The organism is Bacillus sp. ISL-39 (assembly GCF_018613295.1).
Classification (GTDB): domain Bacteria; phylum Bacillota; class Bacilli; order Bacillales; family Cytobacillaceae; genus Mesobacillus.
The window spans coordinates 1-55,803 of record NZ_JAGGQM010000009.1 but is presented as its reverse complement, the minus strand read 5'-3'; the positions used below and the strand labels follow the sequence as shown (position 1 = coordinate 55,803).

Annotated in this window: 64 protein-coding genes and 1 riboswitch; of the genes, 27 read left to right on the top strand and 37 right to left on the bottom strand. The window is 44.4% G+C overall.

The genetic code is table 11. The features are described from left to right. Nucleotides 1–189: 189 nt before the first annotated feature. Nucleotides 190–396 carry a hypothetical protein gene (locus tag J7E37_RS09345; protein ID WP_215023676.1) on the bottom strand — a complete coding sequence of 69 codons (207 nt, stop codon included), beginning with the start codon at nt 394–396 and terminating at the stop codon, nt 190–192. Between the two features lie 209 nt (nt 397–605). On the opposite strand from J7E37_RS09345, the gene J7E37_RS09340 reads away from it, so the two are divergent. Further along, on the top strand, nt 606–1,598 hold the full coding sequence (locus tag J7E37_RS09340) for a potassium channel family protein (RefSeq protein WP_215023674.1): 993 nt from the start codon (nt 606–608) through the stop codon (nt 1,596–1,598). Here J7E37_RS09340 and J7E37_RS09335 read toward each other — a convergent pair. The 6 genes from J7E37_RS09335 to J7E37_RS09310 all read right to left on the bottom strand — a co-directional run bounded on the left by J7E37_RS09335 (nt 1,595) and on the right by J7E37_RS09310 (nt 9,153). After that, a complete protein-coding gene (locus J7E37_RS09335) occupies nt 1,595–2,002 on the bottom strand; it encodes a YugN-like family protein (RefSeq protein WP_215023672.1) in 408 nt (135 codons plus the stop codon). The genes J7E37_RS09340 and J7E37_RS09335 overlap by 4 nt on opposite strands. Before the next feature lie 288 nt (nt 2,003–2,290). Then, the gene (locus J7E37_RS09330; protein WP_215023670.1) at nt 2,291–3,640 is read right to left on the bottom strand and encodes a glucose-6-phosphate isomerase; all 1,350 of its coding nucleotides are present in this window, start codon (nt 3,638–3,640) and stop codon (nt 2,291–2,293) included. Nucleotides 3,641–3,770: 130 nt separating this feature from the next. Beyond that, the gene (locus J7E37_RS09325) at nt 3,771–5,198 is read right to left on the bottom strand and encodes a sodium/glutamate symporter (protein ID WP_215023668.1); all 1,428 of its coding nucleotides are present in this window, start codon (nt 5,196–5,198) and stop codon (nt 3,771–3,773) included. Nucleotides 5,199–5,269: 71 nt separating this feature from the next. Then, entirely contained in the window at nt 5,270–5,953 is a 684-nt protein-coding gene (locus tag J7E37_RS09320) for a class D sortase (protein WP_215023666.1), read from the bottom strand. Between the two features lie 55 nt (nt 5,954–6,008). Then, nucleotides 6,009–7,331: an LPXTG cell wall anchor domain-containing protein gene (locus J7E37_RS09315; RefSeq protein ID WP_215023664.1), complete on the bottom strand. Its 1,323-nt coding sequence runs from the start codon at nt 7,329–7,331 to the stop codon at nt 6,009–6,011. Between the two features lie 313 nt (nt 7,332–7,644). Further along, nucleotides 7,645–7,735, bottom strand: a riboswitch (cyclic di-GMP riboswitch). A gap of 254 nt (nt 7,736–7,989) precedes the next feature. Further along, nucleotides 7,990–9,153, bottom strand: a complete 1,164-nt coding sequence (locus J7E37_RS09310; protein WP_215023662.1) for an iron-containing alcohol dehydrogenase — start codon at nt 9,151–9,153, stop codon at nt 7,990–7,992. 203 nt (nt 9,154–9,356) lie between these two features. Between J7E37_RS09310 and J7E37_RS09305 the strand changes: the two genes are divergently transcribed. Then, entirely contained in the window at nt 9,357–9,590 is a 234-nt protein-coding gene (locus tag J7E37_RS09305) for a DUF378 domain-containing protein (RefSeq protein WP_215023660.1), read from the top strand. Nucleotides 9,591–9,655: 65 nt separating this feature from the next. On the opposite strand, the gene J7E37_RS09300 is transcribed toward J7E37_RS09305, so the two are convergent. The 3 genes from J7E37_RS09300 to J7E37_RS09290 form a co-directional block, all read right to left on the bottom strand. Beyond that, nucleotides 9,656–10,852, bottom strand: coding sequence for an ornithine--oxo-acid transaminase (locus J7E37_RS09300; protein WP_214776414.1), 1,197 nt, complete (start codon nt 10,850–10,852; stop codon nt 9,656–9,658). A 541-nt stretch (nt 10,853–11,393) separates the two neighbouring features. Continuing rightward, nucleotides 11,394–11,789 (bottom strand): S1 domain-containing post-transcriptional regulator GSP13, encoded by a 396-nt coding sequence (gene yugI, locus J7E37_RS09295; RefSeq protein ID WP_214776413.1) that lies wholly within the window; start codon nt 11,787–11,789, stop codon nt 11,394–11,396. Between the two features lie 121 nt (nt 11,790–11,910). Further along, nucleotides 11,911–12,414, bottom strand: a complete 504-nt coding sequence (locus J7E37_RS09290) for an RNA polymerase sigma factor (RefSeq protein ID WP_215023658.1) — start codon at nt 12,412–12,414, stop codon at nt 11,911–11,913. Nucleotides 12,415–12,685: 271 nt separating this feature from the next. On the opposite strand from J7E37_RS09290, the gene J7E37_RS09285 reads away from it, so the two are divergent. The 3 genes from J7E37_RS09285 to J7E37_RS09275 all read left to right on the top strand — a co-directional run bounded on the left by J7E37_RS09285 (nt 12,686) and on the right by J7E37_RS09275 (nt 15,528). Further along, a complete protein-coding gene (locus tag J7E37_RS09285; protein ID WP_215023656.1) occupies nt 12,686–14,029 on the top strand; it encodes a sodium-dependent transporter in 1,344 nt (447 codons plus the stop codon). A 93-nt stretch (nt 14,030–14,122) separates the two neighbouring features. Beyond that, complete coding sequence (locus tag J7E37_RS09280) at nt 14,123–14,368, top strand: helix-turn-helix domain-containing protein (protein WP_214776409.1); 246 nt, start codon at nt 14,123–14,125, stop codon at nt 14,366–14,368. A 305-nt stretch (nt 14,369–14,673) separates the two neighbouring features. After that, complete coding sequence (locus J7E37_RS09275; protein ID WP_215023654.1) at nt 14,674–15,528, top strand: alpha/beta fold hydrolase; 855 nt, start codon at nt 14,674–14,676, stop codon at nt 15,526–15,528. A 32-nt stretch (nt 15,529–15,560) separates the two neighbouring features. Here J7E37_RS09275 and J7E37_RS09270 read toward each other — a convergent pair whose 3' ends face one another. Next, nucleotides 15,561–15,821: a DUF1871 family protein gene (locus tag J7E37_RS09270; protein ID WP_215023652.1), complete on the bottom strand. Its 261-nt coding sequence runs from the start codon at nt 15,819–15,821 to the stop codon at nt 15,561–15,563. A gap of 86 nt (nt 15,822–15,907) precedes the next feature. Here J7E37_RS09270 and J7E37_RS09265 point away from each other — a divergent pair, with 86 nt between their 5' ends. Then, complete coding sequence (locus tag J7E37_RS09265) at nt 15,908–17,077, top strand: MalY/PatB family protein (RefSeq protein ID WP_353050002.1); 1,170 nt, start codon at nt 15,908–15,910, stop codon at nt 17,075–17,077. Nucleotides 17,078–17,128: 51 nt separating this feature from the next. On the opposite strand, the gene J7E37_RS09260 is transcribed toward J7E37_RS09265, so the two are convergent. The 3 genes from J7E37_RS09260 to J7E37_RS09250 all read right to left on the bottom strand — a co-directional run bounded on the left by J7E37_RS09260 (nt 17,129) and on the right by J7E37_RS09250 (nt 19,097). Continuing rightward, nucleotides 17,129–17,578 carry a hypothetical protein gene (locus J7E37_RS09260; RefSeq protein ID WP_214776406.1) on the bottom strand — a complete coding sequence of 150 codons (450 nt, stop codon included), beginning with the start codon at nt 17,576–17,578 and terminating at the stop codon, nt 17,129–17,131. Nucleotides 17,579–18,049: 471 nt separating this feature from the next. Continuing rightward, the gene (locus J7E37_RS09255) at nt 18,050–18,262 is read right to left on the bottom strand and encodes a hypothetical protein (RefSeq protein ID WP_214776405.1); all 213 of its coding nucleotides are present in this window, start codon (nt 18,260–18,262) and stop codon (nt 18,050–18,052) included. A 73-nt stretch (nt 18,263–18,335) separates the two neighbouring features. Beyond that, nucleotides 18,336–19,097, bottom strand: a complete 762-nt coding sequence (locus J7E37_RS09250; protein ID WP_214776404.1) for a peptidylprolyl isomerase — start codon at nt 19,095–19,097, stop codon at nt 18,336–18,338. A 105-nt stretch (nt 19,098–19,202) separates the two neighbouring features. Here J7E37_RS09250 and kapB point away from each other — a divergent pair, with 105 nt between their 5' ends. Continuing rightward, on the top strand, nt 19,203–19,583 hold the full coding sequence (gene kapB, locus J7E37_RS09245) for a kinase-associated lipoprotein KapB (protein ID WP_214776403.1): 381 nt from the start codon (nt 19,203–19,205) through the stop codon (nt 19,581–19,583). A gap of 177 nt (nt 19,584–19,760) precedes the next feature. On the opposite strand, the gene kapD is transcribed toward kapB, so the two are convergent. Next, nucleotides 19,761–20,384 (bottom strand): 3'-5' exonuclease KapD, encoded by a 624-nt coding sequence (gene kapD / locus J7E37_RS09240; protein ID WP_214776402.1) that lies wholly within the window; start codon nt 20,382–20,384, stop codon nt 19,761–19,763. Nucleotides 20,385–20,625: 241 nt separating this feature from the next. Here kapD and J7E37_RS09235 point away from each other — a divergent pair, with 241 nt between their 5' ends. Further along, complete coding sequence (locus J7E37_RS09235) at nt 20,626–22,419, top strand: transglycosylase domain-containing protein (protein WP_251009583.1); 1,794 nt, start codon at nt 20,626–20,628, stop codon at nt 22,417–22,419. A 268-nt stretch (nt 22,420–22,687) separates the two neighbouring features. Here J7E37_RS09235 and J7E37_RS09230 read toward each other — a convergent pair whose 3' ends face one another. After that, nucleotides 22,688–23,245 (bottom strand): DUF5366 family protein, encoded by a 558-nt coding sequence (locus J7E37_RS09230; protein ID WP_214776182.1) that lies wholly within the window; start codon nt 23,243–23,245, stop codon nt 22,688–22,690. 195 nt (nt 23,246–23,440) lie between these two features. Further along, complete coding sequence (locus tag J7E37_RS09225; protein WP_215023648.1) at nt 23,441–23,644, bottom strand: hypothetical protein; 204 nt, start codon at nt 23,642–23,644, stop codon at nt 23,441–23,443. 217 nt (nt 23,645–23,861) lie between these two features. On the opposite strand from J7E37_RS09225, the gene J7E37_RS09220 reads away from it, so the two are divergent. The 8 genes from J7E37_RS09220 (at nt 23,862) to J7E37_RS09185 (ending at nt 30,925) form a co-directional block, all read left to right on the top strand. Beyond that, on the top strand, nt 23,862–26,279 hold the full coding sequence (locus J7E37_RS09220) for a Na+/H+ antiporter subunit A (protein WP_215023646.1): 2,418 nt from the start codon (nt 23,862–23,864) through the stop codon (nt 26,277–26,279). Then, nucleotides 26,266–26,688, top strand: a complete 423-nt coding sequence (locus J7E37_RS09215; RefSeq protein WP_214776378.1) for a Na(+)/H(+) antiporter subunit B — start codon at nt 26,266–26,268, stop codon at nt 26,686–26,688. Before J7E37_RS09220 ends, J7E37_RS09215 begins: the two co-directional genes overlap by 14 nt. Beyond that, a complete protein-coding gene (locus tag J7E37_RS09210) occupies nt 26,688–27,029 on the top strand; it encodes a Na(+)/H(+) antiporter subunit C (protein ID WP_102264175.1) in 342 nt (113 codons plus the stop codon). Before J7E37_RS09215 ends, J7E37_RS09210 begins: the two co-directional genes overlap by 1 nt. Further along, a complete protein-coding gene (locus J7E37_RS09205; RefSeq protein WP_215023644.1) occupies nt 27,022–28,503 on the top strand; it encodes a Na+/H+ antiporter subunit D in 1,482 nt (493 codons plus the stop codon). The genes J7E37_RS09210 and J7E37_RS09205 overlap by 8 nt, the downstream gene beginning before the upstream one ends. A gap of 6 nt (nt 28,504–28,509) precedes the next feature. Beyond that, entirely contained in the window at nt 28,510–28,986 is a 477-nt protein-coding gene (locus tag J7E37_RS09200) for a Na+/H+ antiporter subunit E (RefSeq protein WP_215023642.1), read from the top strand. 47 nt (nt 28,987–29,033) lie between these two features. Then, nucleotides 29,034–29,276 carry a Na(+)/H(+) antiporter subunit F1 gene (locus J7E37_RS09195; protein ID WP_483297206.1) on the top strand — a complete coding sequence of 81 codons (243 nt, stop codon included), beginning with the start codon at nt 29,034–29,036 and terminating at the stop codon, nt 29,274–29,276. Further along, nucleotides 29,254–29,625, top strand: coding sequence for a monovalent cation/H(+) antiporter subunit G (mnhG, locus tag J7E37_RS09190; protein ID WP_214776187.1), 372 nt, complete (start codon nt 29,254–29,256; stop codon nt 29,623–29,625). Before J7E37_RS09195 ends, mnhG begins: the two co-directional genes overlap by 23 nt. A 148-nt stretch (nt 29,626–29,773) precedes the next feature. Then, nucleotides 29,774–30,925 (top strand): FAD-dependent monooxygenase, encoded by a 1,152-nt coding sequence (locus tag J7E37_RS09185; RefSeq protein ID WP_215023640.1) that lies wholly within the window; start codon nt 29,774–29,776, stop codon nt 30,923–30,925. A gap of 809 nt (nt 30,926–31,734) precedes the next feature. Here the strand turns inward: J7E37_RS09185 and J7E37_RS09180 are convergent. Further along, nucleotides 31,735–32,121 carry a PaaI family thioesterase gene (locus J7E37_RS09180; protein WP_214776189.1) on the bottom strand — a complete coding sequence of 129 codons (387 nt, stop codon included), beginning with the start codon at nt 32,119–32,121 and terminating at the stop codon, nt 31,735–31,737. Nucleotides 32,122–32,224: 103 nt separating this feature from the next. Between J7E37_RS09180 and J7E37_RS09175 the strand changes: the two genes are divergently transcribed. Then, on the top strand, nt 32,225–32,407 hold the full coding sequence (locus J7E37_RS09175; RefSeq protein WP_167833633.1) for an asparagine synthase: 183 nt from the start codon (nt 32,225–32,227) through the stop codon (nt 32,405–32,407). 122 nt (nt 32,408–32,529) lie between these two features. Beyond that, a complete protein-coding gene (locus J7E37_RS09170; RefSeq protein ID WP_214776190.1) occupies nt 32,530–32,718 on the top strand; it encodes a hypothetical protein in 189 nt (62 codons plus the stop codon). Here J7E37_RS09170 and J7E37_RS09165 read toward each other — a convergent pair. Further along, a complete protein-coding gene (locus tag J7E37_RS09165; RefSeq protein ID WP_214776191.1) occupies nt 32,690–33,322 on the bottom strand; it encodes a DedA family protein in 633 nt (210 codons plus the stop codon). The genes J7E37_RS09170 and J7E37_RS09165 overlap by 29 nt on opposite strands. A 202-nt stretch (nt 33,323–33,524) precedes the next feature. Here J7E37_RS09165 and J7E37_RS09160 point away from each other — a divergent pair, with 202 nt between their 5' ends. Beyond that, nucleotides 33,525–33,872, top strand: coding sequence for a YuzC family spore coat inner layer protein (locus tag J7E37_RS09160; protein ID WP_214776192.1), 348 nt, complete (start codon nt 33,525–33,527; stop codon nt 33,870–33,872). A 58-nt stretch (nt 33,873–33,930) separates the two neighbouring features. Here the strand turns inward: J7E37_RS09160 and J7E37_RS09155 are convergent, their stop codons facing one another. The 5 genes from J7E37_RS09155 to J7E37_RS09135 all read right to left on the bottom strand — a co-directional run bounded on the left by J7E37_RS09155 (nt 33,931) and on the right by J7E37_RS09135 (nt 38,539). After that, nucleotides 33,931–34,125, bottom strand: coding sequence for a hypothetical protein (locus J7E37_RS09155; RefSeq protein ID WP_214776193.1), 195 nt, complete (start codon nt 34,123–34,125; stop codon nt 33,931–33,933). A 94-nt stretch (nt 34,126–34,219) separates the two neighbouring features. After that, nucleotides 34,220–34,816 (bottom strand): sulfite oxidase-like oxidoreductase, encoded by a 597-nt coding sequence (locus J7E37_RS09150; RefSeq protein ID WP_214776194.1) that lies wholly within the window; start codon nt 34,814–34,816, stop codon nt 34,220–34,222. Nucleotides 34,817–35,001: 185 nt separating this feature from the next. Continuing rightward, a complete protein-coding gene (locus J7E37_RS09145) occupies nt 35,002–36,315 on the bottom strand; it encodes a Na+/H+ antiporter family protein (protein WP_214776195.1) in 1,314 nt (437 codons plus the stop codon). 217 nt (nt 36,316–36,532) lie between these two features. Next, nucleotides 36,533–38,044: a leucyl aminopeptidase gene (locus tag J7E37_RS09140; protein WP_215023638.1), complete on the bottom strand. Its 1,512-nt coding sequence runs from the start codon at nt 38,042–38,044 to the stop codon at nt 36,533–36,535. Between the two features lie 117 nt (nt 38,045–38,161). Further along, on the bottom strand, nt 38,162–38,539 hold the full coding sequence (locus J7E37_RS09135) for a DUF309 domain-containing protein (protein WP_214776379.1): 378 nt from the start codon (nt 38,537–38,539) through the stop codon (nt 38,162–38,164). Between the two features lie 124 nt (nt 38,540–38,663). Here J7E37_RS09135 and J7E37_RS09130 point away from each other — a divergent pair, with 124 nt between their 5' ends. Together J7E37_RS09130 and J7E37_RS09125 are read left to right on the top strand one after the other, a co-directional pair. Further along, nucleotides 38,664–39,137, top strand: coding sequence for a divergent PAP2 family protein (locus tag J7E37_RS09130; RefSeq protein ID WP_214776197.1), 474 nt, complete (start codon nt 38,664–38,666; stop codon nt 39,135–39,137). A 36-nt stretch (nt 39,138–39,173) separates the two neighbouring features. Continuing rightward, nucleotides 39,174–39,941, top strand: coding sequence for a cobalamin-binding protein (locus tag J7E37_RS09125; RefSeq protein ID WP_215023636.1), 768 nt, complete (start codon nt 39,174–39,176; stop codon nt 39,939–39,941). 53 nt (nt 39,942–39,994) lie between these two features. Here J7E37_RS09125 and J7E37_RS09120 read toward each other — a convergent pair whose 3' ends face one another. Beyond that, nucleotides 39,995–40,705, bottom strand: a complete 711-nt coding sequence (locus J7E37_RS09120) for a 3D domain-containing protein (protein WP_214776199.1) — start codon at nt 40,703–40,705, stop codon at nt 39,995–39,997. A 197-nt stretch (nt 40,706–40,902) separates the two neighbouring features. Continuing rightward, nucleotides 40,903–41,223, bottom strand: coding sequence for a YuiB family protein (locus J7E37_RS09115; protein WP_214776200.1), 321 nt, complete (start codon nt 41,221–41,223; stop codon nt 40,903–40,905). 77 nt (nt 41,224–41,300) lie between these two features. Between J7E37_RS09115 and J7E37_RS09110 the strand changes: the two genes are divergently transcribed. Next, a complete protein-coding gene (locus J7E37_RS09110) occupies nt 41,301–41,561 on the top strand; it encodes a hypothetical protein (protein ID WP_214776201.1) in 261 nt (86 codons plus the stop codon). Here the strand turns inward: J7E37_RS09110 and J7E37_RS09105 are convergent. The 3 genes from J7E37_RS09105 to J7E37_RS09095 form a co-directional block, all read right to left on the bottom strand. After that, nucleotides 41,553–41,675 carry a YuiA family protein gene (locus J7E37_RS09105; RefSeq protein WP_214776202.1) on the bottom strand — a complete coding sequence of 41 codons (123 nt, stop codon included), beginning with the start codon at nt 41,673–41,675 and terminating at the stop codon, nt 41,553–41,555. The genes J7E37_RS09110 and J7E37_RS09105 overlap by 9 nt on opposite strands. Nucleotides 41,676–41,830: 155 nt before the next feature. Next, the gene (locus J7E37_RS09100) at nt 41,831–42,313 is read right to left on the bottom strand and encodes an NUDIX domain-containing protein (protein WP_214776203.1); all 483 of its coding nucleotides are present in this window, start codon (nt 42,311–42,313) and stop codon (nt 41,831–41,833) included. A gap of 141 nt (nt 42,314–42,454) precedes the next feature. Then, complete coding sequence (locus J7E37_RS09095; RefSeq protein ID WP_214776204.1) at nt 42,455–43,672, bottom strand: NAD(P)/FAD-dependent oxidoreductase; 1,218 nt, start codon at nt 43,670–43,672, stop codon at nt 42,455–42,457. A 373-nt stretch (nt 43,673–44,045) separates the two neighbouring features. Between J7E37_RS09095 and J7E37_RS09090 the strand changes: the two genes are divergently transcribed. Then, the gene (locus J7E37_RS09090) at nt 44,046–45,041 is read left to right on the top strand and encodes an NAD(P)/FAD-dependent oxidoreductase (protein WP_214776205.1); all 996 of its coding nucleotides are present in this window, start codon (nt 44,046–44,048) and stop codon (nt 45,039–45,041) included. Between the two features lie 198 nt (nt 45,042–45,239). Here J7E37_RS09090 and J7E37_RS09085 read toward each other — a convergent pair whose 3' ends face one another. Further along, a complete protein-coding gene (locus J7E37_RS09085; RefSeq protein WP_192470160.1) occupies nt 45,240–45,602 on the bottom strand; it encodes a HesB/IscA family protein in 363 nt (120 codons plus the stop codon). Between the two features lie 401 nt (nt 45,603–46,003). On the opposite strand from J7E37_RS09085, the gene J7E37_RS09080 reads away from it, so the two are divergent. After that, a complete protein-coding gene (locus tag J7E37_RS09080) occupies nt 46,004–46,699 on the top strand; it encodes a DUF2225 domain-containing protein (RefSeq protein WP_214776207.1) in 696 nt (231 codons plus the stop codon). A 65-nt stretch (nt 46,700–46,764) separates the two neighbouring features. Here J7E37_RS09080 and J7E37_RS09075 read toward each other — a convergent pair whose 3' ends face one another. Continuing rightward, nucleotides 46,765–47,004 carry a YuzB family protein gene (locus J7E37_RS09075; protein WP_192470158.1) on the bottom strand — a complete coding sequence of 80 codons (240 nt, stop codon included), beginning with the start codon at nt 47,002–47,004 and terminating at the stop codon, nt 46,765–46,767. Between the two features lie 247 nt (nt 47,005–47,251). Between J7E37_RS09075 and J7E37_RS09070 the strand changes: the two genes are divergently transcribed. Continuing rightward, complete coding sequence (locus tag J7E37_RS09070) at nt 47,252–48,319, top strand: NAD(P)/FAD-dependent oxidoreductase (protein ID WP_215023634.1); 1,068 nt, start codon at nt 47,252–47,254, stop codon at nt 48,317–48,319. 270 nt (nt 48,320–48,589) lie between these two features. Here the strand turns inward: J7E37_RS09070 and J7E37_RS09065 are convergent, their stop codons facing one another. Beyond that, nucleotides 48,590–48,916, bottom strand: a complete 327-nt coding sequence (locus tag J7E37_RS09065; protein WP_214738960.1) for a YuzD family protein — start codon at nt 48,914–48,916, stop codon at nt 48,590–48,592. Between the two features lie 151 nt (nt 48,917–49,067). On the opposite strand from J7E37_RS09065, the gene J7E37_RS09060 reads away from it, so the two are divergent. Beyond that, complete coding sequence (locus J7E37_RS09060; RefSeq protein ID WP_041966137.1) at nt 49,068–49,304, top strand: NifU family protein; 237 nt, start codon at nt 49,068–49,070, stop codon at nt 49,302–49,304. 86 nt (nt 49,305–49,390) lie between these two features. Here J7E37_RS09060 and thrB read toward each other — a convergent pair whose 3' ends face one another. From thrB to yutH, 5 genes are all read right to left on the bottom strand, one after another. After that, nucleotides 49,391–50,326 carry a homoserine kinase gene (gene thrB / locus J7E37_RS09055; protein ID WP_215023632.1) on the bottom strand — a complete coding sequence of 312 codons (936 nt, stop codon included), beginning with the start codon at nt 50,324–50,326 and terminating at the stop codon, nt 49,391–49,393. Then, nucleotides 50,323–51,384 carry a threonine synthase gene (gene thrC, locus J7E37_RS09050; protein ID WP_215023630.1) on the bottom strand — a complete coding sequence of 354 codons (1,062 nt, stop codon included), beginning with the start codon at nt 51,382–51,384 and terminating at the stop codon, nt 50,323–50,325. Before thrC ends, thrB begins: the two co-directional genes overlap by 4 nt. Further along, a complete protein-coding gene (locus J7E37_RS09045) occupies nt 51,384–52,679 on the bottom strand; it encodes a homoserine dehydrogenase (protein WP_214776211.1) in 1,296 nt (431 codons plus the stop codon). The genes thrC and J7E37_RS09045 overlap by 1 nt, the downstream gene beginning before the upstream one ends. Before the next feature lie 207 nt (nt 52,680–52,886). Continuing rightward, on the bottom strand, nt 52,887–53,864 hold the full coding sequence (locus J7E37_RS09040) for a 2-hydroxyacid dehydrogenase (RefSeq protein ID WP_214776380.1): 978 nt from the start codon (nt 53,862–53,864) through the stop codon (nt 52,887–52,889). Nucleotides 53,865–53,947: 83 nt separating this feature from the next. Further along, on the bottom strand, nt 53,948–54,955 hold the full coding sequence (yutH, locus tag J7E37_RS09035; protein ID WP_214776212.1) for a spore coat putative kinase YutH: 1,008 nt from the start codon (nt 54,953–54,955) through the stop codon (nt 53,948–53,950). Between the two features lie 243 nt (nt 54,956–55,198). Between yutH and J7E37_RS09030 the strand changes: the two genes are divergently transcribed. After that, on the top strand, nt 55,199–55,681 hold the full coding sequence (locus tag J7E37_RS09030; RefSeq protein WP_483297205.1) for a phosphatidylglycerophosphatase A family protein: 483 nt from the start codon (nt 55,199–55,201) through the stop codon (nt 55,679–55,681). Nucleotides 55,682–55,803: the final 122 nt, after the last annotated feature.

Sequence of the window (55,803 nt, the reverse complement as noted above, 5' to 3'; positions counted from 1 at the left end):
AGCATGCAAACTTAATACCGACCAACAAAATGGCCTACTATTACGTTAAAATCGGCTTTAGGATTTTAACAACAATCTTTACGAAAACAGCCTTTTAAAAATATATTGAAGGATGTACAAGTTTATCTCTATTTTTCTATGAACATGAAAAAGAACCTGCCATTAAGACAGGTTCTTGTTTGCAGAACGTCAGCAGCGCCAGCCGCCTCTGAACAGTACCCGCAAGCCGATAAAAATAATGACAAAAGCGAAGAGTACGATAACAATTACACCAATAACTCCAAAGATGCCTAGCCCTGCAAGAGTCAACAGAAGCGGCCCGAATTTAATCAAAGCCCATCCAGCAAGCATACAAGCAAGAAATAGCAATACATTTGATCCCCAGTTGAATGACATATCATCATCCCTCCTTTCACTATTCAGCATATGTATGCCAGGAAATTTGGTACGGGCTGATGAACTATTCCTGAATTTTTTGTGTAAAAAAGAATCTGCTCGCCGAAAATAGAATTACTTAAATCTGGCTAAATCTGTTTTTGATTAGAAAAACAAGGGAAAAGTAATTATTGTTTTCATACATATAACGAAAAAAAGAGGAGGAAACCATGACTAATCACTTATATATGCGTTTTATAAAGCTGCCCATTTTAGCAAGGATCCTGATGATTGCCGCTATGATGATTACTCTGTTTGGTGTAGTCATTCATTATGTTGAACCGAAGAGTTTCCCGACGATTTTTGATGGTGTCTGGTGGGCCATCATCACCGCATCAACAGTAGGATTCGGAGATTACTATCCCGTTTCTACATGGGGCCGAATCACAGCAATCCTGCTCCTGCTGATTGGCACAGGGTTTTTATCTTCCTATTTCATTCACCTTTCAGCTGCCACGGTTACCAAACAAAATGCCTATGCTGAGGGAAAGGTAGGCTTCAGAGGAAGGAGCCATATTATCATCATCGGCTGGAACGAGAGATCTCGTTCAGTTATCCGCTCTCTCATAGAAGCAGATGAAATCATCATATTGGTGGACGATACACTGGGATCAAACCCCATTAAGGATGACAATGTCCATTTCATCAGAGGCCGTGCGAACAAGGATGATACCTTATTGAGCGCAGGTATCTCTACAGCAAGGAAAGTGATCATTACATCAGACCAGAATCTGGATGAACTGCAAGCTGATATGAACACAATCCTTACGCTGCTTGCTATCAAAGGACTAAACCCGGAGATTCGCTGCATCGCGGAGATTCAAACGAGCGAACAGATCAATAATGCGAGGAGAGCCGGGGCTGATGAGCTGATTCCCGCAAATGCCCTTACCAGCGCTGTGCTTTTGAACAGCATCTCCTCTGCGGAGGTTGTGAACCCTTTATTGGATTTGCTGGGGGAATTGAACGGGAAACGCTTGTCTTATATTGAAGTGGAAGCTTCTCTGATTGATAAGAATTTTCAGGAGGCAAGCAGCTTTTTGCTGAAAGAGCGAAATGTTATATTGATTGGACGTAAAAGAGGGGGTGACGTAATCGTCAACCCCCAAAACAATATCAAATTTAAATTCGATGATCAGCTTCTGGCGATTTCAAATGATTAATGCTGTAATATAGCAGCCTCTAACTCCCGGACCAGTGCCCGTCCAACTTCGATATACTTTTCAGGGAAGCTGGCATCTTTATCCACCGGCTCCTGAAACTGATTGAAGGCTGCTCTGCCATTCCAAATATAAGCGTGATCATCCAATCCACGCTGGTATTTATGGGAGAGAAGGAAGGGGCGCTGAAGCTGGACAGTGCAGCCGTGGGAATCAAGCTGGCCATCAATCGCTTTGAAGGGAATCCTAAGAAATTGGTAACCAACTTCGTCATCAATTTTATAGTCGAAGGCGCCATGATCATAATCCCAGTTTCCCCCGATGGAATATCCTAACGGTTTAAGCAGCTGTTCCAGTTTAAAAAGATCAAAATGTTTGCCTTCAAGCTCAGATTGTAATTCAATCAATGAATTGTCCGCCTTTCCAATGGTTTTTGCTTAGTTTTAACCAAAAGGCCTCTTTTAATGAGTTATGAACGATTGGATTTGGCGGGAGTATGCCTTTAGGCAGGTGATGAAGGATGATGGATTCACAGATAATGGTGAAAGTTTATTTTTATTGGCGGTTTTCACAACTTTATTGGCGAAAATTTATTTTTATTGGCGAACTGGAAATTTCATACGATTTTTTCCAGTTTCAAAAAATAAATTCACACAAAAGGAGCACCCGTTTTTATCGGGTGCTCCTTTTCAGCTTTATTTAAGTCTCTTTTCCAGTTCTGCTTTCTTTTCTTCGAAGCCTGGTTTTCCAAGCAATGCGAACATGTTCACTTTGTATGCCTCAACGCCTGGCTGGTCGAATGGATTTACGCCGAGCAGGTAACCGCTCATTGCGCAGGCTTTTTCGAAGAAGTATACAAGGTATCCGAATGTATACTCATCCAACTGTGGAATCGTTAGAACAAGGTTCGGTACGCCTCCATCAGTGTGAGCCAGCATCGTTCCTTCAAACGCTTTATTGTTCACAAAATCAACTGTCTTGCCAGCAAGGTAGTTCAAGCCGTCAAGATCACTTGCAGCTTCTTCAATTGTCAGCTCATGGCGAGGCTTTTCCACCTTGATGATCGTCTCGAACAAGTCACGACGGCCTTCCTGTACATATTGACCAAGTGAGTGAAGGTCAGTAGAGAAGTTTGCTGAAGAAGGATAGATTCCCTTCTGGTCTTTCCCTTCACTTTCGCCGAACAGCTGCTTCCACCATTCAGAGAAGTACTGAAGGGATGGCTCATAGTTGATCAGCATTTCGATTGTCTTGCCTTTATTGTAAAGCGCATTACGGACTGCAGCGTATTGGTAGGCAGGATTTTCTTCAAGCTCTGACTTGCCGAAGTCTTCCCTCGCCTGTGCTGCACCCTTCATCATCGCTTCGATATCTGAACCGCTGACAGCGATTGGCAGCAAGCCTACTGCAGTCAGAACGGAATAACGTCCGCCGACATCATCAGGAATCACGAATGATTCATAGCCTTCTTCGTCAGCAAGAGTTTTCAATGCACCGCGGGCTTTATCCGTTGTCGCATAAATGCGCTTGCGTGCTTCTTCTGCTCCATACTTTTCTTCAAGCAGCTTTCGGAAAATACGGAATGCGATCGCAGGCTCCGTCGTTGTTCCAGATTTTGAAATGACATTGATGGAGAAATCTTTACCTTCCAAAAGATCCATCACATCTGTCATATAAGTTGAGCTGATGTTGTTGCCGATAAAAATAACCTGCGGTGTCTTGCGCTTTTCTTTTGAAAGAGCGTTATAGAAGCTGTGCTGTAAAAATTCAAGCGCAGCACGTGCACCAAGATAAGATCCGCCAATCCCTACGACGAGCAGGACGTCAGAATCACTTTTAATCTTTTCTGCTGACTTCTGGATGCGTGCGAATTCTTCTTTATCATAGTCTACAGGCAGATCGATCCAGCCTAAAAAGTCGCTGCCTGCACCAGTCTTTTCATGTAATGAATGATGGGCTACTTTTACAAAATCCCTTAAGTATGTAACTTCGTGTTCACCAAAAAAGCTAAGCGCCTTTGAGTAATCAAAACGAACATGTGTCATGTCTGATCCTCCATTATTTTATATTCTCTATCACTTTATCGAAATGAAACCCAATAATCAAGAAACACTCTCAGATGTAAGCGTGCCCAATTGTGAAATTTTAAGTAAACTTTGTAAAAAGTTTTTTTCATCACGATTGGGCACTCTTATTGTTCTTTTTTCCAAAGTGAAAAATACCGATTGCCAGCCATCCTGCAAACAGGATTGCTGTCCCAATTAAAACCGGAACCGGGCCGAATTGTGCAATCAGAGGCATGGAAGCGGCGGTGAACAGGCCGCCTCCGACAATGGGCTCAAACAGGATTTGTTTATAGCCGAAACCCTCGAGAGCAGGTGTTTCTTTTTCCGGATCAACAATCTGCAGTAAGAGCAGGCCTGTTGTTGTCATACCCATCGACTGCCCATATTGAAGAATCCCTCTTTCAAGCCAATATTCTGGCATAACCCTTTTGGCCAGGAAGAAAAAAGCGGCAAGATTAAACGCGATTCCCGCACCGGCAAGGATTAGGAAAGGCAGAAGATGTTCACTGATCGCTGAAATGGATAGAGTAGTGATGGATGCAACGATTAAAATATCAAGGGAAAAACCCTCAATTCGACTGAGCATTTTCTTATCAATCAGCTTGAAGGGAATAAACCGGTCATATAGCAGCTGGGTTGCCACTCCTCCTAGCAAGGCCATAGGAAACAATGGGACATGCTTGATGATTTCGATATCGTAAGCCGGACCCCAAGTTGTATTTTCCAGTAACAAAAGCCCTTTTAATAAAAGCATCCCGGCGCCGACTGCCACAAAAATGAAAAGGAAGTTGACCGTCAGCGATTCAATTGATTCCGATCTTGTTGATAATTCTCCAGCCGACCGTTCTTCATCCTCAGGATACAGGCCTTTTTGCTCTTGGCCAGAAAGCTCGGAAGCTTTTTTCGCTTCCTTCGCCATACCTTTTTTGATGCCCCAATTGACAATGATAATGCCGGTAATCACACCAGTCAGGATCCCGACTGTTGCCAGGCCTAGGGCAATACTGGCTCCTTCAGAAAAATCGAGTGCCTCGAATGTCCCTCTCATACCGGCAGCTGTACCTGGCCCGCCTTCAAATCCGATTTCAATCAGGGCGCCTGCCATTGGAGGAAGACCGAAAACTGGCTTCAAAATAAAAATCGCCAGAAGGATTCCGACCACATACTGACCCCATGATACGGTTTGTCCATAGGCAACTTGTGGACCGGCAATCTTCCATATCTTTTTGATCCCGGGAATTTTTTTACCTAAAAAAAGCGAGGCAAAAATAATGGTGATCGCGACTTCAGGAATCGAAAGCATCGCATCGTACACTTTTTCGGGGTATACGCCATTTTCAAGAAATCCTGCTCCAGGAATGATTGACCCTAGCTTCCCCAATGCTTCCTTGCTCATTAACAATCCAATTAGACCTGCAATAAGGGAAGTAGGGATAAAATACTTTTGGAAAAAAGGAATCGTCATCCGCAGGAGCATTCCGGCAGCCAGCAAGACTGCAATGAACACAAATGCCAGCAGAACACTGTTAAATTCCATCTTCTCCTCCTAGAATTTATCATTTCTCTTAATCCCATACCCTCTCATGGATGGTAAAAACACAGAATCTATTATGGCTTGATTTTCGCTTTGACAATCAGCCTGTGTGTTGCCGTATCAATAGGCGTACACGTAATGAGAGTAAGAACCTTTTCATCCTGGCTGCCATTGAGTACGGAGGTTTCATGTGGTTCCACCACAAGCGTTTCGTACACTTCATATTGGTAAGTATTGTTTTGATCTTTGACCGTCACGGTATCCCCTACGCCTATTTCATTGAGCCGGTTGAACATGCTTCCATAGGCTCTGTTTCGATGGGCAGCAATCGCACTGTTGCCAGGCATTCCGGGGGCTGCCGTTCCTTCCAGGAGACCAGCGCCTTTCTCCAAGTTTGCATCCGATGCACCATTCAAAATCGGAATCTTCACGCCAATCTTGTCAATTTCAATGACACCAACCATGCCAGCCCGAGATTTCTGTTTTATTTTTGCTGTGCCAGATGCCGTTCCTTCCTCAGACTCTTGATTTTCAACTTGTGTAATATCACTCACATCGCTCTCCGCCTGGGTTTCTATACTGAATACTTCCTCAAGTTCACTAAGACTCTCAGCAGCCACCGTATTTTCCTGATTGCCGCCTTCCCATTCTTCAATCATATTCTCCTGATTGTAGGAGGTGTAATAATCCTTTGCAGCTGGATACAAGAAGATCGAGAGACCAGCTATTATCAATAATATCGACATTACTTTTCTCATCAATTTCACCTCATAATCAAATAAAGAGGGGAATCATTTCCCCTCCAACTCGAGTTTAGTTCTTCAATGGATTCCTGAACCTTAGCATGACTCCTCCTGCCGCAATCAGGAAGCCCAGTACATAGAACATCGTCCTGCTGCTTTCACCAGTTTGAGGAAGGACCTCACCGTTCCATACTTGTTCATTTGTTGTGCCATCAGATGTATTTCCAGAACCTGAATTATTGCCAGGTGCTGTGGTCTCACTTTCCTCTTCTGTTTCTTCCTCGACTATTTCACCATCCATCTCCCAGTTCACTTGAAGTGTAAGGACACTTTCCACAATTTCCAGAGACTCGATTTCTGAAAGCAAAATCAGCTTTGTCTCACCGTTGCCAGTAATCTCTATGCCACGAATCAATTCCAGTTGGATTTCTTCCGTCAGAGTGAGACTGAAAAGTTCATTGATCCTTTCAAACTCAACTCTCTCCCCGCTCATCATTAGCAGTGTCACTTTTTCAATGTGACTTGTATTCTCATCAATCATAATTTTTATCATAGATAGTAGTGTCATCTTCTCATCCGGTTCAGATGGCTCTTCTGCAGGAATTCCACAGTCATCCAGCCAATAATTAACAGAGCCTTCCGCTTCGACTCCCACTCTTACATCACTGATCGGGACAACCAGCTCTTCACCTGTTGTAAAAATCAGCTTGAATGCCGTGACATCATCTTTAATGTACTCCCCTTCATCAAACGCTTTAAATAAAGGAGAAGAACCTGGATTCGTCATTTCCTCCCACACGCCGCTAACCTGGACATAGGCCGTTTCAACAGGATTGACACACTGATCGATGTGCAGGTGAATCTGGGTGCTTTTATTATCATCGCCTGGCACGGTTCCATCCTCAGCTGGTGTCGACTCATTTTCGCTATCTGCCGGCGTATTTTCTTCTTGGCCATTGTTTTCTTCTGGAGCATTATTTTCTTCTTGGCCATTGTTTTCTTCTGAAGCATTATTTTCTTCTTGGCCATTATTTCCTTCTGTATTTTTTTCCTGATTATCTTCCTGATTTGCACTGGTCTCAGATTCATCAGGATTGTTTGTTTCTTGTTCTGAGTTATTTTTAGTTTGTCCAATTGTCTCAGAGTCGGAACTCTTCTTATTTTCAAGGTCATTTTCCGTAGACGCTGCTTTTACATCACCACCGGACTTTCCCTTTTGGGACATTTCAGCTGATTCATTACTTTTTTGGATCTGTTCACCTTGTTTACTATTTTCTTTAAATTCTGCTTCTTGCTCATTATTTTCGGCAGCAAATGCACCTGTAACCGGGAAAGTGATCGTAAACAAAAACATGATTGCGATTAAAAAAGATAAACGTTTTTTCATTTTCATAATTTCTACTCCTTTTTATTTAGGCTCTTTTCGTAAATTTTGTTGCTTTCACAATGAAAGTAAAACCCGGCACCTGGGTTTTTACGAGTCCTAATGTAAATCTGGTCCAGAAGTTTTTCTGAAAAAAGCCCCGATACCTTTAAGGATGCGGTTGTAAGGACTACAACAACAGTCAATACGAAAACAGCCTTTATTTAAAATCAAGCATGATAAATAAATTGAATTTTCAGTTATTTACAAAAGGCATTTTCCCTCCTTTTACAAGTATTCATTCTCTTTTTCTCGACAAAACAACAGCCTGAATTCCTCTATCCATGGCAACTAGGACAATCTTAGCTGAATGTGGCAGCCTTAGACTCCTTGTTTTGCGTCCCTGTCTTTCAACAGGTTTGCCCTGAGCATGATGATGTTGATTGTGCTTATGTAAATTGTTCCTACTGCGCCATTGTCTTACATTTAGAGACTTACCACAGTTACCCAGTTACTTAAACATTTAGTCCCAGAAAAAATATTGGTAAATTTTTCTTCAGCTTCTTTTTTTACCCGTAAAAAAGGATGTTTTCAGTGTATCGATGGTTATTTTAAAAAATTCACATAAGTTTTTTTACCCATACAAAAGACAAAGGACCCAGGAAATACTCCCGGGTCCTTTAGATTTTTATAATGACATACGATAAATTTCTTGTACGTCGTCTTTATTCATTTTCGCAAAATTGCCAAATTCACCGTTCGCCATGGCTTTATCCGCCATCAATTCCAGCTTGCTGTCATCTATATCATAATCAGCAAGGCGTGACGGTGCACCGATGCTGTTCCAGAATTCACGCAGCTTTTCGATTCCTTCCAAGCCAGCTTCTTCGTCAGTCTTGCCTTCTGGGTTCACGCCGAAGACCCTGACAGCCATTTTCTTGAATCGTTCTGGTTTTACCTTAAGATTATGCTTCATCCAGTTCGGGAACAGGATGGCAAGCCCGCCTCCGTGAGGGATATCATATACTGCCGAGACGGCGTGTTCGATATTATGTGTCGCCCAATCGCCACGGTAACCCATGTTTAGGATCCCATTCAAAGCCATCGTTCCTGAATAAAGGATGGTTGCGCGGTATTCATAGTTCTCCAGGTCCTCAAGCAGCTTCGGAGCTGTTTCCATGACTGTCAAAAGCAAGGATTCGCACATGCGGTCCTGGAATTCGGTGTTTTCGGTCAGATGGAAATAATGCTCCAATACATGTGACATCATGTCAACAATTCCATAAATCGTCTGATCCTTCGGAACGGTAAAAGTGTTCACAGGATCAAGGATGGAGAATTTCGGGAATGTGACCGGGCTTCCCCAGCCATACTTTTCATTCGTTTCCCAGTTGGTGATGACAGAACCTGCATTCATTTCCGAGCCTGTGGCTGCCAAAGTGAGGACCGTACCAAATGGAAGAGCTTCTGCAGCAAAAGCTTTCTTGGTGACCAGGTCCCAGGCATCGCCTTCATATTTTGCCCCTGCAGCAATGGCCTTCGTGCAGTCAATAACGCTGCCGCCGCCTACTGCCAACAGGAATTCAATGCCTTCTTCTTTGCAGATTTTCACGCCTTTATGGACAGTCGAGAGACGGGGATTCGGTTCTACACCAGGAAGCTCGAATACTTCCGCGCCAATTTCAGTCAGAGTGTCCATGACAGAATCATAAAGACCATTGCGCTTGATGCTGCCGCCTCCATATACAAGAAGCACCTTCTTGCCATACTGAGGGACTTCATTTTTCAGTTGTTCAAGCTGGTCTTTGCCAAATATCAGTTTCGTTGGATTGTAAAAAGTAAAGTTATCCATTTAAATCACCTTCCTCTAGGGATTATTATGTTCTTTTTCAAAAAGCATTGCAAAAAATACACCTCTTAATGTGCTCCAATGTGCTGAAAAAAGTTACAACCTTTTTCAAAAGGGTAGCTATTAAATATAGGGCGGATGAATAATTCATTTCAAGCTGAAACAATCTATAAAAGAACAAATTTATTTTTAAGGAGGAAACATCCATGAGCGGTATTCAACGTGCAGCACTTGTACTTACCATTATTGGGGCCATTAACTGGGGCTTAGTAGGATTCTTCCAATTTGACCTTGTTGCAGCTATTTTCGGCGGACAGGATTCAGCATTGTCCCGCATCATCTATGGTCTGGTTGGTATTGCTGGTTTAATAAACATCGGTCTTCTTTTTGCACCAAGCGAAAGAGAAGAGCAAGCAGCAGAACCACGAGCTACTCGGTAACTAAAAATGCGCCTGAATTGGCCAAAAATGAAAAACCCGCCCTATTAAGGCGGGTTTTTTCATGTTTATGATAATACTTTTTTAATTCTTTCGATTGCCCAGTCCAGTTCTTCCTGGCTGATGACAAGCGGCGGAGCAAAACGGATGACCGTATCATGCGTTTCTTTGCAGAGCAAGCCTTCTTCTTTTAATTCTTCACAATACTTTCGTGCTGGTTCGGACAGCTCGACGCCAATGAACAGGCCGCGGCCGCGGATATCCTTGATGATGGAATTGTCGATTTCACGCAGTTTGCTGATGAAATATTCACCAAGTTCCAGAGAGCGGTCGGCAAGCTTCTCATCAATCAATACATCCAAAGACGCGATGGAAACTGCGCAGGCCATCGGATTGCCGCCAAAAGTAGACCCGTGGGAACCAGGGTTGAATACTCCCAGTACATCATTGTCTGCTACGACGCATGAAATTGGGAAAACCCCACCGCCAAGCGCTTTTCCAAGAATGTACATATCAGGCTCAATGTCCTCCCATTCACATGCGAACATTTTTCCTGACCTGGCAAGACCGGCTTGGATCTCATCAGCAATGAAAAGGACATTGTTTTCTTTACATACATCAAACGCAGCTTTCATGAAGCCTTCTGGCGGAATGACAATTCCCGCTTCCCCCTGAATCGGTTCAATCAGGAAGGCAGCTGTGTTAGGAGTAATTGCTTCTTTAAGTGCGTCAAGGTCTCCGTAAGGAATCAGTTTGATCCCCGGAAGCATCGGCCCGAAACCTCGTTTGTATTCTTCTTCAGATGATAATGAGACCGCCGTCATTGTGCGGCCATGGAAGTTGCCGATACAAGCGATCACTTCAGCCTGGTTATCCGCAACGCCTTTTACATCATAAGCCCAGCGGCGAGCTGCTTTAATAGCCGTTTCAACCGCTTCCGCACCAGTGTTCATCGGCAATGCCATTTCTTTGTTCGTTAACTTGCAAATCTTTTCATACCATGGTCCAAGCTGGTCATTGTGAAAAGCTCTTGAAGTAAGAGTCACGCGATCAGCCTGGTCTTTAAGCGCCTGGATGACCTTAGGATGGCGATGCCCCTGATTGACAGCCGAATACGCGCTCAGCATGTCCATGTATTTGTTGCCTTCAGGATCCTCTACCCAAACTCCCTCTGCCTTCGAAATCACGATTGGCAGCGGATGATAGTTATTCGCACCATACTTTTGAGTCTGCTCGATCAGCGAGCTAGTTTTTGTTGTCGTCATAAATCTTCCTCCGTTCCAATGAAAAATTGGTTAGACAATCATATTGTAACCTGTAAGCTCTTTCATTTTAACCCCCTAAAAGAGAAAGACAGACGAATTTTGATTTCTTTTATTGAGATGTGGCACTGAGTCTGGGAAAGCTTTTCGCGATTGTGCTTAATTCCTGTCCGAAGTCACACCAAGTTCGGACAGCTTTTTGTAATATCGAGTGGATCTTGTCCGAAGTCGACCAGGGTCAATCCGCCTGGCCTGCTAGAAAACTCCAATAATAGGAAGACGGCACGATTATTATCTATTTTGGATTAATTACAGGAACTTTTCGGGCAATTATAGCGATCATCCAGGAGATTAGGACTTCGGTTTGGGAGATTATCAGCAATCATTAAGAGAATAATTTTTCCAGCTGCCAACCGTGGCTTTTACCAACAGCAAAACGATTCATTTTACCAGTCACATAACGAAAAAATTACCCCTTGCAGCCCGAACAGGGAATTTCTCCGTAAAAAAAACCGGACAATTGTCCGGTTTTCCGCTGTTAAGCTTATTTCTTAGCCATATCTGACTGGTTGATCCACTCTTGAAGCTTATCCTTCAAAGTGTTGAAGCCTTGAGCTGAATCATCCTGGTGCTGGACTACTGCAGCTGGACGCTTGGCACCGCGCGGCTTCTTAGCGCGTTGTGGTTGTTCTGGTGCTTCTTCAGTAGCACGGATTGATAAGCCAATTTTTCCAGCAGCTTCATCAATTGACAAAACTTTCACTTTCACTTCATCGCCAACAGAAAGGTGCTCGTTAACATCCTTAACATAACCGTGTGTGATTTCTGAAATATGCACTAGACCTTGTGTATTTTCATCTAATGCTACGAAAGCGCCGTATGGCTGGATTCCTGTTACTTTACCTGTTAAAACGCTGCCTACTTGAATATTTTCTGACATGGAAACACTCCTAAATATTGTTTTATTTTATCCCATTAATACGCAATTAAAAATTATATCATATTCTGTAGCATTTATCAAAAGGAATAAGATAATTCTTTGGGAGTGCTTCCAACAGAACTTATTGGAATGGCAAATACTGTACTTTCCAAAAGCAGTCTTCCTGGACCATTTGGAAGATTGAAGCATCAGGGCGGTCATTGAAATGAAGCTGGATTCCAATCACTTTTTCCGGATCATCATCCGGATTGTAAAGGGAAGCAAACTCATAGCCCTTCAACACTTTGCTTGCCGCCATTGTCGCTTCCTTCATTTCTTGTATATATTGTTCTTCTGGAGGCTGGCCGCCATCCTTGCTGTATAGTGCGTACTTGGTTTCGAAATCACCTGCCTGATCGGCATGGAAATTTAGCTGCATGATTTCAAATGGGCCATATTGTTTGAGTATATTGAAGAAGCGGTAAACCCTGACGAACACTTCCTGGGTGATATCATCTATGTCGTCATATTTGTTCCCAAGCAGGAAGGCAAAGCGCTTGACGGTTGGAGTAGGGATATTGATCAACTCTGCGAAAGCCTGCATATTCCCATTCCGGGCCCGGAACACTAATTCATCATCGTTCATTTTGGATCCCCCAAACTGATTACCTATCTTTTTCGATTTTAACGGAGACAGCTGCGGCCGCTTGCGTTTCCGTTGCCTAAAAGCGAAAATCACTTTATCTATAAAACGGCGGATTTTGCCTTTTGTTTCAAAAAAATAACAAATTGCTTAATAATTGTTTAAAGCCCAAAAATGCTATGCTTTTTCCTGAAAAAATAGTAACATGAAAAGGTATTTTTTCATTTTGTCAGAAAATATAAATATTCAGACTTTTTAAAAAAGGAGTTTTCGTATGAACAAACACGAACAATGGACTTCAAAGCTTGGGTTCATCCTGGCTGCAGCGGGATCGGCCATTGGACTCGGGGCGATTTGGAAATTCCCCTATATGGCAGGAACAAATGGAGGAGGCATCTTTCTGGTCTTCTTCTTGCTGATGACTATTTTTATAGGCGCACCTATCTTGCTGGCTGAATTCATCATTGGCCGGAGTACCCAAAAGGACGCCGTTATGTCTTATAAACACCTGGCGCCGAAAAGCGCATGGCCTTTGCTTGGGTATGGCGGTGTCATTGCGTCCTTCCTGATCCTGTCTTTCTACAGTGTAGTTGGCGGGTGGATCCTTTCCTATTTGGCGCGGAGCCTAACCGGATCACTTTCAGGGTTGACCCAGGCGGAATACGGCACAGCATTCGAAAGCATCATATCCAATCCTGTTGAAGCTGTTGCTGTTCAGCTTTTATTCCTTGTCCTGACCATCTGGGTCGTGCAGGGCGGCGTCCAGCAGGGCATTGAAAAAGCGAGCAAATACATGATGCCCGCTCTGTTCATCCTTTTTATCATCCTGGTAATCAGGTCTTTAACACTGGATGGAGCCATGGCTGGGGTAGAGTTTTTCCTGAAGCCTGATTGGTCCGCAGTAACTGGGCAAACCATTTTGATGGCACTGGGGCAGTCCTTTTTTGCTTTAAGTGTCGGACTTTCCGTAATGGTGACTTATGCTTCTTATTTGCCCAAGGGGGAAAGCCTGGCAAAATCCGCGTTTTCAGTAGTCGGGTTGAATATTCTCATATCGCTGCTCGCCGGCCTTGTCATTTTCCCGGCTGTATTCGCGTTTGGATTAGAACCTGAAGCAGGACCCGGACTCGTTTTTGTCGTACTGCCAGCCGTATTTAATGAACTTGCATTTGGCGGGTTATTCATGACGATTTTCTTGATTCTGCTGCTTTTCGCGACATTGACATCTGCATTTTCAATTCTTGAGATCATCGTCGCGGTATTATCCAAAGGAGACAAAAATAAGCGGAAAAAGTTTTCCTGGATTGCTGGCCTCCTTGTTTTCGCTGCGGGAATTCCGAATGCTCTTTCCTTCGGTGTTTTATCAGAGGTGAAATTTTTCGGAAAAACCTTCTTCGACCTTGCTGACTTCCTGACGAGCAATATCGCCCTGCCGCTGGGGGCTTTCTTCATTGCCATATTCGTCGGATATGTCCTGCCCCGAAAAGTGGTCAAACGTGAATTGGAAGATGGCCCTGAAAGCAATCGCTTATTATTCAACATTTGGTATTTCTCCATCCGCTACATCGTACCAATAGGTATTGGCATTGTTTTTTTACAATCGATTGGTATAATCTAAAGTTAAGAAAACGTTCACATTATTGTCGATATTTTCAAAAATTTAATGATAAACTTATAGTAAGAGATATTTTATTTTTGGAGGTGATGAGCGATGACTGCAATTGGACAGAATATCAAGATGTGCCGTGAACGAGTCGGAATCTCCCAGGAGGAGCTCGCTTTAAAAATCAGGGTAGGTCCGCGGACGATCCAAAGATACGAAAGCGGCGAGCAGACACCTAAATTGCAGACGATTCTAAAGATCTCAACAGCCCTCGATGTCCCTGCGTCAGAGTTAATGGGAGAGGTTTATTACGCTGCACCGCCAGAACTCGACCAAAGACCAAGCAGCTTGTAACCTGCAATGATCATAAAACTACTTAGCAGGCAGGTTATTCTGCCTGCTCTATTTTTTGGCTGCCGTAAAAGTCTCCCGCAGAGAATGAGGCCCAGCCATAAAATTTTTTTAAAAATAAATGTATACTACTCTGCCAATCTGGCTATCCTAGTCCCATAAGGCTTTCTAGTATTCCCCCCTTTTTTAATGGGCACCAGCATTGGTGTCCATATTTTTTTTGTTTTTATTGTGTGAAGTAACATTTTGTGGGGAAAATAAATGGCATACCTTGCCTAATTCGCTAATCATGTCAGGAGTGAAAGCCGTTGGAATTCGCCAGGAATAAAACCGTTAGAGGAATCGACCTTTCCTATGAGCACTATCAGAATCCTGACGCAGAGGAAACTTTGGTACTGCTCCATGGTTTTCTTTCCTCTACTTTCAGCTTCAGGCACTTGGTCCCCCTGCTAAAAGAGGATTATAACGTCATTTCAGTGGACCTTCCCCCATTTGGAAAGAGCGGCAAGATATCCAGCTTCAAATATTCCTATGAGAACCTGGCCGCGACAGTCGTTGAGCTGATGAAATCCCTTGGCGTCCGCGAATTTAATGTCGCAGGGCATTCAATGGGCGGCCAGATCGCCATGAATATCCTTTTGCATCATCCGGAATATGCGAAAAAAGGAATCTTGCTTTGCAGTTCGGGATATTTGAAAAAGGCAAAGCTGCCGCTTGTCCTTTCAAGCTACATCCCGTATTTCCATCTTTACGTAAAGTTTCACCTGGCACGGTCTGGTGTAAAACAAAACCTGCAGAACGTTGTATATGACCATTCGATGATCAATGATGAAATGCTGTATGGCTATCTCTCTCCATTCCTGGAGGATGATATTTTCAAAGCGTTGACGATGATGATCCGCCACCGGGAAGGTGACCTTTCAACCGAAGAGCTAAGGAGAATCGAAGCTCCATGCCTGCTGATCTGGGGAGAACACGATAAAGTCGTTCCCGTCCGGATCGGGAGAAAGTTGAATAAGGATTTGAAGAATTCAGAGCTCATCATTTTAAAAGAAACCGGACACCTCGTCCCCGAGGAACGCCCGGAAGATGTCCATCAACTGATCAACAGGTTCATAGCAGCAGAGGAAACAGCTGAAGCAACAGCAAACGGCAGCCGCTGATGGCTGCCGTTTCTATTCGTATTGAGGAAGCTTTATAAAGAGCAAACATCTTCATTCTTGATCGCAAGCATTGTGTTTGCGACTGACAGGCATTGATCATACGGCAGGACCTGTTCGAATGAAAACTCGAAAACGGACTGGATCCTTCGGGCGATTTTATCGACTTCGTCATAATCATGGACAGCCTGGAGAATATCGGCGATTTCCGGGTCGAACTGGCCTTCGCCTACCTTGAAAGGATCCCATTTATTCAAAACATCAATTAATTTATAGCTAAGTTCTTTCGATTCCAATTCAATCACCTGATTATTTTTTAAAAATATTTTATCATAAAGTAAGAGCAGGATAAATTTTTCAAGGAGAAGGCGGTGCGTACATAGTGGAAAGAATAAATTTTGACAAGGTAGTGGACAGGAACAATTCGCATTCAGTAAAGTGGGATGCAATTGATAAGGTTTTTGGCAAAGATGATGTCCTGCCAATGTGGGTCGCGGATATGGATTTCCATCCTCCCGAGGCGGTCACCGATGCACTGAAGGATCGGATCGAACACGGGGTATTCGGCTATACCTTTGTTCCGATGTCAGTGACAGAAGCCATCCAGGATTGGATGAAAAATCGACATGATTGCGAATTCAAGAAATCATCCATTGTTTTCAGCGAAGGTGTCGTCCCTTCAATCAGCACGGCTATCCGCGCTTTTACTGAAAAAGGTGATAAGGTACTTGTTCACTCCCCAGTGTATACGCCATTTTTTAACATGGTCAAAAATAATGACCGCACCCTGGTTACATCTAATCTATTGATAGAGAATGGCCGTTTCGAAATGGATTTTGCCGACTTTGAAGCCAAGCTGCAGGATGGAGCGAAAATGTTCATTCTCTGTAACCCGCATAATCCCGGGGGCAGAGTCTGGACGAGGGACGAACTCGAAAAGATCGGCGACCTTTGCGTAAAGCATGACGTTCTGATTGTTTCCGATGAAATCCATTCAGATCTTGTGTTCAAGCCTAATGTCCATATTCCAATCGCATCGATCAAGGAAGAATTCAGGGAGATTACGACCACCTTCGTCGCACCAAGCAAAACCTTCAACCTTGCCGGCCTTCAGGCTTCCGCCGCTTTGATCCCGAACAAGGAGCTGAAGGCAAAATTCAAAAAAGTTCAGGAGCAGCAAGGCTTCTTTACATTGAATGCCTTTGCGATTGCAGGAATGGAAGCTGCCTACCGTGATGGTGAAGAATGGCTCGAGCAGCTGCTTGAGTATTTAAGTGAGAATATGAAGATAGCAACGGAGTTTATTGCCGAACACCTGCCAGCACTAAAACCGATGAAAGCAGATGCTACCTACCTCCTCTGGATCGATTGCCGCGGACTTGGTTTGAGCGACGAGGAGATCAAGGATCAGCTGCTGGAAAAAGGCAAACTCGGACTGGAACCAGGAACGAAGTACGGCGAAGGCGGCGAAGGCTTCGTCCGGATGAACCTCGCCTGCCCGCGCGAAACCTTGAATGAGGGACTGGAGAGGTTGAAGAAGGCATTCAGTTAGACTGCTAGAAAGCAAAAATGGAGCCATCCCATTCGGGATAGCTCCATTTTTTTATGCGCTCACTTCCAGCGATTCGTAATATGGCTCTAATGAATATCCAATGATCGTGTCCATGAATGGATGCAGCCTTTGCGGAATCATCATGCGTGCGTAATCCCAGGCATTCATCTCAATCTGGAGGGCAATCCTCTTTTTCAACACATCATTGCCGGTTTCCTCCATCCGCTGAATCAGCTCCGCAAGTTCGCGGTCCTCGGCATGCCCAATCTCATGAGCAAAAACAACGGCAAGATAATCTTCAAAATGTTCCATTGAAGAAAAGACCTGCAGGCATTGCGCCTTGATCTCTTCGATATATAAAGTAATCGTATGAGTTCCAAAATTATATTTCCCGCCCGCGAACCGGTCGCCCGGAAAAAAACCTTCAAGTTTTACTTTCACACTGCTGCCAGATTGGACAAGAATTTCTTCGACAATCTTCTCTATCTGTAAGTTCTTCAATTTATACCCCTAACTTCATTTTAGAATATAAATTGTATTATAACGTTTTAGTAAAATAATGAAAACATGACTTTTACCCTGGTTTTTTGTTGTTAAACCTGTTTTGTAAAAATTTTGTTATATTATGGCTCTGTCAAAATGAGACTTAAGATTTTCGTTCCAGGCACTTCGCTTTCCGCTGGGAAGAATTATGAAAAAGCCCAACTGCCTGCTTTTTCAAAAATCAAATTCTTCCTTGGGGCTGGCGCTGAGCCTCCTCGTCGCAAACTCCTGCGGGGTCTCATGGCCAGCTGATCCCGCCGGACATTGATTAGCTTCCGCGAATCAGCCCATGCACGAAGGAAATGGGTTAGCATTTTCGGATGAGTCTACGTGCCTTCCAATACAATCAACAGGATGTAAAAATCAGCACTTTTCAAAACTTCAACATTTCTCCAATTATTCACCCACAAAAAAAGAACAGCCAATGAATCAGCTGTTCTCTTTTGTATCATTCATTTGTTTCATGATTGACTGCTCGTGTTCCTTTGCTTTCTTGGCTTCCTTTTTGGAAACTTTGATGATGTATCTCATCGTCAGGATCGCTCCGATCAGGAAAACGAGTGAAGTGATCGCGGCCGGGATATATTCTGTCTTGTCTTCCGGGAAATATAAAAATAATGAGATGACAAACCACTTACTCATTCTCATCTTCCTTTCATCAGCTCTCCAAACATTATATCAAGGTTTGGATTTTCGTCCAACCGCGAATAACTTCCTATTTCAGTACATTGATTTTTTCGATGACGACATCTTCCTCCGGCTTGTCCTGAGCTCCTGTTGGCGCAGCGGCAATCTTATCAACAACATCCATTCCCTCAACTACCTGGCCGAATACAGTGTGCCTGCCATCAAGGTGTGGCGTGCCGCCATCTTCATACATCTTCAGGACTTCTTCAGGGTAACCTGCCTGCTTCATCTTCTCTTGCAAACTGGCATCCAGCTCCTTGTTTTGGACGATGAAGAACTGGCTTCCATTCGTGTTCGGGCCGGAATTGGCCATTGATAATGCACCGCGGATGTTAAAGAGCTGTTTTGAGAATTCATCTTCAAATGGACCTCCGTAGATGCTCTCGCCGCCCATTCCAGTTCCATCAGGATCACCGCCCTGAATCATGAACCCGTCTATGACGCGGTGGAAAGTGACTCCTTCATAGTAGCCCTCTTCGCTATGCTTAATAAAATTCTCTACCGCTTTTGGAGCCTGCTCAGGGAAAAGCTTGATCTTAACAGTTCCCATGGAGGTGACCATTTCCACAAGCCTTTCATTTTCCTGGACTTCCGCTGTCGCTTGAGGGTAATCGAGATCTTCCTCAACTGCTTGTCCAGCATTCGTCGTGTCTTCCTTCTGCTTGTCTGCTTGTCCAGCATTTGTCGCGTCCTCATTCTGCTTGTCTGCTTCCTGCTTTTCATCTGTTGTGCCGCATCCAGCGAGAATAAGCATCATTGCAAATAGTACTGCCAATATTTTTTTAGTCATTGTATGTATCCCTCCTATAGACACTTTAAACGATTACAAAATGTTTTGCACCTTTGTTTTTGCTATAATAAAAGAAATAATTTGTATTCCGAAAGGGGCTTTCACATGGCTGAATTGAACATTGGCGATCGAGTAACCGCCATTTATAAAACCGGCAAATATATAGGCGAAATCACGGAACGCCGGCCACAGCACTATCTTGTCCGAGTATTGGCAGTCGCAAAGCATCCAATGCAGGGTGATCTCCATAACCCGAAGGATGCAGCGGTTGGCTTTTTTCATGAAAGAAAAGCACTGTCTTACCGCGAACAGGCAAACATCCCAGAAAAAATGGTCAAGCCGTACGATGGCGAAATGCCTGATTACCTTGAATCGTTAAAAGAAGCGGCAGCCAAGCTTCGCGGTGAACTCGAAGGCGACGATTCACCATGGGCACAGCAGAGCCTGAGAAACCTCGAGTCTCTGGAAAAAGATTATTTTAAATAAGGCTCTTTTCGAACATTTTGTTGTTTTCAACTGCATTTATACAGGTATAAATGCAATCATTATTCAGAAGTCTCCATGATATTGCGGTTACTAGTACATGCACGAAAAGCAACAATGAATGTGAGAACGGCTTTAAAAGACGCAAAAAGCCAGATTGTTTTTTCCAATCTGGCTTTTCTATGCGAATTTATTGAGCAGTTTGGAAAAGTCAACCATATCCCCGATTGTGGCTGGTTCTGGTCTTTGCAAGTATTGTTTGTCTTTTTCCACAAGCTTGTAAATATGGTAGGTCGTCAAAGCATCATCAAGGGCACGGTGATGTTTTCCTGTACCTTCCCTGCCATACTCCTGCACTGCCTTCCATAGCCCTGTTTGGTTCTGGTCGCCGAAGAAACGCTTATATTCCATCGAAAGATCGATCTGCTTACCTGGCAGCGGAAAAGCAACAGACGCCTGCTGGCAATTTTGCAGCAATACCTTCATATCCATATTGCCCCAGGTGACAATCTGGCAATTCTTGCTTCCCCCCATTGACCTAAGCTTATCTACCAAAGCCTTGAAGGTAATACCTGAATTCACCTGCTCCTGGGTGATGTTCAGAAATGAACGGCAGCGATCTGTCAAAATCGGAAAACGCAGTGGCCGGACATAAGAAGAAAATTGTTCAACCACCTTGCTGTTTTCGACGAGGACAGCGCCAGCTTCAATGATTTCCGGGTAAAAGCCCCTTCTCCTGCTGTTCCGGTCAGGCATGGTAAACTCAAAATCAATAAATAATGTGATCCTTTCTTTTTCGCTCATGCTTCCCCAACTTTCTGAAAAGCCAGTAGTTGTATGTAACCAGTATATGCTTTTCGGTCGATTATTTTATCTATTATATCACGTTTTTTAATAAATTTTTAAATTTTCTGCAATTTAACTTTAGCATTTTTTTTGACTAAAAAAGAAAGTAAATTTCAGCTCGTCTGTTCCGATATTATGAAGAGTGACATGAAAATGAATGCAGAAAGGATTTACCGTGAGGATTATAACAGGCTACCTTTTGATACTACTATTAATACCAGCTTTTGTTACCGTTGTGACCTTAACCTATACAGAAGCAGGCAATGCTGTAAGCATCAATGATACCCTTGATGAAAAAATCGATTTGAACAAGACGAAGCTCTCCCAAACGAGTATGATCCTTGCAAATAATGGTGAAGTCATTACCGAGATCTACCGGCCGATGAACAGGCACTATGCTGCAGGGCATGAAATCCCTGATTTTCTTAAAGAGATATTTATTGTTTCGGAAGACCGTAATTTTGAAATACATCCCGGTTTTGATTTGCCGGCAATTGGCCGCGCGCTGGCCATCAATATTCATTCAGACGACATAGAACAGGGCGCAAGCACCATTACCCAGCAGCTGGCCCGAAACCAATATCTGAACCACCAGAAATCATATAATCGCAAGCTGAGTGAAGTATTATATGCATACCAGCTGGAGAAGACTTTTTCAAAGTCAGAGATTCTTGAACAGTATTTGAATGCGATTTATTTTCACAACAATGCATATGGAGTCAAGGCCGCAGCGGACTTTTATTTTAAAAAAGCCCCCATGGACCTTTCCGAGGCGGAACAAGCTTTCCTTGCTGCGATTCCAAATAATCCTTCCTATTATGACCCGATTGAGCACTTCGAGCGGACGAAAAAACGTCAGGAACGGCTTCTGAATCTACTTGTACAACATGGAAAAATCAAACCTGAATCAGCACAAAAGCTAAAGCAGGAACCAATAATTCTTAAAGTCGATTCTCGGAAAAATTCATATCCTGACTATACTTCCTATGCTTTACACGAGCTGAGGGAATTGATTGCTGAACAGGAAAATCTCGATAACAGCGACGAACTGACCGCAAGGATGGAGGAATTGCTTCGTTCAGGGGTGGTCATCCATACAAATCTGGATATTGGTCTGCAACAACAGGCAGTCCGGGCTGTTAAAACTCATCTCCAAGAACCAGCTGTTCAAGGTGCCGCCACAGTGATCAACCATGAAACCGGGCAGATTGTGGCGGTCGCCGGAGGAAAGAATTATCGGGGCGGCGACTTCAATCGCGCATACCAGGCTTTTCGCCAGCCAGGCTCTTCGATCAAGCCATTGCTTGTTTATGCGCCCTACTTTGAAAGGTTCGATGCAAATAAAGATTCTCAAGTCAACGCCGGCCCACTTTGCATCAAGGGTTATTGCCCAAAGAACTATGGGGGATCAAACTATGGGATGGTGACATTTGAGAAAGCATTCATACAATCCTACAATACACCAGCAGTAAGGATTTTACAGCAGGTTGGAGCAGATGAAGCCTTCAGTGACCTGGCAACCTTTAAATTTGAAAGAGTAACAGCACAGGATCATGTGCTTGCCGCGGCAGTTGGCGGATTCACAAGTGGAGTCAGCCCGCTTGAAATGACATCAGCTTATACCGTTTTCAGCAATAAAGGCCTTTTCCTAAAGCCAAGGGCAATCTCGAAGGTAACAAGTTCGGATGGGGAAGTGCTTTATAAATGGAACGACGAGCCTGCCCAGGTGTGGAATCCGAGCACCGCCGAAAAAGTTCGGAGCCTGATGCAAAAGACTGTTGCCTCAGGGACAGCAAGAAAAGCAGCTGGTGCCGGACCTGGTGCCGGCGGCAAGACCGGAACGACAAATGACTTCAAGGATTTCTGGTTCATCGGCTTCAACGGGCCGTACACAGCAGGAGTCTGGGTCGGAAAAGACAAGCCGCAGAGCATGGAAAATATCAATCATCAGTCGCCTCATCTATTGATCTGGCGTGATATCATGAAAAAATAAACCGGGCAGATTTCTGCCCGGTTCTCCAATCCCGTTCGTATGCCCTTATAACTCCTTGACCACTCGTTCAGGTATTGAAACGAGTATCCGTTTCCTTTCAGGTTTTCCCAATGCCTGTTTGGGCACTGAAATGAGATTTCCGTTCCCTTTTAAGCTTTCCCGTTACCTGTTTGGGCACTAAAATGAGATTTCGGTTACGGTTTAAGCTTCCCCGATACCCTGTTTGAGAAGATTCTCCCCCCATTTGTAATTAAACCCCAATCGGCTATTAGATCGGCAAGCTTGCGATCAGGCTGTTATACACTTTTACCGCAAGATAAATAATACCCAGCACGAGCGTACTCCAGAGGATGACCTGGAAGAACACTGTTCCAATCAGTCCTGCTGCTGTGAGCTTGGGGCTGATTTTATAAACAAAGTAAATGAAATAGACCATAGTTGCCAATAAAAATATAGACCCTATCCCAGTGAAGCTGAAGAAGCTGGCCAGTGCTGCGATTCCGCCAGCAAAGTAAACAATGGCTCCTTTTCGGATCAGTTTCAGGCTCTCTCCTTCATGGTCCCTGGAAAATAATAAAAGGCTGACCTCATTGATGGTATCGGCAATCAGCTTCAAAGCCGCGAATACCATGAAATAGACCACCATCAGCAAAGCCAGCAAGGATAGCTTAATCCCGGTATCTGAAAAGAATTCCAGCATCCCATCGTAAATCCCGGCATTTTTCAGGATGGAGATTAACTCGATTTCCGTTCGCAAAGACAGGGCCAGGCTGAACATAATAATCGACAGCAGCGGAAAGTAGCCTGTTAAGTACGGGTTTCTCATAGAACAATTCACTCAATTCTTTCATTTCCTGCTTCTCATTATGAAAGAAATTATAGTGACCGGCAACAAGAATATGAACCGTAATCCTCCGAGAGCTAGCCAGCAGAAAAAATCCCACAAGAAAAAAGCCCCTTTTCAGGAACTTTAATTTTTTTTGAAACCTTTTTGTATCTTGTCCGTATAAAAAGGTTGGTGTTACTGCGGAACAATCCGGACGTATTCTCTTGAACCAAATGGTACATAAGTGGCTGTTTCAACCTCGTCCATATCTGATTGCTGGATTTCCAGCACTCCAGATCCTTTATTTGACAACTCTTTTTCATCGTTTTGATCGAGAATCATGAACCCCGTGAACAAACTCAGGAATATCCCAACGCATACAATCAGCTTTCGGGCCATGGCTTATCCCCCCTATTCACTGTTAGTATGCAAAAAGAATCATGATTTTATTCAGCAAAGGATAAAACCTTGATTTTTCAAGGTCGATGACATGCATCGCCAACTTTTTTACGATATAATTTTCACATCAGTGAGTTGGAGGCATGAACTTGGTTAAATTGGCAAAAAATATAATGTTAAGCCATGAATATGGAATTAAATAAGGAGGTATTATCTTTTGTCTTTACTTCACCTTGCAGTTTTATCACCGCTTTTACTCGCGATCTTAATTCCATTTTTACATAAGTTTTTCAAGAGTATCCATACGGGCTGGTTCCTGCTGCCGCTTCCGGCCGTGCTGTTTGCCTATTTCCTGCAGTTCATCAGCACAACAGGACATGGCGGGACGGTTATGGAGACCGTACCCTGGATTTCTTCGCTTGGAATTGATTTCACGTTAAAAGTTGACGGCCTTGGGCTATTGTTCGCCCTGCTGATCACTGGAATCGGCGCATTGGTTGTCCTGTATTCGATTTATTATCTAAATCCGGACAAAGAGAAGCTGAATACTTTCTATGTCTACCTGCTTTTGTTCATGGGCGCGATGCTCGGAGTCGTTTTGTCGGACAACCTGATTGTGCTCTATACTTTCTGGGAATTGACCAGTTTTTCGTCTTTCTTGCTGATTGGCTACTGGAACCATCGTGAACGATCTCGCTACGGTGCGCAAAAATCGATGCTAATCACCGTTTTCGGAGGATTATGGATGCTCGGGGGCATCCTGATGCTGTATATCATCACAGGGACCTTCAGCATTACAGAAACAATCGAAATGTCCAATGAAGTCGTGAACCACCCTTTATTTACCGCGACACTGGTTCTGTTCTTGCTGGGGGCTTTTACAAAATCAGCTCAGTTCCCATTCCACATCTGGCTTCCTGATGCAATGGAAGCACCAACGCCGGTCAGTGCGTACCTGCACTCTGCGACGATGGTAAAAGCGGGAATCTATCTTGTTGCCCGTATGACTCCTGTGTTCGCACATTCAGGCACCTGGGTCTGGCTCGTTGCCGGAGTTGGAGTGATTACATTATTCTGGGGTTCGTTCTCAGCGGTAAAACAAACGGATTTAAAAGCGATTCTTGCTTTTTCGACTGTCAGCCAGCTCGGCATGATCATGTCGCTTCTTGGCGCGGGTGCCGCTGCGCTGCATTATGGCACAATTGAAAATGGCTATTATATCGTTGCCGTCACTGCCGCAGTGTTTCACCTGATCAACCACGCAACTTTTAAAGGAAGCCTGTTCATGGTAACAGGGATCATTGATCATGAAACGGGTACAAGGGATATACGCAAGCTTGGCGGATTGATGAATTTCATGCCGATCACCTTCACGCTTGCGATCATCGGCACTTTTTCCATGGCCGGGATTCCGCCGTTCAACGGGTTCCTGAGCAAGGAAATGTTTTTCACTGGCATGCTGCGCGTAGCAGAAATGGATATTTTCAATATGGACACATGGGGCATCCTGTTCCCAATCATTGCCTGGACAGCGAGTGTTTTCACATTCCTGTACAGCATGATGTACGTCTTCAAGACCTTCATGGGCAAATATCAGCCTGAGAAATTGGAAAAGAAACCGCATGAGGCACCAATCGGCATGCTGATTTCACCGGTTATCCTGGCTTCACTTGTGATCATTTTCGGTATTTTCCCGAACGTCCTGTCACATAACATCATTTCGCCGGCAATGGGATCGATCCTGCCATCACTGCTCGAAAGCGGGGAAGGATTCGATGTCCATATCTCTCACTGGCACGGGCCGACTGCTGAATTGTTCATGACAATTGGTGTTATCACATTCGGGTTATTGCTCTATAAGTTCATGCCTAAATGGGCAGGAATTTATAGCAAACTTCCTTCACGCATGTCATTCAATCGTTTCTATGACCGAGGCCTTGAACTCATGGAGCTGACATCAAGAAACATCACAAAGTCGTACATGACCGGATTTATACGGTCATATCTCGTTTATATTTTTTCATTCTTTATTTTGGCTCTGGCTTCGACACTGATCTTCAAAAACGCATTCAAACTGGATTTGAGCAGTGTCGCACCAATTCACTTTTTTGAAGTTGTGCTTGTTCTGATCATGGCCGTATCCGCAATTACCATCTTGTTTGCCAAATCAAGGCTGACTTCCATCATCCTGCTTGGTGCGGTTGGCTATACGGTAGCACTCTTCTTCGTCCTGTTCAGGGCGCCTGATCTTGCACTTACACAGCTGGTCATTGAGACTGTATCTGTTTCACTGTTCCTTCTGGCGTTTTATCACCTGCCGCAAATCAGGAGAGATGAAGAGAGAATCCGGTTCAGGGCTGCTAATGCACTGATCTCGATTGGAGTAGGGGCGATTGTGACGATGATTGCCTTATCTGCCCACAGCAATAAGATCTTCGGCTCCATTTCAGAGTATTATGTTGAAAATACTTATAAAAAAGCCGGCGGTGAAAATATGGTCAACGTCATCCTCGTTGATTTCCGCGGCTTCGATACAATGTTTGAAATTGCCGTTCTTGGCATTGCTGCACTTGGTATTTTTGCGATGATCAAGCTTCGGCTGACAAGGGGGAGAGAACTTGATGAAAACAAATGATATCATCCTCCAGACTGTTACAAAGTTCGTCCTGTTCGTCATCATCCTGTTCTCAATCCACCTGTTTTTCGCAGGCCATTATTATCCGGGCGGTGGGTTCATCGGCGGATTGATGACGTCTGGAGCAATTGTATTGCTTTTACTGGCATTCGATATCAAGACTGTCAAAATGATTTTGCCGTTTGATTATATTAAAGTTGTCGCTGTCGGTCTGCTCATTGCGATTGGAACAGGTGCTGGTGCGTTATTTTTCAATATGCCGTTCCTGACACATGCATTTACTTACGCTTATTTGCCGCTCCTCGGCAAGACATCTTTACATACAGCGGTATTGTTTGATACAGGGGTCTTCCTTGTCGTCATTGGTGTGACAATGACCATTATTCAAACGATTGGAGAGAGCGAATAATGGAAATCTTAATGGCTTTTCTAATTGGAATTTTATTTATGACAGCCACTTACCTCATGCTTTCAAAAAGCTTGCTCAGGATCATTATTGGGACAGGGCTGTTAAGTCACGGTGCCCACCTTCTCCTGCTGACAATGGGAGGCTTAAAAAGAGGTGCGGCCCCGCTCCTGGGAGAGCATGCCCCATCCTATGCCGATCCGCTGCCACAGGCACTGATCCTGACAGCGATCGTCATCAGCTTTGGTGTTACAGCATTCTTCCTGGTTGTGGCCTACCGTGCCTACCAGGAGCTTGGAACTGATAATATGGATCGCTTGAGAGGAAAGGAAGGACATGAATAATCTAATCATATTACCCATCTTGATTCCTCTGATTACAGGGGTTGTACTTATTTTTTTCACTAAAAACATCATGGCCCAGCGATGGATTTCAGCGATAAGCGCACTGATCACGATAGTGGTTTCCTTCATGCTGGCTAACCATGTTTATCGGAATGGCATCCAGACGATGAATCTCAGTAACTGGGAAGCACCATACGGCATCACGCTTGTATCGGATATGCTTTCCGCCCTGCTTGTATTAACGACAAGTATCATCGCATTTGCAGCGTTGTTTTACTCCTTCAAATCCATAGGAGAAGATCGTGAAAGATTTTTCTATTATCCAGTCGTCAACTTTTTGATTGTCGGGGTTAATGGAGCCTTTACTACAGGTGATATTTTCAACTTGTTTGTATTTTTCGAAGTGATGCTGATGTCATCATATGTATTGATTGTGTTGGGCGGAACCAAAATCCAGCTCCGAGAATCGATTAAATACATACTCGTGAACGTTATTTCATCTGCCTTGTTCGTCATCGCTGTCGCCTATTTGTATTCAGTGGTAGGGACGCTGAATATGGCGCATATTTCCGTAAGGCTCAGCGAGATCGGAAGCGCAGGGATCATAACAGTTATTGCCGTCCTGTTCCTTATTGTCTTCGGACTGAAAGGCGCGATCTTCCCGCTTTATTTCTGGCTGCCAGGATCGTATTACGCGCCGCCAGCACCTGTCATGGCGCTGTTCGGGGCATTACTGACCAAGGTTGGCGTATACTCGATCACCAGAACCTATACATTATTCTTTTACCATGATGTCGGCTATACACATCAATTGCTGCAAATCCTCGCTATCATGACGATCATTGCCGGGGTAATTGGGGCACTGGCTTATACTGATATCAAAAAAATCATTATCTATAACATCATCGTTGCCGTTGGTGTCATCTTATTCGGGGTATCCGTCCTGACACCTGAATCTCTCACTGGATCGATTTTTTACCTGATCCACGACATGAACATTAAGGCGACACTGTTCCTGTTGATTGGGATTATCATCGTGATAACCGGGACGAGCGACCTTGAGAAAATCAGCGGACTGATCAACAGATACCCTGCACTTGGGTGGACATTCTTCATTGCTACAGCCGCACTTGCCGGCATTCCGCCGCTTAGCGGTTTCGCAGGCAAATTGATGGTTGTACGCTCTGGATTTGAAGCTGAAAGCTATATTGGTGCCTTCGTTGTACTGATGTCGAGCTTGCTTGTCCTGTTTTCAGTCATGAGGATTTTTATAAGAGGCTTCTGGGGAACACCAAGAGCCTATAAGAATGAGGAAAAAGCACCTGTAAAATGGCTGCTCGTTGCCCCTGCAATTTTAACTGTGTTCGCTGTGTTATACGGCTTCGGAACTGAGACTATTTATCCGGTTATTTCAACAGCCGCCGAAACGCTTGCCAATCCGGAAATCTACATCAATGCTGTTTTAAAGGAGTGATGAGCTATGGCTTTTCAAATCTTGCTGAATTTCATTCTGGCCTTTGTCTGGATGTTCCTTAAGACATCCTACTCCCCGGCCTCCTTTTTTGTCGGGTATTTCTTTGGCCTGCTCATCATTTATATTTTCCGGCGCTTCTTCACTTCCCGCTTCTATTTATTGAGGGTAGTGGCCGTATTGAACTTGATTTATATTTTCACTTTGGAACTGATCCTTTCAAATGTTGCCGTTTTAAAGGCAGTACTTAGGCCAAAGCTTAATATCAAGCCTGGCATCTTCGCCTTCCCGACAGAATTGAAGGAAGACTGGGAAATTACGATGCTCGCAAACCTGATCACTTTGACTCCTGGAACGCTTGTCGTCGATGTTTCACCTGACAATAGGATATTGTATGTTCATGCGATGGATATCAGTGATGCGGATGAAGCAATCCAGAGTATCAAAAATACGTTTGAAAAAGCGATTATGGAGGTGAGCCGATAATGTTTGAAGCGGTTTTATGGGTTTCAGTTACCTTCATATCACTTTCGATGATCGGTCTTATTTATCGAGTGATCAAGGGCCCAACCGTAGCAGACCGGGTAGTGGCCCTCGACGCAATCGGCATAAGCCTAGTTTCTGTGATTGCTTTAGTATCAGTTGTTCTTGAAACCAGTGCTTTCCTTGATATCATCCTGCTGATTGGGATCCTGGCATTCATCGGAACAGTTGCCTTTTCAAAATTCCTTGAGAAGGGAGTAATCATGGAATATGACAGAAATAGAGATCGTTAAGTTTTTTGCTGGCTTGTTCATCCTGTTCGGAGCATTTCTAAGCCTTGTGACTGCTTTTGGTCTGATCAGACTTCCAGACGTTTATACAAGGACCCACGCAGCATCGAAAAGTGCCACTATGGGAGTGATGCTCGTATTGCTGGGCACCTTTCTTTACTTCTGGTTGATTGAACATCATTTTAATTCCCGTTTATTGCTCGGGGTAGCATTCATTTTCCTCACTTCTCCTGTTGCAGGGCATTTGATCGCAAGAGCTGCCTATAACAGCGGGGTCAAGCTATCAGACCGCACTGTCCAGGACGACCTTGCAAAAGCACGGAAAGCTATGAAAGCTAAAGAATTGAAATAATTTAGATAAAAGGTCATCAGGTATATCCACCTGATGGCTTTTTTTGTCCATGTAAAATTCAATTTTTATCCATACCAACCAAAGGATTAGTCACGTATAGTTAAGATATGATTAGGATTCCTGTTTTGCGGAATGGAGGTTAAGTGTTATGAACGATGCAAGAATCTCAATTGTCGGCGGCGGAATCAGCGGGTTAAGCACAGCAATCGCACTGCAAAGAAATGGAATATATGTGGAGGTGTATGAAAAAGAAAAAAATGCACATGAACCTGATACCGGAATCATCCTAAGCGGCAATGCCATTCGAGCCTTCTATATTATGGGATTGGGACCCGAATTGCGTGCAGGCGGATTAGATGCTGACGGCTGTTTGCTTAAATCCGATTCGGGCAGTACCATCGCCGAATTCGACTATCACGCACCATCCCATATCCCAAATTACCTGTTCATCCACCGTTCAGAACTTCATAGAATTTTGACAGATGCACTCCTTCCTGGATCTCTCCACTTTGAAAAGCATATGATTGATTTTAAACACGGTGATGCATTGACATTATTTTTCGAAGATGGCACCAGTATAGAATCTGACTATCTTATCAGCTGCGACGGTGCTGCCTCAAAAACTCGGAGAAAACTGTTCCCGAATAGCAGCCTGGTTTATTCAGGTTTCTCCTGCTGGAGAGGCATCTTGGATGATCCGCCAATACAGGTGCATGACTACACTGAAACATGGGGGGCAAGGGGAAGATTTGGGATTGCCCCGTTAACAGATAATCAGGTGTTTTGGTATGCATTGAAAAAATCCTCTACAGAAAACAGCGACATGAGCGAATGGTCCCCTATCGATTTATTGTTCAACTTTTTTTACTACCATCAACCAATACAGGAAATACTGGAAAATACTTCCCACGACCAGATCATTTACGATAATTTATATGAATTGAGGCCTTTGACACCTCTTCTTGCCGGAAAAATTCTGTTACTTGGTGATTCTGCGCAAGCCTCGATGCCCAATATAGGCCAGGGCGCATCACAGGCTGTAGAAGATGCTGTATACCTGGCGAAATGGATCAGCATGGAAGAAACAATTGATCAGGCATTTGTAAAGTATGAAGCACACAGGCAGGAGCGTATGAAGATCGTTAAAGACGAAATGAAAATTTATGGGTTGGCAGCGCGGATTGATTTCCCCGTCCTTTGCTCAATCCGCAACAAATTACTCCAGATGACACCTGCTGCCTTCCATAATGAAAAGCTGAGGAGGGTGTTTGAAATTGGAGAAGATATGGATGCATTGTGATGCGAATGACTTTTGACAACTTTCCTTGATTTCTTATGAAAGCTGTCTGAACTTGAGCTGACTTCTGACAGCTTTTCTTTGTTTCCTGTGAAAGCTGTCTGAACCTGGGCTTACTTCTGACAGCTTTTCCGGTTTTATTATGAAAGCTGTCTGAACTTGGGCTTACTTCTGACAGCTTTTCCATGTTTCTTGTGAAAGCTGTCTGAACTTGGGCTAACTTATGACAGCTTTTCCGGTTTTCTTATAAAAGCTGTCTGAACTTGGGCTAACTTATGACAGCTTTTCCGGATTTCTCGTGAAAGCTGTCTTAACTTGTGCTAACTTATGACAGCTTTTCCGGTTTTCTCGTGAAAGCTGTCTGAACTTGGGCATACTTATGACAGCTTTTCCCTTTGGTAAGCCAAACCTGTCATAATAACGGCTTTTTTTTGACAGCTTTTCCCCTTCACTAGCCTAACCTGTCACAATCACCATCTTTTCTTGACAGCTTTTCCCCTTCACAAGCCAAACCTGTCACAATCACCACTTTTTCTTGACAGCTTTTCCCCTTCACCAGCCAAACCTGTCACAATAATGACTTTTTCTTGACGGCCTTTCTCCTTAACAAGCCAAACCTGTCACAATAACGGCTTTTTTTTTGACAGCTTTTCCCTTTCACTAGCCAAACCTGTCACAATAACCTCCTTTTCTTGACAGCTTTTCCCCTTTACGAGTCAAACCTGTCACAATCACCAAGCGATAATCATTTACTTTCTGCACTCTTCCTTTCCAAACCTGACCAAATGCAAAAACCAGCCAATTTGGCTGGTTCATTTCCTTCGTTTTATCACGGCGATTGTACATCTTGAAATGCAAACAAGGTTTTCTTCTTCATCGGTGATTTTTATATCCCAAACCATTGTTGTTTTTCCTTGGTGGAGGACAGTACCGACAGCTGTTACCAGGCCGTCCTTTTTTGCCTTGATATGGTTTGCGTTGATTTCAAGGCCGACCACTACTTCGTTTTCCTTGTCGACTAGTTCGAATGCTCCAACGCTGGCGACCGTCTCTGCAAGTGCGACAGAGGCTCCTCCGTGCAGCAAACCGAATGGCTGCCTCGTTCGTTCATCGACAGGCATTGTAGCGACTACTTTCCCTTTCTGCAGCTCGGTTATTTCTATTCCCAGTGATCCAAGAAGTGTGTTGTTAAGTTCCAATCTTATTACCTCCTTATATTTGGCAAACAATTTACTATCAAGAACAGGAAAAACTATTATTGTCCTTCACAAAAGGACGCATCATAAAAATGAGGTGATCCATATGAACCGAGTTCGTGAAGGCATGATTCCTGCGGTGCTAGGAACGGCTGTAACAGCAGCGGGTTACGCTATGAAACAAAATCGCAAAATCGATAAGATGGTTTCCAACACCATATTTGGTTTCGGGTTAGCCCATATTGTTCTGGGAGCCATTGACCTGGTCGAACACCGGAATGAGTTTTAGCCTGCCAATTAGGATACCCGGCATATCATTGCAATGACTGCTTTGTTGGAATGCGGCTTTTGAGCCACCTTTCCAAATGAATACACTCTTCAGGAGGCGGCTATTTTTGGCTGCCTCTCCTGATGAATACCCTCTTCAGGAAGACGGCTATTTTGGCTGCCTCTCCTGATGAATCCCCCTCATCAGCAGCAGCTATTTTGGCTGCCTCTCCTGATGAATCCCCCTCATCAGCAGCAGCTATTTTGGCTGTCTCTCCTGAAGAATCCCCTCATCAGCAATCAGCTATTTTGACTGCCTTTCCTGAAGGATAACTTCTTCAGTTCCAATCGCGGCCTTTATTTTTCTCCGGCGCAGGACGAAAATGAAAGTTATAATGGCGAGAGCAAGGATCACCAACCAGACTTCTTTGTTGTACTTCATGACAATGTCCATTTTATCTCCAAATAGATAGCCTAGGACAAAAATGATGGAGACCCACACGAAGGCGCCACTATAGGCAAAAATGGCAAAGGTTTTAAACGGAAGCCTGCTGAAGCCATAGAGCAAAGGCACCAAATATCGGACTCCCGGGGCAAAACAGCTCAACGACAATGAAAAAGCATGGTACTTCTCCATTAGCTTTATCGCAGACTCAATCGAATTCGCGAACCGTTTCTTTTTTTCCAATAACCGCAGCACTCTTCTCCCTATGATTCTTCCCAGTGAATAGCTGGAGGTAAAGGCTGCAGAAATCCCCATGTATGTAACCAAAAATGCAAGGACTGGATTCAATGCCCCTTTAGCCGAAGCGAGTCCTACAGTCATCAGAATAACCTCATTGGGAACTGGAATGACGAATACTCCGAACCATAGCCACAAAAACAAGCCCAAATAGCCATTATCTTCAATTATATTGATAACCAGCTCCAGATCCATGGGTCACCCCTCCATCCCACCTTGGTCCGATTCTATTTCACAATAGAAGTTAATATGTATAACAATTCTCCTTTCGTCCTTATTTCACCTCTTTTTTTCCTATTTTGCAGTGCTTTAGCTTTTCTCTTCTTCATACTTGAGGACTTATGTTCATACATTGAAAAAGGTCGAAAACTTACCCGTTAGGAAGGGGAAGCTGCTAATGCATTGTTTATTTTTTCATAAAAAGCATGCCAGGAATGTTAAAGCACGTCCATATCCGGAAGTGAATGCAACACTGTTCAAAACTTCAGCAAAAAAAGCCATTTCTTTGATGGAAGACGCCAATCTCGTGATGACTAAAATAACTTCATCCACTTCTTTTTCCAGTGATTTAATGGCTGCCGCACAGCAATCTCAGCAAAATGAAGTAGAAAGATTGATCCACTCAACCGGGATTAAGAAGAAACCAAAAATCAAGTTTAACCCGGATGGTCTCACGATGAATTTCGTGGATTATGCAGGAGACAAAGAATGCTGCCATATCATCACGCAGCTGAGATGGGAATGAGGAATCTTAAAAAATGCCGCTGTTTCTAAACAGCGGCGATGTTAATTGGTTTCTGCATTTAATAATAAAACGGATATCCATAGCCGTATCCATAGCCGTATGGCGGGAATCCGCCGTATCCATAGCCATATGGACGCGGATATAATAGGGCGCTGCCTAACAGTCCTCCGAGTACTCCTCCAATAAACGGACCTCCAAAGCCATAACCAAAGCCAAATGGGCGTCTTCCACCATAGAATGGTCTTCTATACATCAAGCTACCTCCCTCATATATTTGCCTACATTACTTCATATGCAAACATAGAGGCTATTGAATGGGCGTTTGTCCATTAGATTAGAAAAAAAGCCTAATCCCAGGTCATCCGCTGTTCCTTCCATGGATCTCCATACATATGGTAACCATTTTCTTCCCAGAAACCGGGCCTGTTTTCAGAGACGAACTCAATGCCTCTGATCCATTTCGCGCTCTTCCAAAAGTACAGATGGGGAATCACGGCTCTCAATGGATAGCCATGTTCCGGGGTTAGCTCCTCCCCGTTATGGGAATGGGCAAGCAGGCTCGTTTCCTTAAGAAAATCCCCAATCGGAAGATTCGTCGTCCAATTTTCCTCAGCATGGAGAATGACATATTTAGCACTTTCGACCGGCCCGGCCAGCCTGGCTAACTCCTTGGCGGCAATCCCTTCCCACACATTATCCAGCTTCGACCAGCCAGTCACACAATGAATGTCGTTGCCGGATGTCATTTGCGGCAACGCCATTATATCCTTATATCGTAAAATTACTTCTTTTTCTACAAGACCAAAAATCTTCAAGCTCCACTCTTCCAGGTTCTTATAATACGGCACATTGCCATAATGCAGGACAGGAAAAGAGGTTGTGACATTTTGGTTCGGCGGGACTCTGTCCGATGGGCCCTTTTTACGCGTTTTTCCGAAATACATGTTTGATCACCCCTTTTTATCAGATAAGAAGGCTGTTTTCGTAACGATTATTGTTAAAATCCTAAAGCAGATTTTAACTTGTATAAATCTCTTAGATGCGCTTTTCTTATTATCCTACCGAATTTCCTTTTTAAAATAAACAAAGCCGCCCTGCCCAAAGAGCAAGACGGCTATATTTTTCCGAACTATAAAACCATTGCAGCAATCCAGCCGAAAATGATCAACGGAATATTATAGTGAACGAATGTTGGGACAACCGTGTCCCAGATGTGGTTGTGCTGAGTATCAGCATTCAAACCGGCTGTCGGACCAAGTGTACTGTCAGATGCAGGTGAACCTGCGTCACCAAGTGCAGCAGCTGTTCCAACAATCGCAATCGTTGCCATCGGGCTGAAACCGAGTTGAAGGCTTAGCGGTACAAATATCGTAGCGATAATTGGAATCGTAGAGAAAGAAGAACCGATCCCCATTGTAACCAGCAGTCCGACAATAAGCATCGCCAACGCACCAAGGGCCTTATTATTTCCAATCGCGTCAGCAGCCTGCGCTACCAGCGTTTCAACGTGTCCGGTTTCCTTCAGGACATCAGCGAAACCGAAAGCAGCAAGCATGACGAATCCGATGAATGCCATCATCTTCATGCCTTCTGTTAAAAGATTGTCGGCTTCACGCCACTTGATTGCTCCACTCGCATATACAACAAGGATACCAGCCAGCGCGCCGATAATCATCGAACCATAGTAAAGCTGGGCAGCAAGCGCAGCAACAATCGCAACAATGGAGAAAATAATCCCGACTTTGGAATACTCGCTTTTTTCTACCTGGACTACTTGATAATCCTGATAGATTCTAGGCTTTCGGTAAGATACAAAAATGGCGATCAGCAATCCAACAACAAGACCAGCAACTGGCAGCATCATTGCTGTCGGGATATCGCCCATATCGATTTCCATTCCACTTTCAGCCATGTTCGTTGCCAGGATATCGTGGAAAATACCTCCGAATCCCACTGGCAGCAAAATATAAGGCGCCGTCAGGCCGAATGTCAATACAGAAGCAATTAACCGGCGATCTATTTTCAGTTCGTTGAAGATAATCAACAACGGCGGAATCAAAATTGGAATAAACGCGATGTGAATCGGAATTAAGTTTTGTGAGAAGATCGCCATCATTAAAATCAGGATGACAATAATCGCTTTAGAATAAGTTTTGGCTTTCGACTCTCCGTTTTTGCCAATCATGCCGACCATCCAGTCAACAATCAGATTGGGCAAGCCTGTCTTGGAAATAGCGACAGCAAATCCTCCAAGCAGCGCGTAACTAAGCGCAACCTCTGCACTGCCTCCAAGGCCTCCGGTAAAAACCTCAATCGTTTTCTCTATACTCAAGCCGCCTGTCAGCCCGCCGATCAGCGCTCCCGCAATCAATGCCAACACAACGTTGACACGAAGCAGGCTCAGGATCAGCATCGCCAGGACAGCAATAATAACTGCATTCATTAGGAGTTCTCCTCTCGATGATAATGTGTGTTTTACTTTAGTTTGGTAAATTGGTAGAGAATTAAAATGACAAATATTAAATTATCATAGATTTGGTTTTGGTGTCAATGGTTTGTTTGAAGTTAGTATTTGGAAACATGGGCAGGAATGAGGGGATTCCGGGCCGCAATAAAAAACCCCCGAGCCGCATGATCAGCTTCGGGGGTGTTCAATCTGGTTATTCTCTATCTGCTGCTGTCTCGAATCTTTCGACAAGCAATGCCAGTGTGCGGGCCATGACGCCGGTTGCGCCTGCTGGTCCCAGGTCATATTCTTTGCTGGTTGTCGCTGTCCCGGCGATATCCAGGTGCACCCATGGAGTGCCTTCTGCGAATTCGCCGACAAAAGCTCCTCCCATGATGGCATGGCCTTCAGGGCCTGGGGAATTATTCAGGTCAGCGATTTTGCTGCCCCGGACACGTTCTATGTCCCGCTCGAACAACGGCAGGCGCCAGATTGGCTCACCTGATTCATAAGAAGCCTCCAGCACTTGTTCAAAAAACTCTTCGTTGTTCGTCAATGCTCCCGATGTATGCAGTCCTAACGCGGTAATGACACCGCCTGTCAGAGTTGCGATATCCACCAGATAGTTCGCACCGTGATGCTTCGCGTATGTCATTGCGTCTGCTAGCACGAGGCGTCCTTCCGCATCTGTGTTCAATACTTCAATTGTTTTTCCGCTCATGGACGTAATCACGTCATCCGGCTTGAATGCTGTACCCGAGATCATATTGTCTGTAGACGGAATCACCGCTACAACGTTTTGCTCCGGCTTCAGTTCCCCGATAATTTCCATTGCGCCAAGCACCGCTGCCGCACCGCCCATATCAGACTTCATGCCGACGATGCCAGCCTTCGTTTTGATTGAGTAACCGCCTGTGTCGAACGTAATACCCTTGCCGACAAGGCCAATTACATCCTTCCACTCTTCTTTTCCCTGATACTTCAGGACAATCATTTTCGGCGGCTGTGAAGATCCCTGGTTGACGGCAAGCAGCGCGCCCATTCCCAGCTTCTCCATTTCTTCTTTTTCCAAAATTTCTGCTTCGAATTCATATTTCTCTGCCAGCTTCAGCGCATATTCAGCCATGTCTGTCGCAGTCAAAAGGTTGCCCGGCGTATTTACAAGCGTTCGTGCCGAATTTGTTCCTTTTCCAAAAACATAGCCAACCTCAACTGCTGCTTCCACTTCGCCCTCTTCGTCTGCGCTGTAGATTGTCAGGCTTTCGATCCGCTTTTCAGGCTCGTTTGATTTTTGCTTGTAGCCTGCGAATTCATATGCAGCCATCGGGAATGCTTCCCCTAAAGCATGCGCCGCGTCGTTAAGCTCAACCTTCTCGCTTGTAAAAGTATCTAAAAGCACGGCTGCTTCCGTCCATTTTTCCTTCTTAGCACTCTTGAACAAACGGCCAAACGCGTCCCTCAATGTTTCGAAATTATATTCCTTTTCATGTCCAAGTCCGACGAAATATACTTTTTTCGCACCAATTTTACCGAAAGTATGTATCTTGGAAACTGCCTTTTTCTTAGTTGAAATATCCCCGCTTTTCACAAGTTCAGTCAGCTGTCCGTCAAAAAGCTGGTCGGCTTCTGCCATGGTGCCTTCAAAGCCGGACGGCTTGTTGAACAAACCAATAACCAGACAATCATGGCTGTTTGAAAATTTAAATTGATCATTTACTTTAAACAAAGAATTCACCCCTACAGATTGATAAGTTCATTATATCGAAACTCTTGAAATATTTCGACTTCCTAATCTTACTGACTGGGTACAATCTTAAATTTATGATCATGCTGCAGTACAATTTCAATCTTCAAGATACAAATACAAAACCGGAAGCACTGGCAGCATCGTAACTTCCTCATATGCAACCCGGTCCAGATCCGCCGGGAATGTACCCAGACACTCTTCGATGAAGGGATAGACCATCTCTAAATTCAGTCCCCAGTATACCGGACGGTACGTTTGCAGATAGTCGTGGGCTGCCTGCATCATCAGCCGTGCTCCCTTCACATTTCCATAGCTGTAGTGGTAAATGGCGACACTCATCTGCAGCAGGCCTTTTAAAAATAGATTGCCTTTATCCGTCATCCACATATCTTCAAGCAAGTCATGGCAGGTATAATAGTCTCCTTCGTTGAACTTAATAAAGAACTCGTAATACTCAACAGGGTAGTCCGTCAAATTCTTCACCTCAATCCTGAAGTATAAAAACTATTTTATCAGACCTTTAAAATTTGCTGTAATGTTATAATTGAACTTGGGTATTACTTAAAAAGGTACTTTTATATATATAGGGGGAACAGCTATGGAATTATTTTCGAATTTCCCATTATGGGCTTCACTTGCTGCGATTTTTTTCGCCCAGTTCGTAAAGGTCCCGATTCAATATATTGCAACGAGGAAAATCGACTGGTCGCTTTTGACAAGTACAGGGGGAATGCCAAGTTCCCACTCTGCTGCGGTTACAGCATTGGCGACAGGTGTGGCGCTTGAAACCGGGCTGGAATCAGCCGTTTTCGCAGTTGCCGCTGTGTTTGCGATTATCACGATGTTTGACGCATCTGGCGTCCGCAGGCAGGCGGGGGAGCAGGCCATCGTCTTGAACCAGCTCGTGGCTGATTTCGGCCGGTTCGCCCAGGAGGCAAAGGGCTGGCAGGATAAGCCTGAAAAAGAGAAACAGAAAGAATTGAAAGAATTGCTCGGCCACAAGCCAATCGAAGTATTTTTCGGCGGGCTGACAGGTGTAATATTGACATTACTTCTTCACTATTTCCTTTAAGACTTGATGGAATTAGATTAAAAGCAGGTGAATCAATTGAGAGTTATATCATTATGTCCCAGCAATACAGAAATCATGGAATTCCTTGGGCTGACGAATCTCCTCGTCGGTGTCGATGATTTTTCAGACTGGCCTGAATCGGTAAAATCACTGCCTCAGCTCGGACCAGACCTATCGATTAATCTTGACCTCGTCGAGGAATTGAAGCCAGACCTCGTCCTTGCGTCTTTAAGCGTTCCTGGAATGGAAAAGAATATTGAAGGTTTGGCGGCACGCAATATTCCACATATCATACTGAACCCGCAATCGCTGGCGGATATCGAAAACGATATGATCAAAACCGCCAATGCCCTGAACGTTCCAGAACGCGGCCGGGAAGCCGCTGGACAGTTCAGGAGCAGACTGGAGAACATCAAGCAAAAAGCAGCCAGTGCCCGCCAGAGACCAAAGCTTTACTGGGAATGGTGGCCCAAGCCGGTATTTACTCCCGGAAGCATCAACTGGCTGACAGAAGTGTCCGAGGCTGCCGGTGCTGAAAATATTTTCAAGGACGTTGAACTCGCAAGCGTGCAGACGGACTGGGATGATGTGAAATCGCGAAACCCGGATTACATCTGTGTCGCCTGGGTCGGCGCCAGGAAGCAAAAGGTGAAGAAAGAATTGATCATCAACAGGCCCGGATGGGAAGAACTTGAAGCTGTCAGAAACGACAGGATCCTGATTCTCGAAGAAGAGCTATATTGCCGTCCCTCCCCAAGGCTCCTCGATGGCCTGGAAAAACTGCATCATCTCATTCATGCGTAATATCATCAAATCAATAAAAAGGCACTTTCCACGGAGGAAAGTGCCTAAACTTTTTATGATTTTTTGCCGCCTGTATATTGCTGGCGGAAAACCTGCATGGATTCATTCTCGTTAAGGGCCTTTAAATCAGCTTCTGTCAGCTTTCCGTTGCCCATCTCAATGACATATACATCCAATGTCTTCTTGCCCCACTGCTCGTATACATCCTTTACCGTATCATAATAAAGGTCAACTTTATTCCCCTTGATTGCGCCGCCTTTATCGGCAACCACACCGAATCCGTATCCCGGAATGAACAGGATTGTCCCGATCGGGAATACGTTAAGATCAGCTGCGACAGTTGAATACAAGTCACGCTTCACTTTTACACCAGAATAAGTAATTCCATACCCTGGATGCCCAGGATTTTTTCCAGTGGATTCAACCCCTGCTGTATACCCTGTTGCAACGATTTTCTTGGTCGGGTATTGCGACCAGTTCAATGACTCCTCAAGGGTGGGCTGCGTCCCAGCTACCTTTTCACTCGAAGAAATCTTTGTTGTAAAATCGGATATTTTTTTCAAAAACTTAAAAGCGAGTCCCATGGATTTCTTTTTATGATCTATAATTGAGTTTTCCTCTTGTGGTAATCCTGCACTATCAAAAACGTATGTAGAAACAGTAGAAGCTTCCACTCCCGATATCGAATGAAAAGTAGAAGTTATAGCAGCAAAAAATAATACCACCATTGCTGAGCGTTTTGCCCACATTTTTAAAATATTCATAAAATTTTTCACTCCTCCCAAAACTATTAATTTCCCAACAAAACAAGAAATATTCCAAAAGGAGCAAAAAAGTGACAAAAGTCCTATTTACACTTCCAATAAAAGTAAAATATTACTGATACTTAGTTATAGTATCCAACAACTAGACCGATTTCATGCATATAAAAAAACCTCCAAATTTTTGAAGGTTTTTTCTATCAGAACATTTGATATCCTTTTTTTCGCAAAAGCCTTATGACTATACCAGCTAAAATGGCACCTGCCAAACCGCTGCTTAGGATCAGTACGTCGGCCATTGCCAATTGTGTAAGCCGCTTTCCGAGATCACTGAATGCTTCACCGCTATTCCTGAAATAGTCGATAAACGGATACTTATCAATTATGAAAATCGCAATTAATGGATAAACTACCGCCATGATCCATGACATCCTCAGCAGCATATTCAATAAAAAGCCAATCCCGAAGAACAGGACAAAAAACAATAACATCGAAATGATCAGTGTGACAACCGTCATCATGCCTATATCCCCCCATTAAACATCATTTCTAGTTTACTGTTTGTCCGTTTTCGAGTCAATGGAATGGTGTAAGTCTCATGATTTTAGGCAAGGCTCTTTTCTCAAACTTTGTTGCTATTGACTACAAAATAGGATTGTATTACCTAAGTTTCTTTACAAAATTAAAGCTTATTATGAGAAAAGAGCTTGCAAACTTAGTACCGACATACAAAATGACTTTACATCACGTTAAAATCGGCTTTAGGATTTTAACAACACTCTTTACGAAAACAGCCTTGGACAAAAAGAAAAACCCCGCATTCTGCGAAGGTCCAAGATGCAGTGCCTTATTATTTTGATTTGCCGGATCCGCTGCAGCATGTGCATGTTTCTGAACCGCCAAGCAACAGTTGGAAATAGCCTTTACCTGAGCAGTATGGACATTCCTTTGAATCGTGTGTGTGCATTTTCATTTATGAACCTCTCCTTTTATTATTGAATTTTCTGATAATATATCAGACATTCTCTAATTTTGAAAAGGTTCAAATTTGACCAAAAAACCACATTGAAAACGGATACATCATCTATTTTCTTTAAATATCTGTCACTATCTTAAAATTTCAGAAAATTATAAAAATAATTGATATGCACTATAATGAAATTGCTCTCCGGGATTCAATCCAACCTGTCCGGGGACAACTTGATTGATTGGTTTGCTTAAGAGATAGTGCAGGAGCAGCGATGTAGCGGGGTCCGCTTTCAGTTGTTCAGGCAGTATGAATCTCGCATCATACAGCTCACTTTCTTCAACTTTTACCTTTTGATCTGTCAATGGTGCCAGCAGAAAAACGAGCATATTATCGCTGATAGATTCCCGGATCACTCCGGTCCGCAGGCCTAGGAGCCCAGCAACCGTACATTCTATACCTGTTTCTTCATACACTTCCCTGAGTACCGCCTGATCGGCTGTTTCCCCTTCATCTACAAAGCCTGCCGGCAGCGACCAGCTGCCTTTTAAGCCGCCATACCGCTTTTTGACGACCAGCCAGCGCCCATCCTCTGAAATCACAACTCCGGCCACACCAAGCCATACATTTTCACGTTTCCCCATTCCATTCCCCATCCTATTGCTAGTTTGTACTATTATTGTAACCTGCCAGGCGGGATTCGTCAGGGTATCCGTCCGCGTGTGCAAGACTCGCATGAACATGAAAAAAACAGACCCCCTTAGGAGCCTGTTTCCCATTATCTATTATAGAATGTTGAATTTACCTTTTTTAAGAACCATTGAAGGACCGCCGATCATGTAAAGCGCTCGGTTATCGATCATTTTTTTCATGAAGGAAGCTTTCGTGCCGACCATTTTTTTGCCAAATGCAACGCCGATTGCGTCATCTTCTCCAAGTGAACATACTGTTCCCTTGATATCCGGAGTGAAGGTTTCAAGCTCTGATTTGCCGCGGACTAGAGCTGTAAGATTCCTTGCACAAACTTCACCCTGCTGCATTGCGATTTGTGCCGTCGGTGGATATGGACGATTGATTTCTTCATTGATGATCAATGAGCAGTCACCGACAATAAATACATCTTCTGAACCTGGCAGGCGAAGGTCCGGCTGGACTTTCACACGGCCGCGCATTGCTTCGATTCCTGATTTTTCAATGACAGAGTTTCCACGGACACCCGCAGCCCAAACCACTGTTCCAGCTTTGATTTCTTCGACTTCTTCTTCTCCTTTGGCAACGACGATGCCTTCTGGAGTCGCTTCTTTGATGGCTGTACCGATGCGGAATTCCACACCTTTTTTCTCGAGCTGGGCAACCGCATAGTTCACTAGCTCAGGATCGAATCCAGGAAGAACCATTGGCGCAGCTTCGACACATACGATTTTCACCTTATGGTAGTCTACATCATATTCACGGCAAAGTTCCGGAACTCGGTTTGTCAGTTCACCAAGGAACTCGATTCCTGTGAAGCCTGCACCGCCAACGACGATTGTCAGGCGCTCATCTTTCTTTTCCGCTTCAGTATTATAAGTTGCGAATTGGTACTCGATATGCTCACGGATTTGTCTGGCTGAGTTGACATTGACGATAGAGAAAGCATGCTCTTTCAAGCCTTTAATACCAAAAGTTTCAGGTTCAGCACCAAGGGCGATGACTAGGTAATCATAGACGACGTCACCACTATCAAGGATTACTCGCTTTTCCTCCAGCTTGATTTCTTCAACAGAACCCTGGACGAACTCAACCTTATGGCGATCGATTACATCACGTACATCATAACGGACTTTGTCATGGTGCAAAGTTCCTGCTGATGCTTCATGCAGCCATGTAGTTTCATAGTGGTAATCATTTTTGTTGATAAGGACAATGTCAGCTTCGTTTACTCCTACAGCTTTTTGTAAACGGGTAGCTGTCATTAATCCCCCGTATCCTGCTCCTAAAATTACGATCTTTGGCTTTCTCAAAGTGATCACTTCCACCTTTTTAAAATATTTTTGTCGATGGGCTCATCTCTATCTGCCGCCATCTTTTTCCGGATAAGTTTGTGATATTATTCACTAAAGTGTTCAAAAAAATGTCCTAAAAATGTCACAAAATCTTAACATTATTGCCTACCATCCATCTTATTCTTTTTGCGCCGCATTTTCAAGCGATAGAGTTAACTTGGAAATATTCAGAAAATAGTTTGATTTCACTATTTTTTAGTCATGAAAAGGGATTTTTCTATGAAATATATTGTTCCACAAGGAATCTTCTATTATGATTAGGAGTTTATTTTTTTGTTTTATGGTATTATAAAAATTGGAGCAATTTTACTACATGTGAGGGGGATATGGAGTGAAAGAAGATCAAAAAGTTTATGACATCACGATTATCGGCGGGGGGCCTGCTGGTCTGTTCACTGCTTTCTACGGCGGAATGAGACAAGCATCTGTAAAGATTATTGAAAGTTTGCCACAATTAGGCGGGCAATTGTCAGCACTTTATCCTGAAAAGTACATATATGATGTTGCCGGTTTTCCAAAAGTCCGTGCCCAGGAGCTGATCAACAACCTGAAGGAGCAAATGGCGAAATTCGAGCCTGCTACTGCTCTTGAGCAGTCAGTTGAAAAGTTGGAAAAACTGGAAGATGGAACAATTAAGCTTACTACTGATAAAGAAGTTCATTATACAAAAACAGTCATCATTACAGCAGGAAACGGTGCATTCCAGCCTCGCAGACTTGAACTTGAAAGCGCTGCCCAATACGAAGGCAAAAACCTGCACTATTTTATCGACGACTTAAATCAATTCGCTGGCCAAAAGGTTGCCGTATTAGGCGGAGGGGATTCAGCCGTTGACTGGGCATTAATGCTTGAGCCAATCGCTGAACAAGTAACCATCGTCCACCGCCGCGATAAGTTCCGCGCCCATGAGCACAGTGTTGAGAACCTGCAAAACTCAAAGGTTGATATCAAGACTCCTTATGTGCCAACAGAGCTTATTGGCGATGGCAATGCAATCAGCCAAATTGTTCTTAAGGACGCAAATAGCGATGATACTGTAGCCGTTGACGTTGACGCAGTCATCTGTAACTTCGGATTCGTTTCATCTCTTGGACCAATCAAGGAATGGGGCCTTGAAATCGAAAAGAACTCTATCGTCGTCAACTCGAAAATGGAGACGAATATCCCGGGCGTTTATGCTGCAGGCGACATCTGCACATACGAAGGGAAAGTTAAGCTGATCGCGACAGGATTCGGTGAAGCTCCGACAGCTGTCAACAACGCAAAATCCTATATGGATCCAAAAGCGAAGACACAGCCGCTTCACAGTTCATCGATGTTTAAATAAATTGAAATGCGCAAGCGCCTTGGTCAGCCCCGACAAGCGCTGGAGGCCCTGACAGTGAAGTCGTTCTTTGACTTCATTGGCAGGACCGAAGCGACTCGAGGGGCTAGGCGCTGGAGCTAGACACTAATCTAAGTGTGAAAGTTTATATTTCTCTTTGTGCTAAAAAAGCAAGGTCCGAATGTGGACCTTGCTTTTTGTTTAACACTCTTCAGGTGTTCCTTCACGAGTTGCCGTTTTGAAACTAGAACCACAGCCGCATGATGCGATCGCGTTCGGGTTGTCAATCGTAAAGCCGCCGCCCATCAAAGACTGCTTATAGCTGATCTTCGTCCCGTTCAGGACTGGTGCGCTTTCCTTATCAACAAGGATTTTGATGCCATGCTGCTCCAGCTGAGTGTCGCCTTCTTCCACTTCATGGGCGAAACCCATGCCGTAAGAAAGGCCGCTGCAGCCGCCGCCTTTTACAGAAACGCGAAGGTAAGCGTCTTCCGTCTCGTTTTGTTTCATCATATCTTTAACCTGCAATGCAGCTTCTTCAGTAAGAATCACAATATTGTCCACGATAAAACCTCCTTGATCCCTATTTGTCCAGCTTCAGCGCCTAGCCCCTCGAGTCGCTTGTCTAGTGTCACCTCCTAGAAACTCCGAAACTTCAACTCCGCCGGCAGAAGCAAAAAGCGCTTCTTTGTCGGAGTCTCCAGTTTCTGCGTTTCTGGACAGTCGGCTATACTTTTCGATTTCGGTCCGCCCAATGAAGTCAAAGAACGACTTCACCGGTCGGACCTCCAGCGCTTGTCGGGGTTGACCAAGGCACTTACGCTTTTCTTATAGTATATACAGCATTTTTCCAATCCTCAACCAATCAAGCCGAAAAAGAATGATCTTCATATTTTTCCACCGGAAAACCAATTTTACTGGTATAATATACCCATAATCTATAGGGAATTGGGCAGGTGACGAAAATGACTCAAATAGAACCGCTCTATGATAAAAAGTACACATGCGCAATGTGCGAGAATTCCTTCACTACCAAGAAGGTTCGCTCGCGTTTTGTTAAAGTCCTCAGCTTTGATACTGATTTTGCCCCTCTGTATGCCGATGGTTTTGAAAACCCCAACTTTTACTATATCAATGTCTGTCCTGACTGTGGCTATTCCTTTACCGACGACTTCAGCAGTTATTTTCCGCCAGGCGCTAAACAAGTCATTCAGGATAAAATCTGCAATCAGTGGGTGCCGCACGACTATGGTGCAGAGCGGACAAGCCAGGATGCATTGAATACTTTTAAACTTGCAGCTTACAGCTCGATGCTAAAAAAGGAGAAGCATATCGTATCCGCCGGGTTGTATATAAGACTTGCCTGGCTGTATCGCTCAACCGAAAACCTCGATCAGGAATTGCGCTTTTTAAAACTCGCACTTAAGGAATATACTAATTCGTACAGTACCGGAGACTATAAAGGAACCCAAGTTTCAGAGCTGCGGCTAATGTACCTGATTGGCGAACTCTCAAGAAGGATTGGCCTTACTCAGGACGCAGTCCGCTTTTTCTCAAAAGTAATCGAAAAGCAGAGGCAGTCAGTTGAACCGCAGATCATCCAGCTGGCAAAGGATCGCTGGCAGGAGATGCGTGAAGATAAAGTCGTTTCGGGCAGCTAGGCCCTGCCCTGCTCACATGAAAAAAGGCTGGCGATGGTCCGAAACCATGCCAGCCTATTTCTATATTAAAACATCGGATTCTCGTCCAAATATTTATAAATATTTTCTACCAGCTCTTCAGGAGTATCTCCCACTACCGGATCCCCGTTTACAAGCGCGAACATGGACTGGGCGCATTTTCCGCAGTAACCAAGGCAGCCGTATTCAATGACATCCAGATCGTAATCCTTCTCCAGCTCCGCCCTGGCTTTTTGCGAACCGCTCGCTAGATTGCTGATACAAAATTCAATGATTGGCTTAATCATTTGTTTCACCTCTCTACTAATTTTTAATCGTAACCTTTTTCAGGAAAATCGTCAATTTCCCCGGCTTACGGCATCCATAAAATTGTTGTTATTTTGTCACAATTTCGTTATACTTTTTATGGTGATTTATTGAACATAAAAATATTGCAGAATAATTTCGAAAAATGTATCCGTTTACGGATTTTGTAGAACGAGTTGTAGAAACTTCATTAACTGTCTTTCGAAGAGTTAAAAAGGGGAAATTCACATGAAAAATCTCGTTATTCTAGGCGGCGGCTATGGCGGCATGCGTGTCCTTAATAAATTGCTGCCGAATGATCTGCCGGAAGATGTATCGATCACTCTGATTGACCGTGTTCCTTACCACTGTTTAAAAACAGAATACTATGCCCTGGCCGCAGGTACGATTTCAGACCAGCACATCCGGGTAGCCTTTCCTGAGCACCCCCGCCTTCAATTAAAATTTGCCGAAGTCACTGCCGTCAATCTCGAGGATCAAAAGGTTGAGCTGCAAGGAGATGAGTCCGTTCAATTTGATGACCTTATTATCGGACTTGGCTGTGAAGATAAATATCATAATGTTCCAGGAGCTGACCAGTTCACATACAGTATCCAATCAATCGAAAAATCCCGCGCAACCTATCAGGCACTGAACAATTTGCCAGCAGGTTCCACCGTTTCAATCGTCGGCGCTGGATTAAGCGGGGTTGAGCTTGCAAGTGAATTGGCTGAAAGCCGCAAAGACCTGAAAATTAAACTTTTTGACCGCGGCAACCATATCTTGTCTGCTTTTTCTGAACGCCTGAGCACGTATGTCGAAAATTGGTTCGATAATCATAATGTTGAGATCATCAACAACGCGAATATCACGGAAGTACAGAAAAATGTACTCTATAACCACGATGAACCGATTGTTTGCGACGCGATCGTATGGACGGCCGGAATTCAGGCGAATCGACTTGTACGTGAGATGGACGTCGAGAAAGATAGCATGGGCCGGGCAATGGTAACACCGCAACATAATCTGCCAGGCTATGAAAATGTATATATCGTCGGAGACTGCGCGAGCCTTCCACACGCACCAAGCGCCCAGCTTGCTGAAGGCCAGGCAGAACAAATCGTCCAGGTACTGCAAAAACGCTGGAAGGGTGAAGAGCCGCCTGAATCATTCCCGCCGATCAAGCTGAAAGGCGTCATCGGTTCACTCGGCAAAAAGCACGGCTTCGGCCTTGTCGCCGAACGCCCGATAACAGGCCGCGTCGCACGCTTGCTGAAGTCAGGTATTTTATGGATGTATAAATATCATAATGGTTGATCATTTTTGAACCGGGCGAAGTGCCCGGTTTTTTAATTCAAACGAAAACTTAAAATTGGTAAAAATCGAGTAAAATTTCCAATTCGCTATAAAAATCAAATTTCCGCTATATAATCTTAAAAGTCGCTATAAAAATCATTTTTCCGCTATATAATCTTAAAAGTCGCTATAAAAAGAAGATTTTCGCTACTTAAAGAAGTCGTGATTTTCATCATAAATCTTCTCAAAAAGAGAGAAAAGCACACCCCATTTCGGAATGCTTTTAACAGATTAAGCCGGAACGTACCCATATTTCTCTAATTCTGCGTAAATTGTTTTCAATTTCGGGTTCCCTTCGCCCACAATCTTGCCTTCGAGCAGGACGACAGGGTAAAACATGTCTTCTTCGATTACTTTTTCGGCAAATTCCTTTTTATCTTCCTCTGCTGGAGGGTTGTGGATATCAACATAAACAATTTTAAATGGCTGGTCTGCGTATTTGCGGCCGATCGCGGCTTCAAGCCATTCATATGTTTCTTTTGAGGATGGCAGGTTCACACAGCTTGGGCATAACACTTCTGCACCGTAAACGACGATTTCTACCTCTTTACGTTCCATTATCAATTACCCCCTGTTATTTTCTTTTATTTTACTATACGATGAAATAGATGCATAAGGAAAAAACTGTGTTCACTGGTTTTTCAGTTTATTGGATAGATTTTTCCGGCCGATAAGATTATAATAAGTATTATGAAAGGAGTCGATTTGCATGACTGAACAGCAAATGTTTGAGCAAGTACAGGAAGTATTAGATAAATTGCGCCCATTCCTTCTTCGCGATGGCGGAGACTGTGAACTAGTTGATATTGAGGATGGCATTGTTAAACTTCGCCTGCTTGGTGCATGCGGAAGCTGCCCGAGCTCCACAATCACGCTTAAGGCTGGAATTGAACGCGCACTTTTAGAAGAAGTACCTGGTGTTGTTGAGGTTGAACAGGTATTCTAATTAACCAATAATAAAGCGGTTTTGCCTGTGGATGGCAAAACCGCTTTTTTTTAAGGCTCTTTTTTAAAAACAGATTCAAATAATCATCACCTAAATGATGACCTGCAGCCTTCTTGATCAATCTGCAGGCTGAAAATTTCCATCCCCGTTAGATGATGCCTCAGTTTGTCTGCAACTTCTTCCCCTTTTCCGGGCTGTGCCAGGCAGAGTAGTGATGGCCCCGCCCCGCTCAGTGCTGCGCCGAATGCTCCTGATTGAATTGCTTTTACATAAACTTCTTCATAAAATGGCACAAGTGCTTTCCTATACGGCTGATGGAATAAATCAGCTCCCATCATCCTGCCTGCGAGAGCCCAATTTTGAGTCATCAGTGCAGCAAGCAGCTGGTTAGCAACAGCACTTGCCTGGACACTTCGCTGAAATTCCATCACAGCCGGGAGGACATCACGTGAAGCTTCTGTCAGCAGCTCCTGTTTAGGGACGACCAGCACTGGGTCAAACTGTATCTGGTCGAGAACGGTTAAATCAACCTCATCTCCAATTTGACTGCCTACTACGACGCCTCCGAACAGACTCGCTCCTGCATTGTCAGGGTGGCCTTCAAACCCGGAAGCGACCGCCAATTTTTCATAACGTGTCAATTGCAAACCGCAAAATTCATTGGCCAGTTCGACTCCAGCGACGATGGCTGCTGCGCTGGAACCAAGTCCCCTCGCAAGCGGAATCTCGCTTTTCACTGAGATATGGAGCGAAGGCATTTCTTGCTTGTACATCTCAGCCGTTTTGATCGCAATCTGGCAAATAAAATTTTGTTCATCACCAGGAAAACCTGTTAAGGAATCGGATAAGGGAACAACCGCCCATTTTCCGCTTATTTCAGCTTGAACTTCCATATAGAGATTCAAAGCGACGCCGAGGGAGTCAAAACCAGGGCCCAGGTTCGCTGAGCTGGCCGGAACTTTTACACATAAAGCTCTTCCTCTGCCTACCCCGGCAGCTAATGGCTCCTCGACTCCCTTCATTGCCGGACCACTCCTCTGATATAGTCACTGACGATGCTCTCGTCATTTGGAAGCAGCACCGGCGAAATCGAGCTGATGTCAATCGCTGTTGAAGGGTCCTTCAAACCATTTCCGGTAAGCACAGCAACGATTCGGGAGCCTTGCGGTATTTCGCCCCGTTGTAAAAGCTTATGGATACCGGCAAGCGATGCGCAGGATCCTGGCTCAGCGAAAATCCCTTCAGTGCTCGCCAGTTTGCTGTATGCTTGTAGTATTTCGTCATCTGAGACGAAATCGATTTTTCCTTCAGATTCATCACGGGCTGAAACGGCGAGATCCCAGCTTGCCGGGTTGCCAATGCGGATTGCCGTCGCAATCGTCTCCGGCTGTTCAATCGGCTGCCCCTTGACAATTGCGGCTGCCCCTTCCGCCTCAAAACCGAACATCCGCGGCAAACCAGTGCGCTTACTGGCATCGTATTCTTTGAAGCCTTTCCAATAGGCACTGATATTCCCGGCATTTCCTACTGGAATCGCGAGGATATCAGGTGCGCCGCCTAGCTGGTCACAAATTTCAAAGGCAGCTGTTTTTTGCCCCTCAAGTCGGTAAGGGTTGACTGAATTTACGAGGGTCACAGGTTCTGTTTCACTGATCGCCCTGACCATTTTCAATGCTTCATCAAAGTTTCCTTCAATCGAAACGATGCTTGCGCCATACATCACCGCCTGGGCGAGTTTACCCATTGCGATTTTTCCATCAGGGATAACGATGATGGCCCTTAACCCGGCCCTTGCCGCATAAGCTGCCGCGGAGGCGGAAGTATTGCCTGTGGAGGCGCAGATGACAGTGTCACTGCCTGCCTCCTTGGCCTTGGCGACTGCCATGACCATCCCTCTATCTTTGAATGAGCCGGTAGGATTTACTCCTTCTACCTTTACATATAGTTCGATACCCCACTCCTCTGACACCTGGTCGAGCCTGATCAGCGGGGTATTGCCTTCATGGAGAGTGAGCAATGGTGTTTCATCATTGACCGGCAAGTATTCACGATATTCACTCAAAAGACCTCGCCATCTCATTAGCTGACACTTCCTTCGACCCTGTATGAACTTTTGACGTCCTTCACAACCCTCAGGTCACGCAGTTCCATTAAAATATTCTGGTAATCCCTCAAAGAAGCCTGATGTGTAACGACCACAATTTCCGCAAGTTCCTTTTCCTTCAAAGGCATCTGGAGGATTTTTTCAAAGCTGACGCCATGGCTCGCGAATAGAGAGGTGATTTCCGAGAATACACCCACTTCGTCATGAACATGGAGACGCAGGAAGTACTTTGAATTCACTTCTCCATCATCCTTCAGCTGCTTCTCATACTGCGGAGTGACAAAAGAATTGCCATTTACTCCAAGGCGCATATTTTTGACGACGCCAACAAGGTCCGAGACCACTGCAGTGGCGGTTGGCAAGCTTCCAGCTCCAGGACCGTAAAACATGGTCTCCCCAACTGCTTCTCCATAGACATATACCGCATTGTATTCATTATTGACAGATGCAAGCGGGTGCGATGAAGGCAGAAGTGCCGGCTCTACACAAACCTCTACTTTATCACCTTCACGAACCGCGATGCCGAGCAGTTTCATCGTATAGCCCAGCTGTTTCGCATATTGCAGGTCTTCCTCGGTTACAGAAGTTATTCCTTTGAATTTGACATCATCCAGATCAATCTTCATCGAAAACCCTAATGTGGCCATGATCGCCATTTTCCGCGCCGCATCCAGTCCTTCTACGTCAGATGCAGGGTTTGACTCCGCGTACCCAAGCTGCTGTGCTTCTTTTAACACGCTATCATATGCCAGTCCCTCCTGGCTCATCTTCGTTAAAATGTAGTTTGTTGTGCCATTCACAATTCCCATCATCTTTGTGATTCTGTCAGATGCAAGACCATCTACCAGACTTCGCAAAATCGGGATTCCTCCGGCGACGCTCGCTTCAAAAAAGAGATCGCAGCCATTTTCATTGGCAACTGTTAAAAGCTCGGAACCATGGACAGCCATCAAATCCTTGTTTGCCGTCACAATATTCTTTTTGCTCCTTAATGCCTGTAGCAAATGTTCCCGAGTATCCTCAATGCCTCCCATCACCTCGATGACTACCTCAATCTCCGGGTCTTCCATAATATCTGCTGGATTCACCGTCAGGAGAGAAGGATCCACTTTAACCGATCTTTCTTTTTCAACATCCTGAACAAGGATTTTCTTGACTTTAATGGGACACCCAACCTGGTGCATTAATTTATCCTGGTGGTTTTCAATAATCCTGACCACACCTGAACCTACTGTTCCTAAACCTAGAAGTCCAACCGAGATTGCCTGCATTTTCTCTTCCCCTCTCTTATGTCTACACTGAATGTACACTTGTATTTGTATAGTAGACATTATAAAGACCAAAAACAGCTTTTACAAGGAATATTTAGGATGCTTTTCCTGTGTAAACGCTTAACCCTATGGTGCTGTAAGAATAAAAAATTCTAAAGATTGTGATAAAAAAATCCTTCCCGTTTATAAGGGAAGGATTTGAAGGTATTAGAGAACTTCTTTATTGACGATTGTCTTCGGACTGTCTCCTGTCAGTACCGCTTTCACATTTGTGCAGCACAGCTTGATCATGGTTGTCCTCGTTTCGGTGCTTGCGCTGCCAATGTGCGGGATCGCAGTCACGTTTGGCAGTTCGAGTAAAGGATGCTCGGAGGAAATAGGTTCTTTTTCAAAGACATCGAGACCTGCACCTGCAATCTCACCATTCTTAAGTGCATCATATAATGCCTGCTCGTCTACAACCGGCCCGCGGCCTGCATTAATGAAAATCGCGTTTTGTTTCATTTTTGCGAAGACATCGGCTGTAAAAAGATTTCTCGTTTCCGGCGTCAATGGAGCGAGAGACACAACAAAATCAGATTTTGCTGTAAGATCTTCGAGAGAACTGTAGACAGCGCCCAATTCTTTTTCAGCTTCGTGTTTGCGGGAGCGGTTGTGGTAAAGGATTTCCATGCCAAAGCCTTTAGCCCTGCGTGCGACTGCTTCACCAATTTTACCCATGCCGACAATCCCGATAGTCTTTCCAAACACATCATGCCCGGCAAGCAGGTACGGGCTCCAGCCACCCCACTTGCCATCCTTTATATATTCCGCTGCTTCAACAATCCGCCTGGCTGAAGCCATCAACAAAGCAAAAGTAAGGTCTGCTGTTGTCTCAGTCAGCACATCCGGCGTGTTCGTCACGATGATTCCGCGCTTTGTGGCTGCTTCAAGGTCAATATTGTCAAAACCAACTGCCAGATTGGCGACTACTTTTAGACTCTTTCCTGCAGACAACACTTCCACGTCGACTTTGTCAGAAAGCATTGTAATTAAAGCACTGGCTCTTTGGGCTTCTTTTAAAATTACTTCCCTTGGGGCAGGGATATCTTCATGATCCCACATTTTCACCTCAAAAAGCTCAGTGAGATCAGCAATCGTTTCTTCAGGCAATTTCCTGGTGATATAAACATACGGCTTCATAATCTAACTCCTTTTGAAAGCGTTTAATATTGTAGAATAACTTCATTCTACCATAAAATCACACTTTCTTAAGGAGGAAAGCTCGGTTACCTTAATAGCCAATCGACTCCCGGAAGTTTTGCCGCTTTTACAGGTGCGTCACTAAGCTGATAAAAATGGCTCAAAAATCGCTCATGATCACTGCTTTGATTCAAATACTTCCGCAACCGGTCTTCGAGCTGGCGTTTCGTCTGTTCCGATTGGGTAATATAATAATTTTCAACTGTCTCATAATAATGGAGAGGGAATAGCAATCTGGCGTAAAGCAGCCGCCACGAAAAAGGCGACAGCATCGTCAGGGATTGGTACTCAGCCAGGAAGTTCTTGATCTCCGGCTGACTCGTCTGGATATTGGCAAAATAACGGTCCCTGACCCATTCAGCGAGGTCCCGGCTTGCATGGTCAAATACCCATTCAAAAGGATTTTTGACAAAATAGTCTCCTCTCCAGACCGTGTTAGTAAAGCGCTCATGGCAGACAGTGCCATGGTCAGTCCTTGTCGGCTTATCATCAATCTCTGTATCAGCGAGATATTGAATGGCATTTTCAGACAGCCCCATGTAATATGGAAAAGATTCCATAAACATTTTTTCAAAGTCGTTCTCCGGTTCAGTGTAAAGCTTTCCGCTCCAAACCTTCTCCATTTGGTCGAGCCGCTTTTCCCACAGCTGTTTCCATTGTCCCACCCGGCTCATGCTTTCCACCTTGAAGGGGATTTGCCGGCCTCTTGCATGAAATTTAGCCAATTTCCTGCCTGTTTTCATTTTCCCTGGCATCGGGATGGCCCTGTTCAATAACACGCAGTATTTCCGGCCCTCCCAGTCACAAATTTGCTTTCCTTCCTTATCTGCAAGAAGCATCGACACATTACGGTCCCCAGACTTCTGCATATGCTCAGCAATCCTCGCCAGCTCGCTTATCTCTTGCTCTTTCGCCCCATTAGCGTCCATAATCAGATAAAGCCCTTCATTATGCTTATATCCATGATATCTTCCAAGAGATACTTCTGAATCTGCCGAAATCCCATATACTTCTTTTAACATCTTTTGAAACATATTAGCACCTCATTTCCAAGCCACTCTTTTACAAATATATGTATTGGATTGTAAAACTTGATTGAACTTTATAATGAATAAGCGGCTCCATTAAGGAAATGATTTAAAGGAATGAATTCTTTCACTAAAACGGATTAAGCGGAATATTTTAGGTTAAATAGGATAATGAGTATTGAGTATGAGTATGCTGCAATCAAAAATAGAAAGGTGATGCAGATGTTAGAAAAGAAACGCGCCATCCATATGACAGAGGAAACTGCCCGAAAGTGGCTCCATGAACGTGGGGTTGAAATAGAAGATATCGCCAATCTCGTCTATTTCCTGCAGGAAAAGTACCACCCGAACCTGCAAATGGAGGACTGTATCGAAAACGTAGAACGAGTCCTCTCCAAACGTGAGGTTCAGAATGCGATTTTGACAGGAATCCAGCTGGATATCCTCGCAGAGCAAAAGAAGCTTGGCGAACCGCTGCAATCAATTATTGAAACAGACGAAAGTTTGTACGGCGTCGATGAAATCCTCGCATTTTCAATCGTAAATATATATGGATCGATCGGTTTCACGAATTATGGATTCATTGATAAAGCGAAACCAGGCATTCTGGAAAAGCTTAATGACAAGGAAGCATCCGGAAAATGCCATACTTTCCTCGATGATATCGTGGGGGCTGTTGCGGCAGCAGCATCAAGCCGACTGGCGCACCGAGCGGCGAATGTAGAGGATTAAATGAAAAGCGCAAGCGCCTTGGTCAGCCCCGACAAGCGCTGGAGGGCCGACCGGTGAAGTCGTTCTTTGACTTCATTGGGCGGACCGAAGCGACTCGAGGGGCTAGGCGCTGGAGCTAGACA

What these genes read in the sequence shown, in the direction of transcription:
- J7E37_RS09345 (WP_215023676.1), bottom strand. Translation starts at nt 396, where the DNA reads ATGTCATTCAACTGGGGATCAAATGTATTGCTATTTCTTGCTTGTATG.
- J7E37_RS09340 (WP_215023674.1), top strand. Translation starts at nt 606, where the DNA reads ATGACTAATCACTTATATATGCGTTTTATAAAGCTGCCCATTTTAGCA.
- J7E37_RS09330 (WP_215023670.1), bottom strand. Translation starts at nt 3,640, where the DNA reads ATGACACATGTTCGTTTTGATTACTCAAAGGCGCTTAGCTTTTTTGGT.
- J7E37_RS09325 (WP_215023668.1), bottom strand. Translation starts at nt 5,198, where the DNA reads ATGGAATTTAACAGTGTTCTGCTGGCATTTGTGTTCATTGCAGTCTTG.
- J7E37_RS09320 (WP_215023666.1), bottom strand. Translation starts at nt 5,953, where the DNA reads ATGAGAAAAGTAATGTCGATATTATTGATAATAGCTGGTCTCTCGATC.
- J7E37_RS09315 (WP_215023664.1), bottom strand. Translation starts at nt 7,331, where the DNA reads ATGAAAATGAAAAAACGTTTATCTTTTTTAATCGCAATCATGTTTTTG.
- J7E37_RS09310 (WP_215023662.1), bottom strand. Translation starts at nt 9,153, where the DNA reads ATGGATAACTTTACTTTTTACAATCCAACGAAACTGATATTTGGCAAA.
- J7E37_RS09305 (WP_215023660.1), top strand. Translation starts at nt 9,357, where the DNA reads ATGAGCGGTATTCAACGTGCAGCACTTGTACTTACCATTATTGGGGCC.
- J7E37_RS09300 (WP_214776414.1), bottom strand. Translation starts at nt 10,852, where the DNA reads ATGACGACAACAAAAACTAGCTCGCTGATCGAGCAGACTCAAAAGTAT.
- yugI (WP_214776413.1), bottom strand. Translation starts at nt 11,789, where the DNA reads ATGTCAGAAAATATTCAAGTAGGCAGCGTTTTAACAGGTAAAGTAACA.
- J7E37_RS09290 (WP_215023658.1), bottom strand. Translation starts at nt 12,414, where the DNA reads ATGAACGATGATGAATTAGTGTTCCGGGCCCGGAATGGGAATATGCAG.
- J7E37_RS09285 (WP_215023656.1), top strand. Translation starts at nt 12,686, where the DNA reads ATGAACAAACACGAACAATGGACTTCAAAGCTTGGGTTCATCCTGGCT.
- J7E37_RS09280 (WP_214776409.1), top strand. Translation starts at nt 14,123, where the DNA reads ATGACTGCAATTGGACAGAATATCAAGATGTGCCGTGAACGAGTCGGA.
- J7E37_RS09255 (WP_214776405.1), bottom strand. Translation starts at nt 18,262, where the DNA reads ATGAGTAAGTGGTTTGTCATCTCATTATTTTTATATTTCCCGGAAGAC.
- J7E37_RS09250 (WP_214776404.1), bottom strand. Translation starts at nt 19,097, where the DNA reads ATGACTAAAAAAATATTGGCAGTACTATTTGCAATGATGCTTATTCTC.
- kapB (WP_214776403.1), top strand. Translation starts at nt 19,203, where the DNA reads ATGGCTGAATTGAACATTGGCGATCGAGTAACCGCCATTTATAAAACC.
- kapD (WP_214776402.1), bottom strand. Translation starts at nt 20,384, where the DNA reads ATGAGCGAAAAAGAAAGGATCACATTATTTATTGATTTTGAGTTTACC.
- J7E37_RS09230 (WP_214776182.1), bottom strand. Translation starts at nt 23,245, where the DNA reads ATGAGAAACCCGTACTTAACAGGCTACTTTCCGCTGCTGTCGATTATT.
- J7E37_RS09225 (WP_215023648.1), bottom strand. Translation starts at nt 23,644, where the DNA reads ATGGCCCGAAAGCTGATTGTATGCGTTGGGATATTCCTGAGTTTGTTC.
- J7E37_RS09215 (WP_214776378.1), top strand. Translation starts at nt 26,266, where the DNA reads ATGAAAACAAATGATATCATCCTCCAGACTGTTACAAAGTTCGTCCTG.
- J7E37_RS09210 (WP_102264175.1), top strand. Translation starts at nt 26,688, where the DNA reads ATGGAAATCTTAATGGCTTTTCTAATTGGAATTTTATTTATGACAGCC.
- J7E37_RS09205 (WP_215023644.1), top strand. Translation starts at nt 27,022, where the DNA reads ATGAATAATCTAATCATATTACCCATCTTGATTCCTCTGATTACAGGG.
- J7E37_RS09200 (WP_215023642.1), top strand. Translation starts at nt 28,510, where the DNA reads ATGGCTTTTCAAATCTTGCTGAATTTCATTCTGGCCTTTGTCTGGATG.
- J7E37_RS09195 (WP_483297206.1), top strand. Translation starts at nt 29,034, where the DNA reads ATGATCGGTCTTATTTATCGAGTGATCAAGGGCCCAACCGTAGCAGAC.
- mnhG (WP_214776187.1), top strand. Translation starts at nt 29,254, where the DNA reads ATGACAGAAATAGAGATCGTTAAGTTTTTTGCTGGCTTGTTCATCCTG.
- J7E37_RS09185 (WP_215023640.1), top strand. Translation starts at nt 29,774, where the DNA reads ATGAACGATGCAAGAATCTCAATTGTCGGCGGCGGAATCAGCGGGTTA.
- J7E37_RS09175 (WP_167833633.1), top strand. Translation starts at nt 32,225, where the DNA reads ATGAACCGAGTTCGTGAAGGCATGATTCCTGCGGTGCTAGGAACGGCT.
- J7E37_RS09170 (WP_214776190.1), top strand. Translation starts at nt 32,530, where the DNA reads ATGAATACCCTCTTCAGGAAGACGGCTATTTTGGCTGCCTCTCCTGAT.
- J7E37_RS09165 (WP_214776191.1), bottom strand. Translation starts at nt 33,322, where the DNA reads ATGGATCTGGAGCTGGTTATCAATATAATTGAAGATAATGGCTATTTG.
- J7E37_RS09160 (WP_214776192.1), top strand. Translation starts at nt 33,525, where the DNA reads ATGCATTGTTTATTTTTTCATAAAAAGCATGCCAGGAATGTTAAAGCA.
- J7E37_RS09155 (WP_214776193.1), bottom strand. Translation starts at nt 34,125, where the DNA reads ATGTATAGAAGACCATTCTATGGTGGAAGACGCCCATTTGGCTTTGGT.
- J7E37_RS09150 (WP_214776194.1), bottom strand. Translation starts at nt 34,816, where the DNA reads ATGTATTTCGGAAAAACGCGTAAAAAGGGCCCATCGGACAGAGTCCCG.
- J7E37_RS09145 (WP_214776195.1), bottom strand. Translation starts at nt 36,315, where the DNA reads ATGAATGCAGTTATTATTGCTGTCCTGGCGATGCTGATCCTGAGCCTG.
- J7E37_RS09130 (WP_214776197.1), top strand. Translation starts at nt 38,664, where the DNA reads ATGGAATTATTTTCGAATTTCCCATTATGGGCTTCACTTGCTGCGATT.
- J7E37_RS09120 (WP_214776199.1), bottom strand. Translation starts at nt 40,705, where the DNA reads ATGAATATTTTAAAAATGTGGGCAAAACGCTCAGCAATGGTGGTATTA.
- J7E37_RS09115 (WP_214776200.1), bottom strand. Translation starts at nt 41,223, where the DNA reads ATGATGACGGTTGTCACACTGATCATTTCGATGTTATTGTTTTTTGTC.
- J7E37_RS09110 (WP_214776201.1), top strand. Translation starts at nt 41,301, where the DNA reads ATGATTTTAGGCAAGGCTCTTTTCTCAAACTTTGTTGCTATTGACTAC.
- J7E37_RS09105 (WP_214776202.1), bottom strand. Translation starts at nt 41,675, where the DNA reads ATGAAAATGCACACACACGATTCAAAGGAATGTCCATACTGCTCAGGT.
- J7E37_RS09100 (WP_214776203.1), bottom strand. Translation starts at nt 42,313, where the DNA reads ATGGGGAAACGTGAAAATGTATGGCTTGGTGTGGCCGGAGTTGTGATT.
- J7E37_RS09080 (WP_214776207.1), top strand. Translation starts at nt 46,004, where the DNA reads ATGACTCAAATAGAACCGCTCTATGATAAAAAGTACACATGCGCAATG.
- J7E37_RS09075 (WP_192470158.1), bottom strand. Translation starts at nt 47,004, where the DNA reads ATGATTAAGCCAATCATTGAATTTTGTATCAGCAATCTAGCGAGCGGT.
- J7E37_RS09070 (WP_215023634.1), top strand. Translation starts at nt 47,252, where the DNA reads ATGAAAAATCTCGTTATTCTAGGCGGCGGCTATGGCGGCATGCGTGTC.
- J7E37_RS09065 (WP_214738960.1), bottom strand. Translation starts at nt 48,916, where the DNA reads ATGGAACGTAAAGAGGTAGAAATCGTCGTTTACGGTGCAGAAGTGTTA.
- J7E37_RS09060 (WP_041966137.1), top strand. Translation starts at nt 49,068, where the DNA reads ATGACTGAACAGCAAATGTTTGAGCAAGTACAGGAAGTATTAGATAAA.
- thrB (WP_215023632.1), bottom strand. Translation starts at nt 50,326, where the DNA reads ATGAAGGGAGTCGAGGAGCCATTAGCTGCCGGGGTAGGCAGAGGAAGA.
- thrC (WP_215023630.1), bottom strand. Translation starts at nt 51,384, where the DNA reads ATGAGATGGCGAGGTCTTTTGAGTGAATATCGTGAATACTTGCCGGTC.
- J7E37_RS09045 (WP_214776211.1), bottom strand. Translation starts at nt 52,679, where the DNA reads ATGCAGGCAATCTCGGTTGGACTTCTAGGTTTAGGAACAGTAGGTTCA.
- yutH (WP_214776212.1), bottom strand. Translation starts at nt 54,955, where the DNA reads ATGTTTCAAAAGATGTTAAAAGAAGTATATGGGATTTCGGCAGATTCA.
- J7E37_RS09030 (WP_483297205.1), top strand. Translation starts at nt 55,199, where the DNA reads ATGACAGAGGAAACTGCCCGAAAGTGGCTCCATGAACGTGGGGTTGAA.